Source organism: Corallococcus sp. CA053C, assembly GCF_003611675.1.
GTDB lineage: Bacteria > Myxococcota > Myxococcia > Myxococcales > Myxococcaceae > Corallococcus.
The window spans coordinates 1-57,671 of the sequence record NZ_RAWA01000010.1 but is presented as its reverse complement, the minus strand read 5'-3'; the positions used below and the strand labels follow the sequence as shown (position 1 = coordinate 57,671).

General features: G+C 70.0%; 39 protein-coding genes (1 of these 39 running past the window's edge). 15 read left to right on the top strand and 24 right to left on the bottom strand.

The window, feature by feature from the left end; translation table 11 throughout:
* Positions 1-1,230, bottom strand: the 5' portion of a protein-coding gene (locus D7V97_RS02820) for a serine hydrolase (RefSeq protein WP_120609025.1). The gene continues 603 nt to the left of window position 1, outside the view; only the first 1,230 of its 1,833 coding nucleotides appear in the window; it begins with the start codon at positions 1,228-1,230; the stop codon falls past the left edge of the window.
* Positions 1,231-1,494: 264 nt separating this feature from the next.
* Complete coding sequence (locus tag D7V97_RS44480; protein WP_158623254.1) at positions 1,495-1,653, bottom strand: hypothetical protein; 159 nt, start codon at positions 1,651-1,653, stop codon at positions 1,495-1,497.
* Between the two features lie 270 nt (positions 1,654-1,923).
* Here D7V97_RS44480 and D7V97_RS02815 point away from each other — a divergent pair, with 270 nt between their 5' ends.
* A complete protein-coding gene (locus D7V97_RS02815) occupies positions 1,924-3,072 on the top strand; it encodes a hypothetical protein (RefSeq protein WP_120609024.1) in 1,149 nt (382 codons plus the stop codon).
* Positions 3,073-3,090: 18 nt separating this feature from the next.
* Here D7V97_RS02815 and D7V97_RS02810 read toward each other — a convergent pair whose 3' ends face one another.
* From D7V97_RS02810 to D7V97_RS02800, 3 genes are all read right to left on the bottom strand, one after another.
* Complete coding sequence (locus D7V97_RS02810) at positions 3,091-5,880, bottom strand: hypothetical protein (RefSeq protein WP_120609023.1); 2,790 nt, start codon at positions 5,878-5,880, stop codon at positions 3,091-3,093.
* Positions 5,867-8,590: an ATP-binding protein gene (locus D7V97_RS02805; protein ID WP_120609022.1), complete on the bottom strand. Its 2,724-nt coding sequence runs from the start codon at positions 8,588-8,590 to the stop codon at positions 5,867-5,869. The genes D7V97_RS02810 and D7V97_RS02805 overlap by 14 nt, the downstream gene beginning before the upstream one ends.
* A gap of 78 nt (positions 8,591-8,668) precedes the next feature.
* A complete protein-coding gene (locus D7V97_RS02800; protein ID WP_120609021.1) occupies positions 8,669-9,808 on the bottom strand; it encodes a triacylglycerol lipase in 1,140 nt (379 codons plus the stop codon).
* Positions 9,809-9,922: 114 nt separating this feature from the next.
* On the opposite strand from D7V97_RS02800, the gene D7V97_RS02795 reads away from it, so the two are divergent.
* The 3 genes from D7V97_RS02795 (at position 9,923) to D7V97_RS02785 (ending at position 14,239) form a co-directional block, all read left to right on the top strand.
* A complete protein-coding gene (locus tag D7V97_RS02795) occupies positions 9,923-10,786 on the top strand; it encodes a hypothetical protein (RefSeq protein ID WP_120609020.1) in 864 nt (287 codons plus the stop codon).
* 44 nt (positions 10,787-10,830) lie between these two features.
* A complete protein-coding gene (locus tag D7V97_RS02790; protein ID WP_120609019.1) occupies positions 10,831-11,730 on the top strand; it encodes a hypothetical protein in 900 nt (299 codons plus the stop codon).
* Positions 11,731-12,007: 277 nt separating this feature from the next.
* Positions 12,008-14,239: a hypothetical protein gene (locus D7V97_RS02785; RefSeq protein WP_147444661.1), complete on the top strand. Its 2,232-nt coding sequence runs from the start codon at positions 12,008-12,010 to the stop codon at positions 14,237-14,239.
* 84 nt (positions 14,240-14,323) lie between these two features.
* Here D7V97_RS02785 and D7V97_RS02780 read toward each other — a convergent pair whose 3' ends face one another.
* Entirely contained in the window at positions 14,324-14,983 is a 660-nt protein-coding gene (locus tag D7V97_RS02780) for a LysM peptidoglycan-binding domain-containing protein (RefSeq protein ID WP_120609017.1), read from the bottom strand.
* A gap of 209 nt (positions 14,984-15,192) precedes the next feature.
* On the bottom strand, positions 15,193-16,227 hold the full coding sequence (locus D7V97_RS02775) for an Ig-like domain-containing protein (RefSeq protein WP_233582477.1): 1,035 nt from the start codon (positions 16,225-16,227) through the stop codon (positions 15,193-15,195).
* A gap of 196 nt (positions 16,228-16,423) precedes the next feature.
* Here D7V97_RS02775 and D7V97_RS02770 point away from each other — a divergent pair, with 196 nt between their 5' ends.
* Positions 16,424-18,445, top strand: coding sequence for a hypothetical protein (locus tag D7V97_RS02770; RefSeq protein ID WP_120609015.1), 2,022 nt, complete (start codon positions 16,424-16,426; stop codon positions 18,443-18,445).
* A gap of 49 nt (positions 18,446-18,494) precedes the next feature.
* Here D7V97_RS02770 and D7V97_RS02765 read toward each other — a convergent pair whose 3' ends face one another.
* Genes D7V97_RS02765 through D7V97_RS02725 form a run of 9 tightly spaced genes read right to left on the bottom strand, consistent with a single transcriptional unit; the run spans position 18,495 to position 29,924 of the window.
* Positions 18,495-19,874, bottom strand: a complete 1,380-nt coding sequence (locus D7V97_RS02765; protein ID WP_120609014.1) for an aldehyde dehydrogenase family protein — start codon at positions 19,872-19,874, stop codon at positions 18,495-18,497.
* A gap of 26 nt (positions 19,875-19,900) precedes the next feature.
* On the bottom strand, positions 19,901-22,078 hold the full coding sequence (locus D7V97_RS02760; protein WP_120609013.1) for a 3-hydroxyacyl-CoA dehydrogenase NAD-binding domain-containing protein: 2,178 nt from the start codon (positions 22,076-22,078) through the stop codon (positions 19,901-19,903).
* A 37-nt stretch (positions 22,079-22,115) separates the two neighbouring features.
* A complete protein-coding gene (locus D7V97_RS02755) occupies positions 22,116-23,327 on the bottom strand; it encodes an acetyl-CoA C-acetyltransferase (RefSeq protein ID WP_120609012.1) in 1,212 nt (403 codons plus the stop codon).
* A gap of 32 nt (positions 23,328-23,359) precedes the next feature.
* Entirely contained in the window at positions 23,360-24,508 is a 1,149-nt protein-coding gene (locus D7V97_RS02750; protein WP_120609011.1) for an acyl-CoA dehydrogenase family protein, read from the bottom strand.
* A gap of 9 nt (positions 24,509-24,517) precedes the next feature.
* Positions 24,518-25,657 carry an acyl-CoA dehydrogenase family protein gene (locus D7V97_RS46590; RefSeq protein WP_120609010.1) on the bottom strand — a complete coding sequence of 380 codons (1,140 nt, stop codon included), beginning with the start codon at positions 25,655-25,657 and terminating at the stop codon, positions 24,518-24,520.
* 31 nt (positions 25,658-25,688) lie between these two features.
* A complete protein-coding gene (locus D7V97_RS02740; RefSeq protein ID WP_120609009.1) occupies positions 25,689-27,527 on the bottom strand; it encodes a long-chain fatty acid--CoA ligase in 1,839 nt (612 codons plus the stop codon).
* Positions 27,528-27,577: 50 nt separating this feature from the next.
* On the bottom strand, positions 27,578-28,408 hold the full coding sequence (locus tag D7V97_RS02735; protein ID WP_120609031.1) for an NAD(P)-dependent oxidoreductase: 831 nt from the start codon (positions 28,406-28,408) through the stop codon (positions 27,578-27,580).
* A gap of 8 nt (positions 28,409-28,416) precedes the next feature.
* Positions 28,417-29,088, bottom strand: coding sequence for a TetR/AcrR family transcriptional regulator (locus tag D7V97_RS02730; protein ID WP_120609008.1), 672 nt, complete (start codon positions 29,086-29,088; stop codon positions 28,417-28,419).
* The gene (locus D7V97_RS02725) at positions 29,085-29,924 is read right to left on the bottom strand and encodes an enoyl-CoA hydratase-related protein (protein ID WP_120609007.1); all 840 of its coding nucleotides are present in this window, start codon (positions 29,922-29,924) and stop codon (positions 29,085-29,087) included. The genes D7V97_RS02730 and D7V97_RS02725 overlap by 4 nt, the downstream gene beginning before the upstream one ends.
* Positions 29,925-30,034: 110 nt before the next feature.
* On the opposite strand from D7V97_RS02725, the gene D7V97_RS02720 reads away from it, so the two are divergent.
* The 4 genes from D7V97_RS02720 to D7V97_RS02705 are packed head-to-tail and all read left to right on the top strand — an operon-like array spanning position 30,035 to position 33,420.
* Positions 30,035-30,808: an SDR family NAD(P)-dependent oxidoreductase gene (locus D7V97_RS02720; RefSeq protein WP_120609006.1), complete on the top strand. Its 774-nt coding sequence runs from the start codon at positions 30,035-30,037 to the stop codon at positions 30,806-30,808.
* Between the two features lie 17 nt (positions 30,809-30,825).
* A complete protein-coding gene (locus D7V97_RS02715; RefSeq protein ID WP_120609005.1) occupies positions 30,826-32,031 on the top strand; it encodes an acyl-CoA dehydrogenase family protein in 1,206 nt (401 codons plus the stop codon).
* Complete coding sequence (locus tag D7V97_RS02710; RefSeq protein ID WP_233582475.1) at positions 32,013-33,044, top strand: phosphotransferase family protein; 1,032 nt, start codon at positions 32,013-32,015, stop codon at positions 33,042-33,044. The genes D7V97_RS02715 and D7V97_RS02710 overlap by 19 nt, the downstream gene beginning before the upstream one ends.
* On the top strand, positions 33,037-33,420 hold the full coding sequence (locus D7V97_RS02705) for a DUF6285 domain-containing protein (protein WP_120609003.1): 384 nt from the start codon (positions 33,037-33,039) through the stop codon (positions 33,418-33,420). Before D7V97_RS02710 ends, D7V97_RS02705 begins: the two co-directional genes overlap by 8 nt.
* On the opposite strand, the gene D7V97_RS02700 is transcribed toward D7V97_RS02705, so the two are convergent.
* Positions 33,384-34,745 carry an FAD-binding oxidoreductase gene (locus tag D7V97_RS02700; protein ID WP_120609002.1) on the bottom strand — a complete coding sequence of 454 codons (1,362 nt, stop codon included), beginning with the start codon at positions 34,743-34,745 and terminating at the stop codon, positions 33,384-33,386. The genes D7V97_RS02705 and D7V97_RS02700 overlap by 37 nt on opposite strands.
* A gap of 292 nt (positions 34,746-35,037) precedes the next feature.
* Between D7V97_RS02700 and D7V97_RS02695 the strand changes: the two genes are divergently transcribed.
* A complete protein-coding gene (locus D7V97_RS02695) occupies positions 35,038-37,983 on the top strand; it encodes a PA14 domain-containing protein (RefSeq protein ID WP_158623253.1) in 2,946 nt (981 codons plus the stop codon).
* A 71-nt stretch (positions 37,984-38,054) separates the two neighbouring features.
* Here D7V97_RS02695 and D7V97_RS02690 read toward each other — a convergent pair whose 3' ends face one another.
* From D7V97_RS02690 to D7V97_RS02670, 5 genes are all read right to left on the bottom strand, one after another.
* Positions 38,055-39,137, bottom strand: a complete 1,083-nt coding sequence (locus tag D7V97_RS02690) for a fatty acid desaturase (RefSeq protein WP_120609000.1) — start codon at positions 39,135-39,137, stop codon at positions 38,055-38,057.
* 26 nt (positions 39,138-39,163) lie between these two features.
* Positions 39,164-45,565: a type I polyketide synthase gene (locus tag D7V97_RS02685; RefSeq protein WP_120608999.1), complete on the bottom strand. Its 6,402-nt coding sequence runs from the start codon at positions 45,563-45,565 to the stop codon at positions 39,164-39,166.
* Between the two features lie 23 nt (positions 45,566-45,588).
* Positions 45,589-47,049, bottom strand: a complete 1,461-nt coding sequence (locus tag D7V97_RS02680) for an SDR family oxidoreductase (RefSeq protein ID WP_120608998.1) — start codon at positions 47,047-47,049, stop codon at positions 45,589-45,591.
* A 73-nt stretch (positions 47,050-47,122) separates the two neighbouring features.
* The gene (locus tag D7V97_RS02675) at positions 47,123-47,632 is read right to left on the bottom strand and encodes a hypothetical protein (RefSeq protein ID WP_120608997.1); all 510 of its coding nucleotides are present in this window, start codon (positions 47,630-47,632) and stop codon (positions 47,123-47,125) included.
* Positions 47,629-48,108 carry a hypothetical protein gene (locus D7V97_RS02670; RefSeq protein WP_147444660.1) on the bottom strand — a complete coding sequence of 160 codons (480 nt, stop codon included), beginning with the start codon at positions 48,106-48,108 and terminating at the stop codon, positions 47,629-47,631. Before D7V97_RS02670 ends, D7V97_RS02675 begins: the two co-directional genes overlap by 4 nt.
* Before the next feature lie 396 nt (positions 48,109-48,504).
* Here D7V97_RS02670 and D7V97_RS02665 point away from each other — a divergent pair, with 396 nt between their 5' ends.
* Positions 48,505-49,692, top strand: a complete 1,188-nt coding sequence (locus D7V97_RS02665; RefSeq protein WP_120608995.1) for a serine hydrolase — start codon at positions 48,505-48,507, stop codon at positions 49,690-49,692.
* Here D7V97_RS02665 and D7V97_RS02660 read toward each other — a convergent pair.
* Positions 49,631-51,130 (bottom strand): DUF1570 domain-containing protein, encoded by a 1,500-nt coding sequence (locus D7V97_RS02660; RefSeq protein WP_120608994.1) that lies wholly within the window; start codon positions 51,128-51,130, stop codon positions 49,631-49,633. The two genes, D7V97_RS02665 and D7V97_RS02660, sit on opposite strands and share 62 nt — an antisense overlap.
* Positions 51,131-51,428: 298 nt before the next feature.
* Here D7V97_RS02660 and uvrA point away from each other — a divergent pair, with 298 nt between their 5' ends.
* The gene (uvrA, locus tag D7V97_RS02655; protein ID WP_120609030.1) at positions 51,429-53,972 is read left to right on the top strand and encodes an excinuclease ABC subunit UvrA; all 2,544 of its coding nucleotides are present in this window, start codon (positions 51,429-51,431) and stop codon (positions 53,970-53,972) included.
* A 7-nt stretch (positions 53,973-53,979) separates the two neighbouring features.
* On the opposite strand, the gene D7V97_RS02650 is transcribed toward uvrA, so the two are convergent.
* Complete coding sequence (locus D7V97_RS02650; protein ID WP_120608993.1) at positions 53,980-54,750, bottom strand: DUF4382 domain-containing protein; 771 nt, start codon at positions 54,748-54,750, stop codon at positions 53,980-53,982.
* A gap of 298 nt (positions 54,751-55,048) precedes the next feature.
* Between D7V97_RS02650 and D7V97_RS02645 the strand changes: the two genes are divergently transcribed.
* From D7V97_RS02645 to D7V97_RS02635, 3 genes are all read left to right on the top strand, one after another.
* Entirely contained in the window at positions 55,049-55,621 is a 573-nt protein-coding gene (locus tag D7V97_RS02645) for an RNA polymerase sigma factor (protein ID WP_233582474.1), read from the top strand.
* A 3-nt stretch (positions 55,622-55,624) separates the two neighbouring features.
* Positions 55,625-56,410 (top strand): hypothetical protein, encoded by a 786-nt coding sequence (locus D7V97_RS02640; RefSeq protein WP_120608992.1) that lies wholly within the window; start codon positions 55,625-55,627, stop codon positions 56,408-56,410.
* On the top strand, positions 56,397-57,671 hold a 1,275-nt coding region (locus tag D7V97_RS02635), incomplete at its 3' end, for a caspase family protein (RefSeq protein ID WP_120608991.1). The genes D7V97_RS02640 and D7V97_RS02635, both read left to right, overlap by 14 nt.

Genomic DNA, 57,671 nt, shown 5'->3' with positions numbered 1-57,671 from the left:
GCTGAGCAGGTAGGTGGGGAGGTTCAGCAGCGAGATGCGTGGGTTGACGAGCCGGTACCAGCCGTCGACGTCACCTGTGAGGGGTTGAAGGGATGGCGTCGGCGGCTTCCACCGCGTCTGGTGGGAGATGAAGTCAGCGAGCACCTCCTCCAGCTTGCGCAGCCCGTTCTCGCTGTTGACCAGCAGCACGTAGCCCATGCCCTGCTCGGCGTGGAAGTGCATGCTCGCCTTCGCGCCCAGGACGCCGCCCGCGTGGCCCTGCCAGAGCGAGCCCCTGACGATGCGATGGTGCAGCCCCAGCCCCGCGCCGTAGGCCAGCCCCGCCCGGGCGCCCACCGTCGACCGGGTCTGCTTCATGGCGCGGACGGTCTCGGGCCGCAGCACCCCGGGGGCGGAGGCGCCGTCGGTGAGCACGAAGCGGCCCAGCCTGGCCAGGTCCTCCGCCGTGCACCACAGCGCACCGTCCGCCTGGGTCTGCTCGAAGAACACCGGGGTGCGATGCATGTCGGCGCCGCTGTGGCCGCTGGCGTGGTCACGCTGGGCCGCCTGCGAGGCGAGTGCGGCGACCTGCGTGATGCCCAGCGGCCCCAGCACGCGCGCGGAGACGACCTCGTCCCAGGGCTGCTGGTAGTGGGCCTCCAGGATCGCGCCGAGCAGCACGTACCCCGGGTTGCTGTAGCTCTCATACATGCCGGGGCGCCAACGCACCGTGAGCGGCTCCGGATGCTGGAGGCTGCTCTCGAGGTGGCGCCCCCGTCGCTCCACAGGGCTGAAGAACGCCTTGGCGTGCATGTCGTCGAAGCCCGCGGTGTGGGTGAGCAGGTGGATCAAGCGGACCGGGTCGCTGTCTCCGAACGGGTTCCGGATGGGCGCATCCGGCAGCAGCTCCGAAACAGGCGTCTGCAACCCGAAGTGGCCCTGCTCAATCAGTTGCAGGATGGCGATCGCCGTCACCGTCTTCGTGACGGAGCCGAGGCGGAAGAGCGTGCCGTCGGTGACGGGGGCCCGGGTGTCGCTGTCGGCCAGCCCGATGACCCCGCTGAGCACGATGCCCTGGCGGTCGAACACCGCGTAGCTCGCGCCCGGGATGTGGTGTTCGGTGAGCAGTGCGGTCAGGGACTGCCGCAGCTCGGCGGCCGTCGTCGGTCCCGGTTGCGCGGGGGCGGTCGTCGCGAAGGCGACCGTCGGGACGAGCAGCGCGAAGGCCCACAGCGGGGCAAGGCCCTTCATCGGTTCTCCGGGGGAGCAGGGGGAAGGTGCCGAGTGCCCGGATGCCGGAGGTGCTCGGTCAGCGCTGACTACGCCGCTGCCTCCGGACCATTTCGCGGTGACGCGCGAAAAGCCCGGCGGCTGCTTCGAGCAGAGCCCTGTTCACCACGCCCGTGGCCTCCGTGAAGAGGCGGAGAATGGGTCTTCATGGGTGGAGGCCCGTCTACTGACTGGAGACCACCTTGAGCGTGGCCCTGGGATCCTCGCCCGCGAGAACCTCGTCCTTCACCGTGAGGGACAACTCCAGGCTCCGGGCCACCAGCGCCTTGAGCGCCCACAGATGAAGGGGACCACCAGCGCGAGCTTCGCGGTCTCCTCATTGGTGATGAAGGACTTGGAGTCCTGATAGCGCTTCACCAGCTCCAGCAGTTGATTCGCGTCCATGGTGTTCCCCCCTGCGATGCGTCGAACCCGGGATTTGAAATCCCTGGCGACGTCCATGACTACAGTGCGTTTGTCCGCCCTTGTCCATCCCACCACGGCGCACGCAAGGGGTTGAGCGTGGAGGTCATCGCGGACCTGGAACCCGGCGATACTTCCTCGGGAGTATGTCATTTCACTGGCAAGGTGGACCTGCGTGCGGTGGGCCAGGCGGTGGGTGCCCGGGAGCCCTGGCGGATTGGCATCCCTCCGTGCCATGCCCATGTGTCTTTCATGGCGGCCTCCGACACCCTGCCTCAAGACCACCCGCTGCCCGCGATCCTGGGCTTCGTCGGCTTCCGCCGCCGGTCAGGCAGGTACGGCTCGGCCACCCAGTTGCTCTGGAACAGGCTGGAGAACGACGCCTCCATCTACGAGCTGTGCAAGGTCCGCGAGGATTTGACGGAGGCGGACCGGGTCATCCTGGATCAGTGCCATCAGAGGCTGGCGGTCGCCCGGCGCTGCCTCGACAGGCAGTTCGGGCGTTGGTCCTTCTCCTTCTGGCAGATCATCCACGAGGTGGACGGCCTGCTGCTGCTGGTCATGCCCCGGCACATGCTGCTGCCCCACGCCCTGGAGATTCAGCAGCAGTTCGAGCGCAGGGTGACGGACTCCGCCCAGAAGGCACTCTGGCTGGGCGCGGAGCGGACCTCGGGGCCCCTGTCCCAGTGCGTCCGCGTGCTCCGCGGGGAGGCGCCTGCCTCCAGCGACCCTGACGCCTCCCTGCCCGAAGCGGAGCGCCTGGCGCGGTGCCGCCACGTGCTCTGGGGGGCGCAGGGAGTCATCAACGATCGCGTGGACAAGACCTTCTGGCAGCTCTCCATCAACGTCTCCATCCAGGTCCTCAGCACCCTGCTGCTCATCACGCTCTCCCTCCTCGCGTTGCTGGGCTTCAATCGCTCCCTCGTCACGACCTGGCCTGACGCGCTCGTTCCCCAGGGGCTGCTGCTGCTCAGCCTCATGGGCGCCGCCGGCGCCGTGGTGTCCAACATGCTCTCCAAGGAGCGCTTCGTCGTCGCGACGGGAGCGACGAGCCGCTTCTTCGCCTACCACCTGCTCGTGAAGCCTGTCATCGGCGCCTTCGCGGCTCTCACCCTCCTCCTCGTCGAGCAGTCCAACCTGCTGCTCGCGGTCGTGCCTCGCGGCCTCGCCAATGACGCAGGCAACAACTCGGCCCTCCTGAACATCGTCGTGAAGGACTGGCGCGCCGTCTTCTTCGCCCTGGCGGCCCTGTCGGTGGTCGCGGGGTACTTCGCTGACAGGTTCCTGAGCTCCATCATGAACAACGTGCTCAGCAGGCTGCTCGGGCAGTCGGAGAAGCTGCTGCCTTCCAGCGCTCCCCCGGAGGCCGGCGCCACCTCCCGGCGCACGGAGCCGAAGTAGACGACAGCGACACCCGCCTCACACCGGGGCCCGGGCCGTGCGGTGCGCCGCGGGGTGCCTCGCGTAGGTCCCCAGCGCGTCCAGCAGGTCCTCCGACATGCGCTCCGCACTGGGATGCCAGGGCGTGGTGAAGCGCGAGTCCATGCTCGTCTGCCGGATGGTGGACAGCCACTCGTGCACCACGCGTTCGGAATAGCCCGCGCTCCGCGCCGCCTCGTGCAGCAGCGAGTACTCCCGGAGGAGGAAGGTGGAGAAGGTGATGGGGTCGTCCGCGCCTACCGCGATGGGCACCGGCGGCGGCGTCCCCTCCTCCGCCCGAGGCGGAAGGAGCCGCAGGATGGGGTGGTTGCGCAGGTCCAGCAGGTTGCCGATGAGCAGGTTGCTGGAGGGATTCACCTCCACGACGGTTCCCCGCGCTCCCACGTACCGGCGCAGCGCGTCCTGCGCCGACCGCAGCGCCGCCACCTCCGCGCCATCCAGGGGGATGTCCACCAGCTGCTGCCCGCGCCGGAACACGCGCTCGTCCTCCCGGTACCCCTCGATGAGCTCCTGGACTTGCCGGGGGTTGCGCACCCGGATCCAGTCCAGCCGGCGGGAAGCCCGGCTGAAGGCGTCCAGCCCCACGCCCACCGCCTCCTGCGCCAGGGGCGGACACCAGAGGTTGTGCAGGACATGATGGGCCTCGGCCAGCACGTGCGGCTCGACACACCTGCCAAAGACTCCTTCGGACAGCTCCCGGATGAGGTTCTCCACCTGCTGGGGCCGTCCCGGTGGGGCCTCCGCGTTCAAGCCCGCGGGCAGCCGGTAGCTGCCGTACAGCCGCCATTCGAAGACCAGGTCCCACAGCCGCTCCTCGGCCGGCATCATCACCGCGCCCACGGACTCCGCCCACGTTCCGGGCTCCACGCCCAGCGAGGTGGCGTGTCCCAGCCGCCCACCCCAGTGGTCCAGCAGGTAGTGCAGGCACTCGTAGATGCGGCGCAGCCCCTCCATGAGGTGCCGGTAGTCCTCGCCCACGTGGCCCGTCAGCCGCAGGGGTGGGGCGCCCCGGGCCGCCGGCCGGGCCGCGGCGCGGGCGGCCTCCCACCGCACGTAGCGGTACAGCGGCGCCAGCACCCACGTGGGCACGCTCAGTTCGTCCGACGCGACGTCCAGCCCCCGCACCAGCCAGAGCGACAGCGGCACCGCCCGCAGCAGCTCCACCAGCGCTTCCACCTGCGTCGACTGCGAGACGAAATAGTCCGCGTAGCGACCTCCCAGCCGGAACAGTCCCTCCGGAGCCGGCTCCGCGTACGTCCCCTGGGCATGCGCGGGCGGCAGCCCCTCCCTCCAGTGGCGCTTGGGGTCCCGCGCCTTGAGCAGGTGCAGCACCAGGCCGAACTCCGGCTGGCGCCCGTGGCCCGAGGACCTCCCCACGTGCTCCAGCACGCGCCGCCACGAGCGCGTCAGCCCCCACAGCTCCTCCGCCATCTGGATGGAGTCGTTCATGAGGCGGGTGCGCACCTCCAGGGCGGCGATGGGCTGATCGCCCCCCGCCACCGCGTAGGAGACCTCGGCGCGCACGGCGTGCAGGGGCCGCTTCATCGCGCCCAGTCGGTCGTAGAAGCGGATGAACCACTGGAGGCCCGCGGTCAGCGGCCGCTGCACGTAGGTGCGGTAGCTCAGGCAGCGCACCCGTTGGACCTGCCAGAAGAGGCGGTCGAAGTGCGGGTCCGGCGTGCCGGCCTCTTCCTGATGCCGCATCCGCCGCAGCCCGTAGCGCACCAGCCAGCGCTCCCCCGCGTTGGGCGCGTGCAGCCCCATCCGCAGGCAGATGGGGTCGCACCGTCGCCACACCTCATCGAGGGTCTCGGGGAGCTCGGCGCCGCCGCGGGCCGCCAGCGGGTGGAGGTCCCCGTAGAGCTCGCGCAGCTCGTCCAGCTCCGGCAGGACCTCGGGGCGGGCGCGCGCGAGCGCCTCCAGCGTCCGCGCGAGCACCCGGCGGCGCTGGGGCATCCAGACGGACGACTCCCGCAGGCCCTGGACGAAGTCCAGCAGCGTTCGCCTCCCATCCCGCAGGATGACCTCCGCCAGAACGCAGCGGGCCACCGCGGCCGCCAGCAGCCAGCGAAGCATCGTCTCACCGTCCCCGAAGAGGAGCCCCGGCCCCGACAGCAGGCGTGCATCCAGGGCCGGATCCGCGATGGCGGTCAGCAGCGAGGTCCACAGCAGCGGGAAGTCCATGCCCGCGTTGACGTGGTGGTGGACCTCCGTGACGCCCCGGTCCAGCAGGTGGCGCATCAGCAGGGGCGGTTCGATGTCCACCCGCGTGGGCGGCGGCTCCACCGGTACCGCCGACATCAACAGGTCCTCGGGCATGGCGAAGGTGAGCCAGCGGTAGTGCGTGAGCGCGTCCACCGACCCGGCCTCCGTGTCCTGGGCGACGACGGTGACCCCCGGCCGGCGCTCCAGGTGGGTGTCCGCCAGATGCAGCAGGTAGCCGGCCATGGACACCCGGCGCGGCGGATCCCTCTGGCCGCGGATGTGCCGGCGCGAGTCGAACCAGAACACGTCCCGCACCGCGATGAGGCGGTCCAGCGACCAGCCGCTGGCGTGCTCCGACAGGGTCTTCTCGCAGTCGCGCCACAGTGCCCGCGTGGCGCCCGCGGCCGGCCCTTCCAGCGAGGGCACCAGCTCCGTCAGCGACTCCTGGAAGGCCCGGAGGCTGGTCAGCGGGAAGCTGGCCACCTCGGCGCGCACGTAGGCCTCCGGGACGCGGCGGGGGGCGATGTTGCCCTGGGCATTGCGCGGTCCGTCAGTGCTGCTCATGGCTGGCGCCACCCTGGAGGTGCCGCAGGGGAGACATCTTCCGCAACGCCTCCATCTCCAGCGGGTCGCCCTCCTGGTCCATGGCCTGGAACCACGCCCGCACCACGGTGTCGAGCCAGTCGTAGTACAGGCCCATGTCCCGGCCCTCGTCCTTCCCGAGGTGGCGGCGGAGCGCCTCGGACGCGCCGGAGCGTCCCACCGCGGCGCGCACCATCTGCTCGCGCAGCCGTGTCAGCCAGGGCCCATGGTGGCTCCAGTACGCCACCAGCTCGTCCCAGACCTCGTTCGCATCCGTCTCCCCGGCCTGCCAGCGCAGCAGCTCGCTGAGGGTGGGGGCCGGAGCGAACTCCGGCAGCACCATCAGGGGCAGCGAGTTCTGGAGCCACACCCGGGCCGTCCACAGCCGGTCTGACCCCACGCTGTAGTTGCGGATGTCCTCCAGGAGCTTCGCCACCGCGTGGCGCACCCGCTGCTCGTAGGGCCCCAGCACGGTGGCGAGCCCCCTCGCCTGGACCACCGACTCCATCCCCTGGTGCGCGTCGCCCCAGTCCCATCTGCCCAGCTCCCGGCCCGACACCGAGCAGATGTTCTCCACCCAGGCCGCCAGGATGAAGCGGTGTTGGGCGCTGACCTTCAGACGCGAGTCCCGCATGTTGTCGACCTGGAAGAACCCGTCCGCCGTCCTCTTCAGGAACGCCTTCCACTGCGCGGTGAAGATGGCGAACTCGACGAAGGTCCTCCAGGTGGGAAGGCTCCACCAGCACTCGACCTGGACGAGCGGCTCGTGGTGCGTGGTCGAGTCCACCCACAGCTCGTGCATCGTCACGACCAGCTCGGGGCTCATCTCGAAGGGCGTCACCTCCGGGTTCAGCACCCGGGGCGGCTCGAACAGCATCAGCACGTCGTGCAGCAGCATGAACCAGCCGGCCACGTTGCCGGGCAGGGTCACGCCGGGCCCCTCCTGGTCCGGGTCGCTCAGCATCAGCACCACGTCGTGGAAGTGCCGCAGGTGCAGCTCGCTGAGGAGCACCCGTTCGTTCGCGTCCGCGTCCGCGTCTTCGTTGCCCTCCCGCACCCGCCGCGGCCACTCCAGGACGTCCGACAGGGTGGTCCGCTTGGAGCGGCGCACCGGCCTGCCCGTCAGGTCCAGGAAGATGAGCCCCTTGTCGTCATACCGGAGGATGCGGTTGAGCAACTGCTGGCTCGCCCAGGCCGGCAGGTCGCTTTCATCAATGGCATTGCGCAGCATCTCCGTGGCCACCCGCACGGTCCGCTCTCCCTCGGAGCTGGCGGCCTCCCCGGGGGCAGCGTGGGTGCTCTGGAGTTCGCGCCGGGCGGCGTGCCAGAGGTCCTGCAGGGTGCGCGCCGGCAATCCGAGGGCAAGCTTGCCCGGGTGGGTGAGGATGACCTTGGGCTGGGGCACGTCCCGCCCGTCCTGCGTGGCCGCGCGGTAGGTCGTCTTCACCGTGTCGGAGAGCCGGGGCGCCAGGTTGATGAGGTCCGCGAAGCAGGTCAGCACCTGCGTCTTCTCCCGCTTCGGGGGGCAGGGCAGCCGGAGCTGCTCCAGCAGACTGCCCAGCGTCTGCCCTGAGTCCTCCGGTTCCACCCCCTGGGGGCAGAAGTCCCACGCCTTGTAGGGATCCACGGGCCCCAGGTCGATGCGGTAGCTGGGAGGCAGCGCGCGGCGCAGGGTGGTGGCCGACTGGCGCCGGGCGATGGAGAGCGTCTCGTCCTGGCCGGCGCTCCCGAGGCCCGCCTGCCCGGAGAGGATGAGCTCCTTCTGGAAGGAGCGCTCCATGAAGAGCTGGAACTCCTGGTGGCCCGCGGCCAGCACGAACCAGAGCCGGCGGCTGGCCACCATGCGGGTGAGCTTCACGATGTTGTGGAGGTGTTCGATGCTGCGGTCCACGTTGTCGATGGGCAGGACGAGGATGACCTGCTCGCCCTGGGCGGTGCCGAAGCGGGGCAGGGACAGCGTCTTCGCCACGTCCTCCATGGCCCGCGCGAAGCGGTGCTGGAAGGTGGCGTAGATTTCCGCGGCCTTGATCTGCTGCTCCGCGCGCGCTCGCGTATCGAGCGTCGACGCGCTGTCCTCCCACATGAACGAGGCATCGCGGATGAGGTGGTCCAGCTTTCCCCAGGCCTCTTCCGCGCTCTCCTCGAGGATGGAGGAGGACCACCTGCCGTGCCCGGTGCTCGGGGACGTGTCCTCCTGGGGCGCATCGAGGGCGGCGCGCACGCGCACCAGCAGGGTGGCCAGGAGGTTGGCCCCCGGGGGAACCGGTTCCAGGTCGAGCGGCTCCAGCCACACGACGCGCCCTTCGATGCGTTCGAGCGTCGTGCACAGGTCCCTGCGCATCGCCTCCCTGCCCGAAGCCCGCGCCCCGCTGGCACCGGCCTCCAGTTGCCCTCCCCGCGTCAGCCCGAGGAACGCCCTCCAGTGGCGCAGGGCCTGGACGGCGCTGAGCAGGACGGTGGTCTTCCCGGAGCCGCGGGGGCCGGAGATGAGCAGGCTGGTGGAGAGGTGCTCGTCCCGGACGTCCCCCGCGGCCAGGCTGCTTCCGCAGGCGGCTTCCAGCCAGGACAAGAGCTCGTACAGGCCCCGCTGCGTGGGCTCCAGCAGGTCGTCCCAGGGGAAGGCCCTGGACTCGGGGAAGGGCGTGGGCACGTAGTGGCGCGTCTCGTCCCCATGGCTCGGTTTCGTGTCCATGGAGAAGGATAGGGAGCCCGGGACGGGATGCGCCCCACCCGGGAGCCAGCTCGCAGGTGCGCCCTGGCGCGTCCCAGGTCAGGCGGGGGGCCTGCCCACCATGAAGTCGATCACCCGCTCCCACACTTCATGGAATTGCTTCTCCTGGAAGTGGGAGCCTGACTTCAGCCAGCTGATGTATTCCTCCGGCTGGTCGAAGTGGCCCATGACGTCCAGGTGGTCCGCGGTCGCGACGTGGAGGACCTCTCCCCAGACCTGCGAGCGACTGGGGACGATGCCGTCGCTCCACGACTCGAACTTCCTGCCAAAGGCCCCTTCAAGGGCCTGGGTCTGCGTGGGCGTGCGCTCGGGAATCTTCAACTCCGGGGAGAGGGGCGCGCTCTTCCCATACAGGAAGCAGAAGATGCCGTAGAGGAGCGAGTCCGGGGGCAACAGCAGGCGGGGAGACAGGCGGCGGAGCAGCGTGGGCGGCGGGGCGCCCGTGATGACGCTGCCGTAGCGCACGCCCTCCCGGTCCGCCGTGTTCGCGTTGAAGGCCTGCGCGCTCACCGGCATGAGGTCGCGGATCAGCGTCTGGTCCTCGCCCACCCGGCTGAAGAACTGGATGAGCTCCTCGCGCTCGCTCTCGGACAGGTCCGCCGTCAGCCGGGCGATTTGATTGAAGAGGTTGGGCGGGAGCTTCGCGTGCTCGCCCAGCAGGACGATCCGGTAGCACGCCTGGAGCACCGCGGCCCTGAAGGGCATGGCCTTGCGGTGCAGGGTGAGGAAGGTGAAGAGCCACAGGTAGCGCAGCAGCGTCTTGCCCAGGTCGCCCTGGTGGAAGAAGGTCGCCAGCGGGGTGCCGTGATGCGGGGTGGCGACGGTCACCACCGAGCGCACGCGCTTCACGAAGGCCGGGGCCTCCTGGGCCATGCGGAGGGAGACGGCGCTCCGCGCATCCAGCCCGCCCGTGGAGTGTCCGACGAGGTGGAGCGCCGCGTCGTCCTTGTCCGCCGTCCGGGCCATCTCCCGGAAGATGTCGCGGGCGCGCGCCTCGAGCCCGGAGGTGGGGGAGGAGGCCACGAGCTGCACGTCCGCGTCGATGCCGCGCTCCTTGAACCGCTGCTGGAGCAACCCGGGGACGTGCTGGAAATAGGCGATGCGCTCCGTTTCCTTGTCACCCATCTGGGTGAAGCCGAAGAAGCCCGGGACAAGATAGACGCGGTGCCTTGTGGCCATGGGGCCAGTCTAGCGTCTGGGGAAAACGTCCAGGGAGGTGAGGAGGAAGGGTTCCGGGCTCCGTTGAGGAGAGGCCAACACACCTACACCCCATTCGGGGGGGAGACCTGGACCATGAGATTCCGGAAGCCAACGACGCAGTGGACGGGCGCGGCGCTCGCGGGGGCACTGCTCCTGCCGGCGGCGGCGCTGGCGAACGAGGCGCATGTCTATGGCATCGCCAGCTTTGGCGGCGCGGGGCAGTGCGATGCCGACTCGCACTCCGTGCACACGAAGACGGCGCAGGTGGTGGCGGACTACTTCACCTCGCTCAAGAACGCCGGGCAGTGGACCGACGTGCGCACGCTCAACAACGGCCTCGCGCGCACGGACCTCTGGACCGACGCGGCGAAGGGGGAGGCGGTGGACGCGAAGGACGCCCAGCTCAACGCGGGCGTGGACGACGCGGACGTCGTCTTCGTGCACACCCATGGCGGCCACAACACGGCGTACAACCGGAGCTGGCTGGTGATGGGGACCAACGTGGACTCGTGTGAAGCCATCACGGACATCCACATGCGCCTGGGCAACGGCAAGCTGGACATCGCCGTCGTGAAGGCCTGTCAGTCCGGCAACATCGAGATCTGGGAGCAGGGCGGCTACAGGCAGCTCGTCACGAGCACCAGTGGCTTCAGCATCTGGAATGCGTTCCACGGTGACTCGTCGTGCGGCAACTTCGTCAAGCGCTACCTGGACGACTACACGGCCAGCTCGAAGAACGACGGCGTGGGTGAGAACTGGATCGACGAGGCCTACGACTGGGGCGTCTTCAAGGACGACTGCCCGGTGTCCATCGTCTTCGGTGAGACCAAGGCGCTGCGCAAGAGCATGTTCGAGGCGGGTGGCTGGAAGGACCGCAAGAACACCGGAAGCAAGACCGGCTCCAGCTACTTCTTCGTGGGCGGATGCGACCCCGACAGCGGCCGCAGCCTGCCCTGATGACAGTCGCTCCCACCCCTTCGAATCCAAGAGAACGAAACGCCATGAAGACCCATTTCCTCCGCCTCCTGACCGCCCTCCCGCTCACCGTCGCGCTCGGCTGTGACAGCAGTGAGCCTCCCGCCCCCGTGGACACCGTCGCGCAGCTCGCGAACGCCGCGACGGCGGTGGCCACCGGCTTCACCTTCGACTCCACGGGGATCGCCACGCCTCCTACCGGGACGCTGCCCGCCGAACTGCTCCCGCGCACCGCGTTCGACCCCGCGGTGCTGCAGCGCGGGCTGGTGGGGACGACCGAAGCCTTCTCCCTGACGGGAGGGGTCGCGCTGCGCCGCGACCTGGAGTCCCAGACCTGGAAGCTGGAGGCGGACCCCAACGCCGGCAGCGTGCTGGTGCTGAGCAAGACCGAGAGCGGCCCGGCGACGGCGCAGGACCCCGCGGTGTTGCAGCGCCTGGCCCTGGCCCGGCTGCAGCGCTGGGGCATCCCCACGGCGGAGCTGGGGCCGGTGCGCCAGGTGCAGTCGTTCCTCCAGAGCGAGGAGGGCGGCGTCGTCGGCACCCCCGAGCTCCACCGCCACAAGACCTTCGTGCTGCGCGCCATCAATGGCATCCGCGTGGAGGGCCACCGCGCGGTGGTGAGTCACGGGCCGGATGGCGGCTTCCAGCGGGCGCTGATCAAGTGGCCGGCGCTCGGCCGCCAGGGCCACCTGCTGCACACGCGGCTGACCACGGCGGAGATTGAACAGCGCGCCCGCGAGGCGCTGCTGGCGGAAGGGGAGACGGCGGGCCCCGTGCGCCTCTTCTGGAAGTACGTGCCCACGCAGCTCGCCACCGGAGAGCTGGCGCTGACGCTCCAGGTGAGCGCCGCGATGCCCTCGCTCACCGGCGCGAGCAGCACCGAGGAGCCGCGCGTGGTCGACGTGGACGTGAGCGCCGTCCCGTAAGCCCCCTGCCGTGGCCCCGCCTGGAGGGGTGGGGCCCCGGCGGGTGCCGCGCTTCAGGGAGCATGGAGACTCCTCCTGGTGATGCTGGCTTCAATCGCCGAATCCAGGACGCCCGACCCCCTGTCCGTGAAACATACCTGGGAAACGCGCTTCATCACGCACACGCTGGAGCGCCGCCTGATGCCAGACGCTCGCGTGATGCGTTAGCCTGCGAAGCCTCATGGTCAAGATCACCCGCTCACCCGCCCCGAAGCTCTCACAGGTCTTGAAGGCGGACGTGCCTGTCACGAAGGCGCCTGCCGCGGCGGTGCCTTCACGCGCCCCCAGCTCCGCGTCGTCCATGGCGGCTCCGGTCGCGGCGGGCCCGAAGGCTCCCGCGCAGCAGCAGGTCGGGCAGCAAGTGGCCGCGCTCCCGGAAGGACCCCTCCGACAGGCCTTGTTGCAGGTGCTCTCCGGCGCGCTGCCTGCCTCCGTCGTCGCCACCGCGACGCAGGCCATCGCCGGGTTCAGCCCCGCGCAGCAGAAGGAGCTGTCGACCCTGCTGTCGAAGGCGGGCGTCAGCGCCAAGGCCTCACCCCGCGCGGACGCGGGCGCCGAGCGCGTCTTCCTCTTCAAGGCCATCGCCAGCGGCGCGACGGGGGCGACCCTTGCTCGCCTGGCGGAGCAGATTCGCGGGCGTCCGCCCACCAACCAGGCCTTCTCCTTCAACCCGATGGCCGCGATGGCGTCGAAGTCCAAGGCGAACGCCAGCCCCGCGGAGGCCGCCGCGACGAAGCTGAAGGCCGCGATGGATGACATCTGGGGCACCGACGAGGCCGCCGTCCTCAAGGTCCTGGAGGACGTGGACCCCGCCCTGCTGCCGCAGGTGGCGGAGCGCTACGAGAAGCTGACCACGACCCCGCTGCGCGAAGCGCTCCACCTGGAGCTCGAAGGGCCGGACCTGAAGCGCGCGCTCGCGGCACTCGCGCGGATGGTGTCGACCGCGCCTGCCGCGCCTGCCGCGCCTGCCGCGCCTGCCGCGCCGGTGCAGGCCCCGGTGAAGGCCGCGGCGACCACCCCGACGTCGGCCCCCGACATCCAGAAGAACCTGGACGCCATCCAGGTGACCTCCCGGGACGAGGGCACCATCAAGCGTGGCAACGCCGTGGAGCTCAACGACCTCATCCCCGTCAACATCGCGACGTGGAAGCCACCGAAGGCGAAGCTCTACGGCCCGTTGAAGGACGCGGTGAAGGCGCGCAACACGGCGCAGGCGGCCCTCGACAAGGCGACCACCGAGCCGGCGAAGAAGGCGGCGCAGGCGAAGCTCGAGGCCGCGGACAAGAAGGTCACCGCCGAGGGCGAGAAGGTCAAGACGTGGCTGAAGGATCACCTCGGTTCGAACCCGGGGCTCCACCGCGCCAACGACGCCGTGAAGCACGCCGAGGAACGGGTCGCCACGCTGGAGAAGAAGCACGCGAAGGCGAAGGTGCCGAAGGATGCGAAGGAAGCAGAGACGCTCAAGCAGTCCCAGAAGGCGGAGCTGGATGCGGCCCGGGCGAAGCTCACCGAGGCCCAGGACCATCAGAAGACGGTGAAGGACGGCCTGCTCGCCCGGGTCGCCGCCTACACGCCGATGGTGGACGTGCCGCAGATCCGCTCGGACGTCACGGTGGACGGGAGGACCGTCCGGATGCGCGATGGCCGCGAAACCGCGTACACGAACTCGTGGAAGGCGGTGGACGGCGGCGCCGTCGCGGGGGACTCGGCCGACATCGTCGGCACCGAGCTGGAGAAGAGTGGCATCAGCGAGGACCGACAGAAGATCCTCGCGTCCATCTCCGGCCTGGAGGGCACCTTCAGCAAGGTGAACACCTGGGACACGGGGCGTGTCTCATGGGGCTTCACCCAGTGGACGCTCGGCAAGGACGGCAACGGCACCCTGGCCGACTTCATGCGGGACCTGAAGAAGACCGACCCGACACAATATGAGAAGAGCTTTGGCAAGTACGGGTTGGACATCGACGCGAAGGGCGTGGTGCTCACCCGCGCGGATGGCTCTGTGCTCAAGGGCGTCGAGGCGGCCGAGGCGATCCGCACCGACGTGAAGCTGTCGGCCGTCTACATGGCCGCGGGCGCCGACCCGGCGATGCAGCAGGCGCAGATCCGCTTCGCCAACGAGGGGAAGATCTCCGGCACCCGCGAGCGCTCGGTGTCGGTGACCGGCAAGGACGCCCATGGCGAACCCGTGAAGGCGAAGCTCCACCTCAAGGACGTCGTCACCAGCGAGTATGGCAATGCCATCATGACCGACCTCGCGGTCAACGCGGGCTCGGGCGGAAGGGTCGCCGCCGCGGCGCTCGAGAAGTACGTGAAGGACAAGGGCGTGGACCCCGCCAAGGTGAAGGACTGGGGCCCGGACGCGGAGAAGGCCATCATCGCCGCGCTCGAACACGCGTCGCGCTCGGAGCGGCTGAAGCATCACCGCGAGGCGGGCTTCAGCAAGGAGCCGAACACGTTCGCGGATTGAAGGCGGGAGGTCCGGTCCGCGGACATGACATCGCCTCCGGTCGACAGCCCCGGAGGCGACGGTGATGCCGGTGTGCGGCGGGCGCTACACCGTCGGCATGAAGATCTTCAGCCCGCTGCGGCCACCGGCGCCCAGCGTGTTGCGCTCGATGAAGTCGCTCACGGACGAGCGGCCGTCGCCGGTGGTGATGGCGGTGTGGCCGTAGATGCTGCCCGCGCGCGTGGAGGTCTTCTCCCACGTGAGGACGAGGCCCGGGATCTTCAGCGCCTGCTCAAGCGACATATTGACCTGCTTGAACTTGTCGCGCGGCAGGTTGTTGTCGATCTGGTTGCCATTGCCCCAGACCTTGACGCCGAAGGCGTTCTGGATGGCCCGGCTCACGCCCGTGGCGCACAGGCCCTGGCTGTTGTACCCGCCGATGCTCATCGCCGCCGCACGGCCCGCCGCCGCGAGCTTGCGCATGGCCGGCGTCGCGCTGCCCGGCCCGGCGCCACCGCTGCCCTCGACCTGACCGCCGCCCTTCGTGCCGCCGGAGCCCTTCGTGCCGCCGGAGCCCTTGGAGCCACCGGTGCCCTTGGAGGGCTCGAAGCTGTCGCCCTTGCCGGGGACGCGCAGGGTCTTGCCCGCGAAGATGAGGTTCGGGTTGGAAATGTGGTTGGTGCGCGCCAGCGCCGACACGCTGGTCTTGAAGCGAGCGGCGAGGGCCGAAAGCGTGTCGCCCTTCTGGATGCGGTAGTTGGACATGAAATCTCCTTGAGCGATTGTCGGGACCTCACTCGCGGAGTTGCGCTGATTTCCCAGGTTCTTGGAGTTTCCCTGGTTGGATCCGCCATTGCTTGAAAATCTCAACCAGGCCGCAGGCGTCCCGTCCGTGACGATGGCCCAGCTCCTGTTGCCGCTGCGACCTGAAAGGCCGCGAGGGGATGCCTCGCGGCCCGGCCTGCACATTCAACTCAGGGGACGGTGACCGTCGCGACAGTGCTGCGCTTGGTGTTGCCCGCCCGGTCCATGGCGATGGCGACAATCTGGTGCGTGCCGGACTTGCCGGTGGTGTCCCACGTCTTCGTGAAGGGCGCGCTGGTCGAGAAGGGCGTCAGCATCTCGCCGTCGACCTCGAACCGGACGTAGAGCAGCGCCTGGCTGTCGCTCGCATTGGCGGACAGCGTGACGACGCCGCTGACCTGCGCGCCGTTGGTCGGAGCGGTGAGGGCCACGAAGGGCAGCGCGTTGTCCACGATGAGGCTGCGGGTGCTGGTCTGGACGTTGCCGGCCCTGTCGGTCGCCCGGAGGGTGAGGGTGTAGGAGCGATTGCCCAGCACCCGCGTGTCCCACGAGAAGTAGTAGGTGGAGGCGTCCGGGAGGCCGGAGGCCGAACCCATCCAGACCCCATTCTGGAGGAACTCCACATACGCCACGCCGGAGAGGCTCTGGTCCGTCACGGCCCAGCCCACGTTGACGATGCCGCGCACGTAGTTCTGGTTGCTGGGGTTGTACTGCGGCGGGCCTGTGAGGATGATCGGGAGGGCGTTGTCCACCAGGACGCTCACCGCGCTGGAGGTCCCCGGGTTGCCGGCCGCGTCGAAGGCCTGCGCCGTCAGCGAGTGCGGGCCCGACACCGCCGCCGTGTTCCAGTTCACGGTGTACGGGGCCTGGGTGGCGGTGCCGATGACCGTGGCGCCGTCGAGGAGGAAGTCCACGCGGGCCACCCCCACGTCATCGCTGGCGTCCGCCGTGAGCGCCACGGTGCCGCGCAGGAAGCTGTCCGTGGCCGGTGAGGTGAGCTCCACGGTGGGCGGCACGACGTCGTCGTCCAGCAGGTTGGCCACGTCGTTGGCAGGGCGCCGCAGCTCCTGCTCACCGGCAGCTCCCGGGGCGGACACCGGATCGTTCGCGCCGACCTGGGCCTCACCACAGCTCGCGGCAGCCAATGCACCCGCACCGACCAGCGCGACGGCGATGCCACGGGCACCACCCGTAAAGATTCTCATCTGGATTTCCCCTCCGTTCAGGCGCCCGCAAGGAGTTGGGGCGCCCGTGGGAATGGACATATCAATCTTGTCTGGCATTGGCGCCAGGGAATCCGCTCCGGGCGTCGATTGACGCACTGCGTATTGTGAGCGCCCCCGCCGGAGCCTAGAAAACGCGTTGTTGGCAGATTGCCAATAATCGATGGAGGCCGCGCGAATGAGACTGCGATGGAGCCGTGAGTGGGCGTTACCGGGTTGCCTTGTCCTCACCCTGCTGGGTTCCCGCGCGGGCGCGGACCCCCTGCCGCTGCTGGAGTCGACGACGCTGCGCTCGCCGTTTTCGGCGGCGTGCGCCGGGAAGTCGGACTCCGCGCCGTTGCCGGTGGATCCGCGCACCCTGGTCGTGCCGGGCGTCAACAAGCCGGGGGCCGCGGTGCAGTTCAACGCCTACTGGCTGGACCTGCACAACCCGCCGGCGCCGTTCGTCTCGACGCTGCCGGCCAATCCCCAGACGTGCGGCGAGTTCCGCGCGAGCGTCAACCGGGGGCGCACGAACATCGAGACGCGCGCCTACTTCCAGCCGTTCAGCACCGCGCTGGCCTACTACAACATCTACACCCTCTGGGGTTACCCCTTCCGCCCGGCGGACTTCGACGAGCAGGTCATCAAGCGCTACGGGCTCTCCAAGGCGCCGTTCCGCAATCCCTACCCGCTGCCGTGGGAGAACCCCAACCTCACCCAGGGCGGCAGCGGCCAGCTGCCCCTCGGGCTCGTGCAGGAGAAGGACAAGTACGGGCGCTATACGGGCGCCATCGCCTCCAGCTGCTCGGGCTGCCACGACTCGCGGCTCGGGACCGAACAGGAGGCGGGCTTCGTGTGGGGCCGCTCGGGCGACGCGATTGACGCCGGGCTCATCCAATCCGACATGTTCCGCTCGACGGGCATCGGGACCGTGCTGGAGATCATCCCCGTCCCCTGGAGCGTGGGCCGTGGTTCCAGCGACGCCATCGGCATCGTCGACCTGCTGCCCGCGCTCTTCGACATGGACTCGCTGGGACTCGCGCCCAGCCTGCTCGAATACTTCCCCACCCATGCGGGAGGCATGTCCCGCGCGCCCAACTGGTGGCAGCGCGCCTACAAGACGCGGCAGTTCTGGGACGGGGCTCTCTCCTCGGACAACGTCCGCTCGGAGATGGCCTTCGGGGTCGCGAACCTGACCCGCTCGCCCGAGGAGCGCCGGGCGCTGTCCAACGAGTTCGAGGACAACGACAACTTCTTCACCTCGCTCTCACCCCCGGCCTACCCCAAGGGCATCAACACCGCGCTCGCCGAGCAGGGCGCCATCCTCTTCCACGAGCGCGACCTCTGGGCGAACGGCGCCAACGCCAACATCCCCAAGGCCCCGGGCAATGGCTCCTGCGCGAGCTGCCACGGCGTCTACTCACCGCGTCACGCGGCGAACCCGGCCTTCCTGCCCGACCCGCGCCTCAAGGGCGTGGCCGGCGTCATCACGCCGATTGAGACCATCCGGACGGATCCGGCGCGCAAGGGGCTGATGGCGGATGAGCGCAAGCGCCGGGCCTGGAACACGTCCTTCCTCGCCTACAACGACGAGCACCCCGACCACGGCCCCTTCTACGACGGCATCATCATGAGCGAGCTGCGCCGCGTGCCGCGGGCCGCCTACGACAACGGCACCGGCCCCGTGTACTCGCCCGTCGGACCGAACGTGTGGAACGAGCCGTTTGGCTACATCGCGCCGCCGCTCTACGGGGCGTGGGCCTCCGCTCCGTACTTCCACAATGGCAGCGTGCCCACCCTCTGGGACGTGCTGAAGCCGTCGGACCGGCCCGCGGTGTGGAAGCGCAAGCAGACCGCCCCCAACGTGCTGGGCACCAACGCGGGCTACGACATGAGCTATTCGGCGTATGACTTCGCGAAGCTTGGCTGGAGCGTGACGCCGCTGGCGTGCGCCAACACCCCGGCCAATGATCCGTTCATCCCCTGCACCCAGGACATGGCGACGCCCGACGTCCTCTTCGCGAACATCGCGAACCTGGTGGCCAACTACAACTCACTCGCCTACCAGTCACCGCCGCCCATCACCCAGAAGCAGATCCGCTCGCGGATGGTCTTCAACTCGTACCTCTACGGGATGGGCAACGGCGGACATGACTTCACCCAGTCGCTCACGGACACCGAGCGCTGGGCGGTCATCGAATACGTGAAGACGCTTTAGGCCCGGAGGAGGCGGGTGGCGCCAGGAGCCTGGGCGCCACCCGCATCCGTTACAGGAAGCGCTTGAACAGGCCGAGCTTCCCGACGTAGGGCGGGTAGCGCAGCTTCAGGTCCAGCGCGAACGGCCGCTTCACCACGCTCTTCTTGTGGCTGAAGGCGTCGAAGCTGGCCTGGCCGTGGTAGCCGCCGGAGCCCGAGTCGCCCACGCCGCCGAAGGGGAGCCCCTCCGCGGCGAAGTGGACGCAGACATCGTTCGTCACCGCGCCGCCGCTGGAGGTCTCGGAGAGGACGCGGTCGTTCACCGCGGCGTCCCGCGCGAAGCTGTAGAGGGCGAGCGGCTTCGGGCGGGCGCGCACGAAGCGGATGGCGTCGTCGATGCTCGGGCAGTCCACGAGCGGGAGCAGGGGGCCGAAGATCTCCTCCTGCATCAGTGGGCTGGACAGGGGCGCATCCGTGATGACGGTGGGCGCGAAGTAGCGGCTGGCCGCGTCGCGCTCGCCACCGAAGGCGACCTTCCCGTCGGCCGCGAGCGTGCAGAGGCGCTCGAAGTGACGGGCATTGATGATGCGGCCGTAGTCGCCGCTCTCGCGCGCGTTCGGGCCGTAGAAGCTCCGGACGGCCTTCTGGACCAGGTCCGTGAAGCGCCCCTTGAGCTCCGGGGGGATGAGCACGTAGTCCGGCGCGATGCAGGTCTGCCCGGCGTTGACGTACTTGCCCCAGGCGATGCGGCGCGCGGTGACCTCCAGGTCCGCGCTCCGGTCGACGATGCAGGGGCTCTTGCCGCCCAGCTCCAGGACGGTGGGCGTGAGGTGCTTTGCCGCGGCTTCCGCCACGACCCGGCCCACGCTGGTGCCTCCCGTGAAGAAGATGAGGTCCCAGCGCTCCTCCAGGAGCCGGCGGCTCTCGTCCGCGGCCCCCTCCACGACGGCGACGACCTCCGGAGGGAAGGCCTCGCCCAGCATCCGCGCGAGCACGCGCGACGTCTCCGGCGCGTGCTCACTGGGCTTCAACACGGCCGTGCAGCCCGCGGCGAGCGCCCCGATGAGCGGTGCGATGGACAACTGGTAGGGGTAGTTCCAGGGCGCGATGATGAGCGTGACGCCCAGCGGATCCGCGTACTGGTACGCCCGCGCCGGCTGGATGACGAGCGGCGCGGAGCCCCGCCGTGGCTGCATCCACGCCTTCACGTGCTTGAGCGCGTTCTTGAGCTCACCGTAGATGCTGCCCACCTCGGTGAGGTAGGCCTCCTCCGGGCTCTTCGACAGGTCCGCCTTGAGGGCGGCGAGGATGTCCGCCTCGTGCTTGCGCGCCGCCCCTTCGAGTGCCTTCAACTGCTCCCGCCGCCACTCCAGCGGGAGCGTGACGCGGGTTTCGAAGAAGGCGCGCTGCCTTGCCACGATTGAATTCGCGTCGAGAGGTGTTCGGAGCATGGGACTTCCCCTTCCGAGGGAGGTGGTTACTGCAGGAGTTCGCCTTTTTCGGCCTTCGCGACGAGCGACGCGGGCGGCAGGAAGTGCTTCCCGTAGCGCTCCGCCAGCTGGCGCGCGCGGAGCACGAAGCCGCGCGGCCCCGTGCCGGTGGGCCCTTCGTAGCCGTTGATGTACTGCACGACGCCGCCCGTCCACGGCGGGAAGCCGATGCCGAGGATGGAGCCCACGTTCGCGTCCGCGACGGAGCGCAGCACGCCTTCGTCGAAGCACCGCACCGTGTCGATGGCCTCCGCGAACAGCATCCGCTCCTTCATGTCCTCGAAGGGGATGGTGTGGCCGGGCTTCGTGTAGTGCTGGGTGAGCCCCGGCCACAGGCCCGTGCGCTTGCCATCCGCGTAGTCGTAGAAGCCGCCGCCGGTGGAGCGGCCCTTGCGCTGGTGCTGGTCGATCATCGCGTCCATCACCGCGTAGCTGCCGTGCACCTCCCACTTCTGGCCCGACGCCTCCACGGCGGCCTGGGTCTCCAGGCGGATCTTCCGGGGCAGCGTCAGCGTCAATTCGTCCACCAGCTGGAGCGGGGCGGCGGGGTAGCCCGCCTGGAGCCCGGCCTGCTCGATGGACGCGGGCGCAATGCCTTCGCCCACCATGGCGATGGCCTCGTTGAGGAACGTGCCAATCACGCGGCTGGTGAAGAAGCCCCGGCTGTCATTGACGACGATGGGCGTCTTGCCAATCTGCACCGCGATGTCGATGGCCTTCGCGAGCGTCGCGTCACTGGTCTGCTTGCCCGCGATGAGCTCCAGCAGCGGCATCTTGTCCACGGGGGAGAAGAAGTGCATCCCGACGAAGTCGGGCGGCCGCGTCACCCCTTCGGCGAGCAGGGAGATGGGCAGGGTGGAGGTGTTGGACCCGAGCACCGCGTCCGGGGCCACCACGCCCTGCACCTCCTGGAACACCTTGTGCTTGAGCTTCACGTCCTCGAACACAGCCTCGATGACCAGGTCGCAGCCCGCGAGCGCGGCGGGGTCCGCGGTGGGGGTGATGCGCGCGAGCAGCGCGTCGCCCTTCTCCTTCGTGGTGGAGCCCTTCTGGACGGCCTTCTCCACGAGCTTCACCGAGTACTGCTTGCCCTTCTCCGCGGAGGCGAGGCTCACGTCCTTGAGCACCACGTCGATGCCGGCCTTGGCGCACACGTAGGCGATGCCCGCGCCCATCATCCCGGCGCCGAGCACGCCGACCTTCTTCGCCGTGTGCTGCGGGAAGCCCTTGGGCCGGCCGCCACCGGAGTTGATGTGCTGCATGTCGAAGAAGAACGCCTGCATCATGTTCTTCGCGACCTGGCCGGTGGCCAGCTCCGTGAAGTAGCGCGACTCGATGGTGAACGCGGTGTCCACGTCCACCTGCGTGCTCTCCACGGCCACCGCCATGATGGCGCGGGGGGCCGGCATGTTCGCGCCCTTCAACTGCTTGCGCAGGTTGGCCGGGAACGCGGGCAGGTTCGCCGCGAAGGAAGGGGAGGACGGGGTGCCGCCCGGAATCTTGTAGCCCTTCGCGTCCCACGGCTGCTGCGAGCTCGGGTTCGCCTTCACCCACGCCTTGGCCGCGGGCAGGAGCGCGTCCACCGACTCCACCACCTCGTGCACGAGGCCCAGCTCCTTCGCCTCCTGCGGGCGGTAGCGCTGGCCCTGGAGCAGGACCTTCATCAGCGCGTCCGTGATGCCCAGCATGCGCACCGTGCGCACCACGCCGCCGCCACCGGGCAAGAGCCCGAGCGTCACCTCCGGCAGGCCAATCTGGGCGCCCTTGACGTCCGCGAGGATGCGCCGGTGACACGCGAGCGCGATCTCCAGCCCGCCGCCCATCGCCGCGCCGTTGATGGCAGCGACCACGGGCTTGCCCAGCGTCTCCAGCGTGCGCAGCTGCGCCTTGATCTCCTCGCCCAGCTCGAAGACGTTCTTCGCGTCCTCCTTCTTCACGCGGCGCAGGTCGTTCAGGTCGCCGCCCGCGAAGAATGTCTTCTTCGCGGAGGTGATGACGACGCCGGTGATGCTCGCCTTCTCCTGGACCAGCCGGTCCACCGCCGCGCGCATGGACTTCACATAGGCGGCGTTCATCGTGTTCGCGGACTGGCCCGGGTCATCCATGGTCAAGACCACGATGCCGTCGGCGTCTTTTTCCCAGCGCAGGGTGTTCTGTTCGCTCATGAGGATTTGCTCGAAGGGTGTCGAAAGGGGGTGGGGTTCAGACGCGCTCGACGAGGGTGGCAACGCCCATCCCACCGCCGACGCACAGGGTGACGACCGCGCGGCGCGCCTGGCGCCGCTCCAGCTCGTCCACCACGGTTCCAAGAATCATGGCGCCGGTGGCGCCCAGCGGGTGGCCCATGGCGATGGAGCCGCCGTTGACGTTGAGCTTCTCGTCCGGGATGCCCAGGTCCTTCTGGTACTTGAGCACCACGGAGGCGAAGGCCTCGTTGAGCTCGAAGAGGTCGATGTCCTTCACGCTGAGGCCGGCGATGCTCAGCAGCTTCTGGGTGGCCGGGATGGGGCCCGTGAGCATGATGGTGGGGTCCGAGCCGGACGTGGCGATGGCGGCGATGCGCGCCCGCGGCGTGAGGCCCAGCGCCTTGCCGACCTTCTCCGAACCCACCAGGACGAGCGCCGCGCCGTCGACGATGCCGGAGGAGTTCCCCGGGGTGTGCACGTGGTGGATCTTCTCCACGAAGTGGTACTTCTGCAGCGCCACCGCGTCGAAGCCGCCGGCCTCGCCCATGGCGGTGAAGGACGCGTTGAGCTGACCGAGCGACGCCACGGTGGAGTCCGGGCGCATGTGCTCATCGCGGTCGAGCACGGTGAGGCCGTTCTGGTCCACCACCGGGACGACGGACTTCTTGAAGTAGCCCTCCGCCCACGCCTTCGCCGCGAGCGCCTGCGACCGCGCGGCGTAGCGGTCCACGTCCTCGCGGGTGAAGCCCTCCATCGTCGCGATGAGGTCCGCGGAGATGCCCTGCGGCACGAAGTAGGTGTCGTAGTTGGTGGCCGGGTCCAACGCCCAGGCGCCGCCGTCCGAGCCCATGGGGACGCGCGACATGCTCTCCACGCCGCCCGCGATGACCAGGTGCTCCCAGCCCGAGCGCACCTGCTGCGCGGCCAGGTTCACGGCCGTGAGGCCGGAGGCGCAGAAGCGGTTGAGCTGCACGCCGCCGGTGGTCTCCGCGAGGCCCGCCGCGAGCACCAGCGTCCGGGCGATGTCCGCGCCCTGGTCCCCCACGGGGGACACGACGCCCAGCACCACGTCGTCGATGCGCTGGGGGTCCAGGTTCGGGTTGCGCTGCTTGAGCGCCTCCACGAGGCCGACGAGCAGCGACACCGGCTTGGTGCCGTGCAGCGCGCCCTTCTTGCCCTTGCCGCGAGGGGTACGAACGGCGTCGAAGATGAATGCTTCCTGGCTCACTCGGAGCCTCCTTGGAGATGCAGGTGATGGGTCTACAGGGAACGGGCGACGAGCTCTTTCATGACCTCGTTCGCGCCGGCGAAGATGCGCAGGACGCGGGTGTCCGCGAACAGGTGGGCGATAGGGTACTCCTTCATGTAACCGTACCCTCCAAACAGCTGCAGGCAACGGTCCACGACGATGCACGCCTGGTCCGTCACCCAGTACTTCGCCATGGCCGCCGTCGTCACGTCGAGCCTGCCTTCAAGGTGGGACACGATGCAGTCGTCGACGAAGGTGCGACACACCCGCCCCAGGGTCGCGCACTCCGCCAGCTCGAAGCGCGTGTTCTGCAAGGCGAACAGCGGCTTGCCGAAGGCGTGACGCTGCTTCGTGTACGCGACCGTCACCTCCACCGCGCGCTCCAGGCTCGCCATCCCGATGATCGCCGTGATGAGCCGCTCCGGCGGAAGCTGCTGCATCAGCTGCACGAAGCCCCGGCCCTCCTCGCCGCCGAGCAGGTTGACCGCCGGGACCTTCAGGTCGTCGAAGAAGAGCTCGGTGGTGTCCTGGCCCTTGCCCCCCAGCTTGTCGAGGATGCGGCCGCGCTGGAAGCCGGGCGTCGTGTCGGAGACCTCGGCGCACAGCAGTGAGATGCCCGCGTGGCCCTTCACGTCCCCCGTCCGCACCACGAGGATGATGAAGTCGCAGACGTGGCCGTTGGAGATGAACGTCTTCGAGCCGCTCACGCGGTAGAAGTCACCCTCACGCACCGCGCGGGTGGTGATGGCCTGGAGGTCCGAACCCGTCCCCGGTTCGGTCATGGCGATGGCGCCCACCCACTCGCCGCTCGCGAGCCGGGGCAGCCACTTCTGCTTCTGGGCCTCGGACGCATAGGCGAGGAGGTAGTGCGCGACGATGGTGCTGTGCACCGCGAAGCCCATGGAGGGGTCGCCCGCGCGGATCTGCTCCTCGGTGAGGACTGCCTCGTGCGCGAACGTGCCGCCGCCGCCGCCGTAGGCCTCCGGGATGGACATGCACAACAGGCCCAGCTCTCCGGCGCGCCGGTAGAGCGCCTTGTCCGGATACCCCTGCGCCACGTGCTTGGGCACGTTGGGGAGGACCTCCTTGGTGAAGTAGCTGGCCGCCAGCCCGCGCACCTGTTCGAGCTCGTCCGAGCTCCACCGGGGACGTGTCGTCATGTCTGTCTCCTAGAGTCCGAATGTCTTGCCAATGATGTCGCGCTGGATCTCGCTCGTGCCGCCGTAGACGGTGGAGATGACCGTGGCGCGCAGGTGCGACTCCATGTCGTATTCGGTCGCGTAGCCGTAGCCGCCCATCATCTGCATGCCCTCCAGGGCCACGCGCTTGGCGGTCTCCGTCGTCTTCAGCTTCGCCATCGAGGCCTCGCGGGGGAGGGTCCGCTCGGGGGCCTCGTCCGCCATGGCGGCCACGCGGTAGACGAGCAGCTCACAGCAATCCAGTTCGGTGGCGAGGTCCGCGATGCGGTGCTTGAGCGCCTGGAAGGAGCCGACGGGCCGGCCAAACTGCTTGCGCTCCTTCACGTAGGCGACGGCGTCATCGAACGCGCGCCGCCCACGGCCGAGCATGGCCGCGGCGAGGATGAGCCGCTCGCTGTTGAGCCCCGCCATCAACTGGGGCCAGGCGCGGTCCACCGTGCCCACGACAGCGTCCTCCGGCAGGAAGCAGTCGGTGAAGAAGACGTCGTTGACCTCCTTGCCGCCCATCGTGGGGATGCCGCGGATCTCCATCCCCGGCGTGCCCGCGGGGACGCAGAACAGGGTGAGCCCCTCGTGCCGTGTGCTCATGGCCTGGGTGCGGGCCACGAGCAGGATGTGGTCCGCGAGGTGCGCGTTCGAGCACCACGTCTTCTGTCCGTTGACGAGGAAGCCCCCGGCGGTGCGCGTGGCCCGGCAGGTGAGGGCGGCGACGTCGGAGCCCGCCCCGGGTTCGGAGATGGAGATGGCCTCCACGCGGCCCCGGGCAATGCCTCCCAGGATGGTCGCTCGCTGCGCCTCGGTGCCGAACTTCGCGTACGGGCCCGCGGCGACCGCCGTGGTGATGTAGCCGCCCACGGGGGCGAGTCCGTAGGCGGTCCGCTCCGCGAAGAGGCAGATGTCGGACATGCCACCGCCGGACCCGCCGTACTCCAGGGGCAGCCCCACGCCGAGCCAGCCCAGCTCCGCCATCTGGGCGTAGAGCGCGGGGCTGTGGGCCTCGGCGCCGTGGTTCGTCAGGGCGTCTCGCTGCGCGCGCGTCCCCGTCCTGGCGCGGCAGAACGCGTCGATGGCGGAAGCGAAGGCGGCCTGCTCCGGGGTTCTCGCATGCATGGGGCTCTCGTGGATCCGGTGGGTGGGGGCGTCAGGTGTTCGCGTAGAGCGCGGCGATGCGCTCGGCGTACTGCGCGAGGAGCACGCGGCGCTTGAGCTTGAGGGTGACCGTGAGCTCGCCCGTCGCGGGGGACCACGCCTCGGGCACCACCGCGAAGTGCTTGATCTGCTCCGCGCGGGACAGCCGGGCGTTGGCCGTGGCGACGAGCGCATCGAGCTCGGCGCGGACCCGGGCATCCCGCGCGAGGTCGGCGAGCGACTCCGACGCGAGGCCCTGGGCCCGGGCCCACAGCGGCGCGACCTCCGGGTCGAGCGAGACGAGCGCCGTCACGTAGGGGTGGCCGTCGCCAATCGCGAGCGCCTGTCCCACGAGGGGGTGCGCGCGCAGCATGCCTTCGAGCCGGGAGGGCGCGATGTTCTTCCCGCTTGAGGTGATGAGCAGCTCCTTCTTGCGGTCGGTGATGGTGAGGAACCCGTCCGCGTCGAGCGTGCCGATGTCGCCGGTGGCGAGCCACCCGTCCCCGTCCACCCCGCTGACGACCTGCCCGTCCGCGGCGAGGTACCCCGAGAACACCACGGGGCCACGGACGAAGATTTCACCGTCCCGTGCCAGCCGCAGCTCCAGCCCGGGGATGGGCCGGCCCACGGCGCCCAGCCGGAAGTCCGCGGGCGTGTTGATGGTCGCGCAGCCGGTGGTCTCGCTCATGCCCCAGACCTCCAGCACCTGGATGCCGAAGCCCCCGAGGTACTCGAGGATCTCCACCGGGATGGGCGCCGAACCGCTGCTGGCCCATTCGAGCGCGTCCAGGCCCAGCGTCTTGCGCAGGGGGGCGAGGACGCGGGCCTCCGCCTCCGCGACCTGCTGCAGGAGCTCCGGAGGCACGGCCCGTCCGGAGCCCTGGAGCCGGAAGGCCTCCAGGGCCAGCGCATGGGCCGCGAGCAGGGGCTCGCGCCGTGAGGCATCGAGCGCACCCACCTTCGCCCTCAAGCCGCCCGCGAGCTTCTCCCAGAAGCGCGGCACGCCGAAGAACGCGGGCACGCGTGCCCGGGCCAGGAGCGGCATCAGGTCCGCGGGATCCGCGCAGATGTGGACGTGCAGCGCCTTGTAGAGCGCGCGGTACAGCCCGAGCTCGCGCTCCGCGACATGCGCGAGCGGGAGATAGGCGATGGACGGCACCCGCATCGGGACTGGGATGGAGGCGTCCACGGCGATGGCCTCGTAGAAGGCGTTGCGGTGGCTCAGCACCACGCCCTTGGGGTCGCCGGTGGTGCCCGACGTGTACATCATCGCGATCGGGTCCTCGGGCCGGATGTCCTTCCAGCCGTCCTCGAACACGCGCGGCGCCGCCTGGTGCAACGCCTGTCCCCGGGACTCGACCTCCGCGTAGGAGACGAAGCGCGCGTCCCCGGCGGGGAGGGCGGAAGGGTCCAGGACGATGATGCGCTGGAGCGCCCCCAGCGTTTCGAGCACCGGCCACCACCGCGCGACCTCGTCCCGGCCCTCCAGCACCACCACCGTGGCCCCGCTGTGCCGCGCGACGTAGCCCACCTGTTCGGTGCTCAGGGTCTGGTACGCGGTACAGGGAATGGCGGACAGGTGGACCGCGGCGTGGTCGACAATCCAATGCTCCGGCCGGGCGGACATCATGATCATCATCCGCTCGCCCTTCTTCAGCCCCAGCGCGTCCAGGCCCCGGGTGAGCGCGGCGGTCCTCTCACGCAGCTGCGCCCAGGTGAGCGTCCTGTCTCCGATGGTGAGGGCGGGGGCGTCCGCGTATTCCTCGGCGTTGCGTTTGAGGAGGAGCGGCAGCGTGAGCTTGTCCGCCAGGGATTGGCACTGCGCCTCCAGGTCTGCGCGCGACGGATCCATGGGCACCTCCTCCGATGCGTTGGGCAAAACGTGCTGTGGCGCTCCCCCCGTCAGGGGTCGACGTAGAGGTCGAGCACGACGTCGGGGCCGCCGCCATAGCGGCTGAAGTCGGTGACGCCTTCGGCGCGGAGGACGTCTTCGTCGATGAAGGTCTGTCCGGTGCATGTCCGCGGCGGGCGCTGGAGGAGCGCCACGGCCGCGTCGGCCATGATCTCCGGCGCGCGGGCCCGCTGCATCGACGTGTCACCGCCGAGCAGGTTCCTCACGGCGGCGGTGGCGATGAGCGTCCGGGGCCAGAGCGCGTTCGCGCCAATGCCAGCCTCCGCGAACTCCGCGGCCCAGCCGAGCGTGAGCAGCGTCATGCCGTACTTGGCGAGCGTGTACGCCGGATGCAATCCCATCCACTGTGGCGCGAGGTTGATGGGCGGCGACAGCGAGAGGATGTGCGGGTGGGGGGAGCGGCGCAGGTGCGGGAGCGCCGCGCGCGTCAGGAGGAACGTCCCGCGCAGCTGGATCTGCTGCATCAGGTCGAACCGCTTGACGGACAGCTCCTCCGTCTTGAGCGGAGCCAGGGCGCTCGCGTTGTTGACGCAGAAGTCGATGCCGCCAAAGCGCGCCACGGTCGCGTCCACGGCGCGCTGCACGTCCGCCTCGTCGCGCACGTCCCCCACCACGGCGAGCGCCTGGCCCCCCGCGGCTTCGATCTCCGCGGCGGCCGTGTGCACCGTCCCGGGCAGCCGGGGATCCGGGGTGTCTGTCTTCGCCAGGAGCGCGACGTTGGCGCCCAGCCGTCCCGCCGCGACCCCGATGGCCAGCCCGATGCCGCGGCTTCCGCCGGACATCAGCAGCGTGCGGCCCGCGAGCGGACCCTGGGGTGCCAGTCTTTCCGTCACCGCTTGGGCCCCGTCTTCGGCGCCCGGGTGTCACCGCGCGCGGGGCCGTCCTGCTTCGCCAGCTGGGAGAAGACGTCGCGCACGATGACGATCAGCGCTTCGCTCAGGAGCAGCTGGGTGTCCTCGCGGGAGAGCGTCCCGCCGCGGATCCACTCACGGATGGAGGCCTTCACCAGCCCGCCGTAGGAGCGCATCATCGCCCGGTGGCGCGCGTCGTTCCCGACCTCGACCTTGAGCCCCAGGAACTCGAGCGTCTTCGCGGCGGCGACGTCGTCCGCCTCGGAGATGATGCGCTCCAGCTCCGGGTCGGAGCCAATGCCTCCCATGCCGGTGACGGCCACGTAGGTCTTTCCGTGGGTCGCCACGGTATCGAGGTACCACTCGACGCTGCGCTCCACCCGCTCCCGCAGGGTTCCCGTCATGGTCACGCTCTCCTCCAGGCCGGGCATGAGCAGCATCCTCTTCACGACCTTCAGATAGAGGTCCCGCTTCTGCCCGAAGTAGTGGTTGAGCAGCCCCCGGGCGACGCCTGCCTCCCGGGCGATGTCCGTGGTGGAGACCTCCGCGTAGGGGCGCTCACCGAACAGCCGCGTGGCGCATTCGAGGATCTGCTCCCTGCGCGCGTCGGGTTCGAGCCGCTTCCAGCGGGGCGAGGCGGCCGGGCTCATGGGTGCTCCCTCCAGGGGAGGAAGGCGGGCAGGTCCTGCGTCACCGTCCGGGAGAACTTCGCGGGTCGCTTCTGCATGAAGGCCATCACGCCTTCTAGCGCATCCGCGCTCTCTCCCAGGCTGGCGATGAGCTGGCTGTCGAGCTCGAAGGCGGGCTCGGGTGAGGGCAGGGCGCTCATCCGGTAGAGGGCCTGGCGGATGACGGCCACGGAGACGGGCGCGGTGGTCTCCACCAGCTCGCGGGCGAGCGCATGCGCGGCATCGAGCAGCGCTTCCGGTTCGTGGAGGGACCGGACCAGCCCTGCCCCGAGCGCCTCCTCCGCGGGGATGAGCCGGCCGCTCACCATCCAATCCAGCGCGCGGCCCATCCCGACGATGCGCGGCAGGAACCAGCTGGAGCCCGCTTCCGGATAGATGCCCCGTCGGCTGAAGACGAAGCCGAAGCGGCTGGTCTTCGCGGCCAGGCGGAAGTCCGCGGGGAGGATCATCGTGGAGCCGACGCCCACCGCGGCCCCCTGGATGGCGGCGATGATGGGTTTGCGCAGCGCGAACATCTGGCGCGTCACCCGCGTCGCGGGTTCGACCCAGTCGCCCTCGGGAGCCTGCGTCTGCGTCACCTCGAGCGAGCTGCCGCTCAGGTCCGCGCCCACGCAGAAGTCCTTCCCCGCGCCGGTGAGGATGACCACGCGCACGCCTTCGTCCGCATCCGCGGCGGAGAGCGCGTCCGCGAGCTCATCCGCCATCTTCACGGTGAAGCCGTTGCGCGCCTCGGGGCGGTGCAACTCCAGGGTGGCGACCCGGTCCGCGACTGAAAACCGGATGTGCTCGTAGCTCATGGCGGGGGCCTCTTTGCTCCTGTCAGCGGCATGATGGTAGCTTGTTGGCACAGCGTCAACAGTAAGTGTCTTTGGAAATGCCGTTTGGCTTTCGACCGTTTGCGTCATCCATGACTCCATCTTCCTTCAGTCTCGAGGGCCGTCGCGCCCTGATCACCGGCGCCTCCAGTGGGTTGGGGCTGCACTTCGCCGGGGTGCTGGCGCGAGCGGGCGCCGAGGTCGTATTGGCGGCGCGCGGTGCCAACAAGCTGGCCGCTGAAGTCGAACAGCTGCGGGCGTCAGGGGCGCGGGCCCATGCGGTGTCGCTGGATGTGACCCGCTCCGAGTCCGTGCAGGCAGGCGTGGCCGAGGCTGAAAGGCTGGCGGGCGGAGTCCTGGACGTGCTGGTGAACAACGCGGGGGTGTCCGGCGAGCACTTCTTCCTCCAGGTGGAGGAGCCCGAGTGGGATGCCGTGATCGACACCAACCTCAAGGGCGCCTATCTGGTGGCCCGGGCCGTGGCGCGTCGGCTGGTGGAGGCAGGCACGCCCGGCAGCATCATCAACATCGCCTCCATCCTGGGGCTGCGCGTGAGCGGTTCGGTGTCGCCCTACTGCGCTTCCAAGGCCGGGTTGATCCACCTCACCAAGGCCATGGCGCTGGAGCTGGCGCGTCACCGGATCCGCGTGAACGCGCTTGCGCCGGGCTACATCGAAACCGATCTCAACCGCGGGTTCTTCGAAAGCGGCGCTGGTCAGAAGATGATGGCGCGCATTCCCTTCCGCCGGCTCGGCCTCCTGCGAGAGCTGGAGGGACCGCTGCTGCTGCTGGCATCAGAGGCCGGCAGCTACATGAGCGGCAGTGTGCTGGAAGTGGATGGCGGCCACCTCTGCTCCACCCTGTAGTCCTCCTGGAGTCCCTGATGGATTTCTCCCTGTCTCCCGAAATCGAAGACCACCGGCTGCGGGTGCGAGCCTTCGTGGAGCAGCACGTGCTGCCGCTGGAAACCCAGCCAGACGTCTTCGACGCGCACGAGAACCTCCGTGAAGACGTGGTGGCCCGGGTGCGTGCCCGGGCCCGCGCCGAAGGGCTCTGGGCCTTCCAGATGCCGAAGGCGCGAGGAGGGCAGGGCCTGGGCGTGGTGGGCATGGCGGCCTGCTATGAAGAAGCCGCCCGTTCGCCCTTCGGTCCGGTGATGTTCAACGCCGCGCCTCCGGACGACGGCAACATGATCGTCCTGGAGAAGGTGCTCGCGACGGAGGCGCTGAAGGAGCGTTGGCTTCAGCCCATCATCGACGGCCGCGTGCGCTCGGCCTTCGCGATGACGGAGCCCGACGGCTGCGGCTCCGACCCCTCGCTGACCTATACGCGGGCGGAGAGGCAGGGTGACGAATGGGTCATCACCGGCCGCAAGTGGTTCATCACCGGCGCGCAGGGGGCGCAGCACTTCATCCTGATTGCCCGCACGTCCGAGGATGAGCGCAAGGGGCTCACCGCCTTCCTCTTCGATGCCAGTCAGCCCGGCTGGCGCATCGAGCGGCGCATTCCCATCATGGGCCCGGAAGAGCATGGCGGTCATTGCGAGCTCGTCTTCGAGGGGCTGCGCATTCCGGACGAGCACCGCCTGCTGGGCGTGGGTGATGGGCTCAAGGTCACGCAGATCCGCCTTGGCACCGCCCGCCTCACGCACTGCATGCGCTGGCTGGGGCTCGCCAAACGCTGCCTGGAGGAAGCGGGCGGCTATGTCACGCGGCGCATGAGCTTCGGGGAGACCCTGGCGCGGCATGAGGGCGTGCAGTGGATGCTGGGCGACGTCGCGAAGGATGTTCACATCGGCCGGTTGCTCACGATGAGCGCCGCCTGGAAGCTGGACCAGGGTGACTTCGCTCGCGCCGACATCTCCATCGCGAAGATGCACGTGGCGGACACCCTGCACAAAGCCGCGGACACGGCCATCCAGTTGATGGGGGCCCGCGGCTACTCCAAGGACACCCTCGTCGAGTGGATCTACCGCTACGCCCGCCAGGCGCGTCTGGTCGACGGCGCGAGCGAGATCCACAAGATGGTGCTGTCGCGCGCGTACCTGTCCGAAGGCCCGGAGTTCTTCAAGTGGGGCGTGTCCTCATGAGGGATGATCAGCGGCACGCGCTGGAGCAGTTCCTGGCCGCGAGAGCCGGCGCCAACGCGGTGCGGATCCACGAGGCGCGCCTGCTCTCCGGGGGCGCCATCCAGGAGAACTGGGCGCTGTCCGCCACCGTGACAGGAGGCCTGCATGAGGGCGTGCTGGAGTGCGTGCTGCGCTCGGATGCGCCGTCGGGCGTCGCCGTGTCACACAGTCGTGCGCAGGAGTTCGCCCTGTTGCAGGTGGCCTTCCGGGCCGGCGTGACGGTGCCGGAGCCCCTGTGGCTCGGAGACACCTCCGTATTCGGCCGTGACTTCTTCGTGATGCGGAAGGCGAAGGGGACGGCCTCCGGTCATCGCCTCGTGAAGGAGCCGGGCCTGGGCGGTGACCGGGAGGTGCTGGTGGAGCGCCTGGGGGAGGAGCTGGCGCGGCTGCACGCCGTCCGACCGCCGGTGGAAGGCCTCTCCTTCCTCCGGACTCCGACGCTGTCTCCCGCGCTCCAGGGCGTGAAGGACTCGCGTGAGTTCCTGGACGGCCATCACACGGCGTTCCCGGCGCTGGAGTGGGGCCTGCGCTGGCTGGAGCAGCACGCGCCGGCCACCCCGGAGCTGGTGCTCACGCATCGCGATTTCCGGACGGGGAACTACATGGTGGATGAGACGGGCCTCACGGCCGTGTTGGATTGGGAGTTCGCGGCCTGGTCGGATCCGCTGGAGGACCTGGGCTGGTTCTGCGCGCGCTGCTGGCGCTTCGGCCAGTTCGACGAGGAAGCGGGGGGCATGGGCTCCCGCGAGGCGCTGTTCCGGGGCTACGAGCGCGTGAGTGGCCGGCGTCCCGAGCGTGACGCCGTGTTCTATTGGGAGGTGCTCGCCCATGTGCGGTGGGCGGTGATCGCCGTGCAGCAGGGCGAGCGGCATGTCTCCGGACAGGAGCCGTCCCTGGAGCTGGCGCTGACGGCGCATGTCGTGCCGGAGCTGGAGCTGGAAGTCCTCCGCATGACCGGGGGCCGGCATGCGTGAGTGTCCCGACGGCGCCGCGCTGCTGGCGATTGCCCGCGAGGTGCTGCGCAAGGAGCTGTTGCCCCTGCTGCCCGGGGACAAGGCCTATGCGGCGTTGATGGTGGCCAATGCCATGGGCATCGCCGAGCGCCAGCTGCGCCAGGGCGAAGGCCCGCAGCAGAAGGAACAGCAGGCGTTGGCGGCCCTGCTCCAGCGCGAAGGGACGCTGGCGGAGCTGAACCGTGAGTTCGCTGCAAGGATCCGCCAGGGCGACTTCGACGAAGATGCCGAAGCCCGCCGGTTGCTCTGGGAGTCCACCGTGCAGCGGGTGCGTGAGAGCGCGCCCAAGGCCCTGGCGGCCTACAGCCCGAGCGCCGCCCGACACGTCTTCGTGTAGAGGTCCCGGAAGAGGTTGTCCGGGTCCGTACGCTGCTTCACGGCCTGATAGGTCTCCTTGTTCCAGAGGCTCCAGAAGGTCTCTTCGTCGTAGTAGTTGTATGAGATGAGCGTCTTCGTTCCGTTGACCCGTTGCAGCTCGTCCTCGAACTCCTTGTAGAGGTTGCGGCCCTCCGGCTGCGGGAGGCCGTAGACGGCCAGGTCGAGGAACAGCGGATCATGCACGCCGCCCCACCACCGCGGCGTCAGCCACTCGTAGTCCCGCATCCGACGGAAGGGCACGCACCACACCGGGTAGAAGTGCATCTCGCGGTGGTACCAGTCCATGAACTCGGCCGTGCGCGAGAAGGGCACGAACACATCCACGATGACGTTGGGGTTCTTCTCCGGCAGGAAGCGGTGGAAGCGGTTCGCGGCCCTCAGCACGCTGTCCGAGTGCACCAGCTTCCCGAACAGCGCCCGGCCAATGAAGCTCTTGGGTTTGACGTGGGTGACGCCCCGGTTGTAGCGGAAGAGGTAGTCGTAGGTCGTGAGGGAGTCCTCGGACAGGCGCGGGATGCTCTCGCAGTAGGCCTTGAGCCAATCGTACCGGCTCACCGCCGGGGCGCGCTCCACGAAGCGGCCCACGCACAGCACGTGCTTCGTCGGGGAGAAGATCTGCCCGTCCAGGTAGTCCACGTCCTGGGCGTTGAAGTGGCGCCAGATGCCCTGCTGGAACGCCTCCAGCGTGGCGTAGGTCTCATACGTCACGTGCACGTACGGCGCGACGCGGACGAGCTTGAAGCGCAGCTTGGAGAGGACGCCCAGCGTCCCGAACGAGCCGTGGATCATCTGGAACACCAGCGGGTGGTGCTGGGGCGAGCAGTGCAGCACCTCGCCCTTCGCGGTGATGATCTCGTACTCCAGGCACGTATCGTGGAAGCCTCCGTGGCGGAACGACATGGACTCGATGGAGCACCCCGCCACGGCACCGCCGAGCGTGATGGTCTTGTGCTCGGGGACGATGATGGGCGCCAGCCCATGGCGCAGCGTCGCCTGCACCACCTCGTCGAAGGTGACCGCGGGCTCGGCGGTGCAGGTCATCCCCACCGGATCGATCTCGAGGATCTGATCCAGGTCCCCCAGGTCGATCTTCTCGTCGGTCCGTCGCTTGTCGTTGCGCTTGGGCACCTGATGCGGCGGGGACTTCTTGCGGAAGGACACGGGGCGCGTGCCCGTCCGCGTCCGCAGCTGGCGTGCGATCCGCTCCACCTTCGCCTCGTGGAGCGACTCCTTCTGGGAGCGGTTCTCCGCGAACCGCACACCGGACGCTGACTCCATCGTCATCTGGATCCTCCGAACTTCCGTTGCGGCAAGGTGGGGGGAGGGCCCTCCGTGCGGGGAGTCACCGCTCACACACCCGGGCACCGGCTGGTCGGCCGCCTGACATGCGCCGGGTCTCCAGGCGTCAAGCCGCTACGACCCGCGTCCAGTGGCCCCCCGGACGAGGATGACCGGGTGCGTCGTCGAACTCGTGGGTCCGCAACAAATCACCGGGTTTAACGAGAATGTCCTGTTTTATGAGAGTGCCGGGTCGTTCATGACCTGCCCCTCCCTTCTGAATGGAAGAACATCCCTGATGAACGCTCCCTCCCCCCGAATGGACTGGCGCCGCGCGCGGGTCCTGCTGCCCGTGCTGCTGTCCGTGGCCTGCGGCGAAGCACCGTCCCCTTCCGAGTCACCTGACACCGAGGCGTTCGCGCTCGGCACCCCCGTCACGGTGTCCTTCCAGGATCAGGTGTCGCCCTCGGCGGCGTACACCGGCGCGTCGGACGCGACGCTCCTGGAGAGCACCCCCGGCACCAACCTGGGCGCGGACGCGACGATCCGCCTGGACCGGGACTACCCCACCAGCTCCGGCCAGGTGGGCAACGGCCTCCTGCGCTTCGACCTGGGCGCCATCCCCGCCAACGCGACGGTGCAGTCCGTCCGGCTGACCGTCTTCGTGAAGAACTCGACGACGGGCGAGGGCTACTTCGTCTACGGCGCGGGCCGGCCCTGGAACGAGGCGCAGGCCACCTGGACGAACGCGACCAGCACCACCGCCTGGGCCACGGCCGGCGCCAGCGGCGCTTCGGACCGGGGCGCCACGTCCTTCGCCACGCTCATCCCGGGCGCGACGGGCAGCTACGGGGTGGACCTCAACGCGGCGGGCGTCGCGGCCGTGCAGGGCTGGGTGCAGAACGCTGTCACCAACAACGGCTTCGCGCTGGATGCCAACACCAACCTGGATGGGCTGGAGCTGGACTCGTCGGAGTCCGCCACCCTGGCCAACCGCCCGAAGCTGACGGTGACCTACGCGCTGCCCGACTCCAGCGGCGGCACGGGCCTGCTGGGCCAGTACTTCACCGGCGCGAACTTCCAGGCCCTCACCGTGGAGCGCACGGACCCGACGGTGAACTTCGACTGGGGCACGAACGCGCCCGTGTCAGGGATTCCGGCGGATGGCTTCAGCGTGCGGTGGACCGGCCAGGTGATGCCGCTGTACTCGCAGACCTATACGTTCTTCACCCAGAGCGACGACGGCGTGCGCCTGTGGGTCAACGGCCAGCAGCTCGTGAACAACTGGACCGACCACGCCTCCACGGAGAACAGCGGCACCATCGCGCTGACGGCCAACCAGAAGTACGACATCCAATTGGAGTACTACGACAGCGCCGGCGGCTCCGTCGCGAAGCTGTCCTGGGCGTCCGCGAGCCAGCCCAAGCAGATCATCCCCGTGGACCAGCTCTTCCCCGCCCCGGCGCAGCAGCCGGGCAACCCCGGCCTCACCGGCCTGGACAACACGGGAAAGACCATCCCTGACACCGACTACGCGATTCCGGCGGGCGCCATCTTCCTGGCGACGAACGGCAATGACAGCAACGCGGGGACGCAGGCGGCCCCGGTGGCCACGCTCAACCGCGCCATCGCGCTGGTTCCGTCGGGCGGGACCATCGTGGTGCGCGGCGGCACCTACCGCGACTGGTACAACAACGGCGCGGGCAACTACAAGGTCGCGACCAGGCCGATGACGCTCCAGGCGTATCCGCACGAGCAGCCCTGGTTCGATGGCACGGACCTGAAGCCGGCCTCCGCCTGGACGGCCGACGGTGCTGGCCACTGGTCCATGGACTGGAGCACGCCGTCCTTCTGCAACGGCGGCTACTACACGTACAAGTACGACGCCCAGCCGACGACGAACACGGGGCCGTGCGCCCACTTCGATATGTACGGCGACCCGGCGAACCCCGCCGCGGGCGACCCGCAGATGGTCTTCATCGACGGGACGTACGTGCACGAGGTGAAGACGCTCGCGGAGGCCACGCCGGGCAACTTCTTCTACGACTGGACCAACCGCCGCATCTACATCGCCACCAACCCCACGGGCCACACCGTGGAGGTGGCCGCGCGGCCCATCGCGCTCGTCCTGGGCGGCACCGGCTACTCGCTGAAGGGGCTGGGCTTCCGGCGCTACGCGACGAACGAGTACAGCGGCACCACGAGCGCGGCCGTCTACATCGGCGCGACGAACGGGTTCGTGGAGAACTGCGTCTTCACGCAGATGGCCGCGGGTTCGCTCAGCCTGAAGCCCCAGGGCGGCGTGGTGCGCCGGTCCGTCTTCGCCAGCAACGGCTTCACTGCCATTGGCTCGAACGGCTCCACCAACTCCAACCCGGTCGTCCCGGACGGGCTGCTGCTGGAGGAGAACATCGTCAACGCCAACAACACGGAGCGCTTCGGCACCAACTGCTCACGCTCCTGCGCGCAGGCGGGCGTGAAGATCGCGCACATGAATGGCTTCACGGTGCGCAACAACGTCTTTGAATACAACCTGAACGGCGCGGGCTTCTGGTGTGACGAGGACTGCCGCGGCGGCGTGATGGTCGGCAACATCTCTCGCAACAACAAGATTGGCATCTTCTACGAGGTGTCCGACACCGGCATCATCGCGTCCAACCTCATCTATGACAACACGTACGCCGGCATCCAGACGTGCTCCGCCAACACGAAGATCTACAACAACACCCTGGTGGACAACGCGGCCATCAGCATCTGGATCTACGACGACGCGCGCAACGAGCAGGACCGGCGCGGCTCCGACATCGGGCCGGACACGGCGAACGTGGACGTGTCGAACAACATCATGTCGGGCGGGAACATCACGACCCTCAAGGCCTCGCGCTCCGACAGCAACTTCACCAACACCGGCCCCAACGTCTTCTTCTCCGGGCTGGACTACAACAGCTACTACCGCTCCGGCGGCAGCGGGAAGTCGCTGGTGAACTGGGTGGACACGGGCGGCGTGAACTACACGTCGCTGGCCGCGGTCCGCGTCGACCGTGGCTGGGAGACGCACGGCCACGACCTGGCGTCGGGCGGTGACCCGTTCTTCGTGAACCAGGCGCTGCGCAACTACGTCGTGCGCCCCTCCAGCGTGGCGTACAACAGCGGCAAGCCGCTGCCCGCGGACGTGGCCCAGGTGCTCGGCGTGCCCGCCGGCACGGTGACGAGCCGGGGCGCGTTGAACTGGCCGGGCCGGTAGCTCCGTCTTGAGTTGAGTCCGCAGGGCCCGGAATCGCGAGGTTCCGGGCCCTGTGTCTTTTCAGCGAAGGCTCACGGCGCGGGGGCTTCCAATTGCTGGCGCAATTCGCGGGTGGTCATCACCGGGGTGCCGTCCCGGCCCATCAGGGTCTGTCCATCCGCCGAGTAGAGCGCCGGGCGCCGGAAGAGCATGCGCAGCGCGTGCCCGTGCGGGAAGACGATGGAGGCCCGGGGGTTCAACTCCCGCAGGTGCTTGCGCAGGAGCGGGGCGTACCTGGGGCTCTGCGCCGGGAAGATGTGGTGCTCCTGGTGGTAGCTGAAGTTGAAGTGCAGCCAGTTCAGCAGCGGGTGCGTCTCCACGCTGGCGGTGTTCACGAAGGGGTTGTCCGTCTCCTCCGACGCCGGCAGCAGCCAGTGGTTGGTGGCGATGTAGATCATCAGCGAGATGTTGCCGATGAAGAGCGGGAGCACGAGTGCGTAGAACGCGGCCCGGGGCCCCAGCACCCAGCCCAGCGCGCCCCAGCCGGCCGCGACGAGCAGCGTGAGCACCCGCTCCCGCATGCGGTGGAAGTGCACGTGCTGGAACGCGGGCAGCCGGCAGTGGTGCCAGAGGAAGGCCTGCCCCTGGGCGGTGAAGAAGACGCTGAAGCTGATGAAGCTGAGCCAGGAGCCCGACCCCGGCGAGATGGCGTGGAACAGCTTCGCGAACACCTGGGTGTGCCAGTCCGTCCGCCGGGGCAGGACGTCCGGGTCGCGGACGAGGACGTTGGCGGCGCTGTGGTGCGCCTGGACGTGCCAGGCCCGCCAGTTGCCCGGGGTGACGAGGAAGGGAGCGAAGCCGACCCAGCCGATGAGGTTCTCCATCGCCCGGCTGTGGAACACCGAGTGGTGGAGCGCTTCGTGCGCGGCGAGGCCCACGGCGGTGATGAGCTGTCCGAGCACGAGCGCGATGAGGAGGCAGGCCCAGACCGGCAGGGGCTGCGTCCCGAGGGCGTAGATGAGGGCCGCCATCACGGGCACGAGGCCGAGCGCGATGATGCCGCGCAGGGGCTGCCGCTCGAAGGCTTCGGGCGGCAGCACCCGGCGCAGCTCTGAGCGAAGCCGCTTGGGGTCATCCGCGGGGAAGGCAACCACGGGGGAAGGGGAGTCGTTCATGGGGTCCTCCAGGAAGGTGGGGGGCTTCAGGCCATGGGACGGGCGATACCGCCTTCGACGAGCATGCGCAGGCGTCCCGCGTCGTCGTGCGCCGCCGCAGTTCCGCACTGGAGGACGTCCCCCTCTAGGCGCGGGGCGAGCGCCTTCAGGGAGAGGTGGCGGGAGGTGCCGCCACTTCCCGCCGCCACCAGGTCCCGGTCGAACGTGGTCCGCTGGACCTGGATGGGCGCGAACACGTCGCCGGAGACTCCCGCGACGTGCATCGCGCTCAGCCGCAGGGCCGCGTCCAGCACGAGCGCGGGCACGCTGCTTCCCGCCTCCCAGGGGGCTTCCGGCAGGCCCAGCCGCGCGAAGCGGGCGGTCCGCTCCAGCCGGATCTCCTCCAGGCAGTCGAACATCTTGCGCAATTCAATCGGGGAGCCGGTGGCGCAGTGCGGGTCGTGCACGGCGAGGCCGTGGCCTGACGCCATGGCCGCGTCGAGCTGGGGCGGGGCCCGGGGAGGCTCCGCCGTCAGCGTGAAGCGGGCCTCGGCGTAGACGAGGTCGCGTTCGAGCACCACGCCGGAGGCATGGGTGATGTCGCCGGTCAGCCGGACCTGGACGCTGTGGCGTCCGGGGGCGTCCCCGAGCGGGGTGCACTCGGCGCGCAGCGACTGGCGGCTCCCCGGCTTCACGCGGATGAAGCGGGAGAACCGGGCATCCTCGATGGTGACGGTGCGCAGCTCCGGCCGGGCATCTCCCAGCGCCGCCTGGAGCATCAGGTCCAGGGCCCATGCGCCCGGCAGGGTGGGGGTGCCACGGACGAGGTGGTCCTCGAGGCAGGGGACGCTCGCCGCGTCGACCACGATGTCCCGCCGCGTGGGTCGGGGCGGCTCCGGAGGCGGCGCTCGCGTGGCGAGGACCTCCAGGTTGTAGAAACCACGCTCGCTCTCGGTGAGCTGCACGTTGATGGGCTGGCACGGGCGGCCGTCCACCAGTTGCAGGAAGAGCTCCTCACCCTCGTCGGCGCGGATGCCGCGCAGCTTGCGGCTGGCCCCGAGCACCCGGTACTCCGAGCCGCGCGTCATGCCGATGCCGTCCCAGGCCAGCCAGCCCACGCTGCACCAGCGGACCTCCTGGCTCGCGTCACTGACCCAGGCGCAGAGCCGGTCCAACGCCTCATTGGCCGCGCCGTAGTCCGCCTGGCCGTCGTTGCCGATGAAGCTGAAGGCCGACGTCAGGACATGGAAGGGCACGGGGCGCTTGAGCCGGCTCGCGCAGGACTCGCGGAGGTTGCGCAGGCCCAGCAGCTTGGTGTCCAGCGTGCTCCGGAGCTCCGAGAGGCGCCGGCGGTTCAGCTTCTTGGACACCTGCGTCCCGGCGCCGTGGACCACCAGGTCCAGCCTCCCGTGCTCGCGGACGAGCTCCTCCACGACCCGGTCCACCTCCTCGGGCCGGGTGACGTCCGCGACCCGGTAGAGCATCTGGCCCGGAAGCCGGGTGAGCCCGTCGAGCGTGGTCCGCAGCTCCCGCACGGCGAGGTACCGCTCGAAGCGTCCGCGCAGCGCGGGCATCCGCTGGGTGCGGTCGCGGGCCAGCTCGGAGGCGTAGAACTCCCGCTCCACGTTCCCCAGCTCCTCGTCGCGTGCCTGGAGCACGCGCTTGGGGGCTTCGGAGGGGTCGCTCCGCCCGACGAGCACGACCTTGCAGCCGTACCGCTTGAGCAGCGCCCCGGCGAGGACCGCGGTGACGCCGCGTCCGCCGCCCGTGAGCAGGACCACCGAACCGGAGTCGAGTCCGGTCGCCGGCTGTGACGGGACCTCCGTGGGCTGTAGCAGTCGGACGCAGCGCAGGGGGCCGTCGAAGCAGACCTCGACGGGAGCGCTGTCGTCCTCCCCGCCCAGCTCCGAACCCACGCGGTCGAGCGCGGCTGGGAGCGGGAGCGGGCTGGTGGAGAGGGCGCGGATGCTCCGCGCGGGAACCTCGCGCCCCAGTGACTTGAGCATGCCGGCGAAGAGTCCCGTCACCGGATGCAGGGTCCGGCGCGGGCCGACACCTCCGATGCACAGGCTGGCCAGCTCCACCGCTCCAGAGGTCAGTCCGGCATAGGCACGCCGCGCGGCGAGGAAGAGCAGTTCCAGGGCCTCATGGCGCAAGGCCGTGTCGGCGACCACCGAGGACTCGCCCGCGTTGGACTCCATCCGGCAGACCGCGAGGATGACTTGCGGCTCGAAGCCGAGCGCATCGAAGCCGGCCTCCGCGGTCTCCTCTCGCGAGAGGTCGATGCCGTGGATCCGCTCCCCGGCGTCGGAAGCGCCCGCGAGCAGGATGCGGTAATCGGAGCCGCACAACGCCCGAGCGTGGGGCACAAGCTCGCGGGCCAGGGCTTCGTCCTGAGCGATGAACAGCAAGCGCCGGCCGTTCAGGCGTGACTGCCTTTGCGTCGGGGCCGGACGCTCGACGAGCACCGGCGCGTGGTAGCGGATGGGCGCCGAGTGGTCGAAGCCTTCGGACGTCTCCGTGATGGACGCTGCGGAGGGCACCTCGGTGGGCTGGACGCCATTCCCGGGACGGAGCTGAAGCTCCATCCGGATGCCGGTCGCTGCATCCGGATGGAAGCGCAGCGTGGTGGCGCGGCCTTCGGAGGCGGCCCGAATCGCCCGGAGGACTTCCAGGGACTCCGCCGCCGAGTGGGGCGGAAGCGTGACGTGCGGCCCAGTCCCCTCACCGGCGGACATCCGCAGGTGACACAGGGGCTTCAGGCCCCGCTGTTCCGCCTTCGCGACCGTGGTGATGGCCAGCATCGTCATGCCCTCTTCGGGCGTGGACGCGGCCGGCCCCTCTCCGGGACGACGCACGTGGGGACTGCCCACGAGCACCAGGTCGAACCCACTCGCCAGCAAGGCTTGTGAGGCGCGCAGCGACGCGGCCAGCGAGCTGGCTCCCGCGTCCACCACGAAGTTGGGCCCCTTGGTGTCGAGCGCTCCCGCCACCCGTCCCGGCGTGACGTTGGGCATCATCCCCTGGAGGGTGTACGGCCCCGAGGGACGCAGCGTGCCCATCACCGCTTCATGCAGGCGGTCCGACAGTGCGAGGACCGGAGCGGACTCCGGTGCGTGGCGGACGTGCTCGCGCAGCCGTCGCCGCGTGGACGCGGCCAGCACGCGGCAGGTGGCCTCCACACCCCGGCGCGTCTTCCCCTCCAACCCCAGGACAATCGCGGTCCCCGTGCGCAGCGTGTCGAACGCCCCGAGCTTCTGGACGACGCTGCTCGCGACGATGAGCCCCAGGTGCTGCGTGAAGTCCATGTCCTCGGTGATGTCCGGCAGCAGCCGCACGGACGTCGGCAGGCGGAGGGCCCGCATGTCGAAGCGCGCGCCCGGTGCGTCCGGCACTCCCGCCACCGGGGTCCCGCGTGCATCCGGAAACAAGCCCTCCGCGGACACCACGACGAGTCCATCCCCAGCGGAGGGCGCGACCCTGGCGCGAGCCGCGAGCGGCCCACCCCGGTACTCCTCCAAAAGCAGGTGCGCGTTGGTGCCGCCGAAGCCGAAGCCGTTCGTGGCCGCCCTGCGGGGATGGTCCCCGTTCTCCGGCCACGGCTGCTCCCGCGTGCTCACCACGAAGCCCGACCCCAACGCGCGCAATCCGGCGCCGGGACGGTCGAAGTGGGATTGCGGCGGGAAGCGCCGGTGCTCCAGCGCCTTGCACAGCTTGATGACCGAGGCGGCGCCCGCGGCCCACCCCACATGGCCAATCAATGCCTTGACGCTGGCGAGCTGGAAGTCGGCGCGCTTGCCGCCGAAGACCCGGCCAATCGATTGCAGCTCGGTGGTGTCCCCGGCCGGCGTGGCCGTCCCGTGCGCCTCGATGTATTGGATTGAACCGGGATCGACCCGGGCCGCCGCGTAGCACGCCTCCATCGCGGCCACCTGCCCGTCCGCGCGCGGGACGTTCGCGGAGCTGCTGCGGCCGTCGCTGGAGAGCCCCGCGCCACGGATGACCGCGTAGACCGGCAGTCCGGCCGCGACCGCTTCCTCCAGGCGCATCAGCCCCACCACGCCCGCGCCCTCGCCGAAGATGACGCCATCCGCGCGCTCGTCGAACGGACGGCTCCCCGTGGCGGAGAGCCCCTTGAACTGGGAGAACAGGCAGCTGTTGCCCGGGCCCGGAGAGAACACTCCGCCCGCGAGCACCAGGTCGGCCTCCCTCCGCTCCAGCGCCTTCATCCCCAGCGCGATGGCGTAGAGCGAAGAGGCGCAGGCCGCGTCGAGCAGCATCGTGGACACGCCAGGTCCCACCACGTCCGTCACCACTGCCTGGAGGGTGGGGTGCGGCGCCAGCTCCGTAGACCGCGCTCCGACGCCGAGGACCGTCCGCAGCGACCGCGCCAGCAGGTCAAGCTCCGAGGCCTTCTCGCCCCGTTCGCGGAGCAGGGCCTCTCCCGCCTCCAGGCACAGCGCATCGTCGTACTCGGGCGAGCCGTCCGCGGTGGAGCCCAACAGACACTGGATGCGTCCAGGCGCGCGCGGCGCGGTGGAGCGCAGGACTCCCATCGCCTGCGTGAGCGCGATGGCCAGCAGCTTCTGCTCCCGGCCGTAGTGCTGGAAGCGCACCGGATCCATCCCGGGAGGCGGCACGAGGTCGGCGTCGTGCACGCGCCCCGTGAGTAATGTGTACGTGCGATCCGGCGTGACGGCCGGGCCCACGAAGTCCACCACCTGGTCGGGGTGGTGCACGCCTGTATCGACGATGCCGCTGATGCCCTGCTGGATGTTCTTCCAGTAGGCCTCCGGATCCTTCGCGCCACCCGGAAGCATGCAGCCGAGCGCCACCACCGCGATGACAGGCTCCACGTCAGGGCCCGCCTCCCGCGTGACCGCGGGCGCTTCGGCCTGGGCTGGGAGCAGGCCATCCACCGACGTCAGCTCCACCTTCGTGTCCGAAGGGACGATCTTCTGGACGATGCGCGACAGCCGCCCGCCCGTCCCGCAGTCCACGAAGCGGGTGCAGCCCGCTTCCACCAGCGTCTCCACCGTGCCGAGGAAGTCGAACGGACGCACCAGATGCGACGCGAGCGCCCCGGCCAGCTCCCTCCGGGCGCCGGCATACACGCGCCGCTCGATGGGCGAGTAGATGGGGCCGCGCGGCGGGTGCACCGTCATCCCCGCGAGGCCTTCCCGGAACGCGGTGACCGCGGGGGAGAGGCTCCGGTGGTGGAAGGGGTAGCGGCTGGAGATGAAGGTGAGCCCCTTGCCCTGTCGCTCCAGGAAGGCGCGCAGCTGCTCCAGCTCCGCGCGAGGCCCCGCGACCACCGTCTGTCGCGAGTGGTTGCGGCCGGCGACCTCCAGGTTCCGGGCCCCGCACTCCGCCAGGGCCCGGACGGTCTCCGGTTCAGCCAGGGTGACCGCCGCGAGCGTGCCCAGCTCCTCGGAGACTTGCTGGAGCGCCAGGATGCGCCGGCAGACCACCTCCGCCCCCGTGCGCAGGTCCAGCGCCCCGGCGGCGGTCATGGCCGCGATCTCCCCGAAGCTGTGCCCCACGAACACGTCCGGCCGCACGCCCTGGTGCTGCATCCACCGGGCGCCGAGCACGCCCGACAGGAAGATGCCGAGCTGATCCAACAGCGGCGCCTGCTCCAGCGCCCGTGTCACCGCGGCGACGTCCTCCGCGGAGAGCAGGGGCGTCACGTCGATGCCCAGCGCCAGGCACGCCTCGGAGACGGTCGCCAGCTCCTCCCGCAGCTCCGGCTGGAGCGCCTTCAACCGCAGGAAGAGGGGCGGCTCGAACGTGCCCTGGCCCGCGAACAGGAACGCCGTCGCCCCGGCGGGCAGTTGCAGCAAGCTCGCTGGCTCCGAAGCCGCGGGCAGGGGCTCCGTCGGAAGGGTGACCCGCCGCGAGACGCCGCGCGTCCCGGTGTCCGCCAGCAGGGTCCTCGCCAGCTGACGGACGGCCTCCGGGAACAGTGAATTGACCGCGCCCCCGCCTTGAAGCGCGCGGTCGCGGAAGCTCTTCGGGCCGTCCGGTTCATGGATGCCCGCCAGCGAGTCGAAGCTCTTCTGGAAGGACTCCGGGAAGGAGCACAGGGTGCCCTGGGCCTTGCTGGCGCAGAGCACGGTCTGGTAGCCGCAGGCCACCGGCGTGCCATCACTCTTGAGGGTCCGGAAGCAGAAGCGCAGGGAGACCTCGCCCCGCTCCTCCAGGGTCGTCAGCACCACCAGCCGGTCGCCCAGGTTCGCCGGGGCGAGGTTGCGCGAATAGCCCTCGTAGGTGAGCAGCAGCACCTGATCGAAGTCGCGGCGGAACTCCGGCACCTCGAACGCGTGCGGGCTGAAGAGCAGGTGCTCCCGCCCGGCGCACTGGAACTTGAAGTTGGTGAGGAAGTGATGGCTCCCGTAGGCCATCGTGTCATCGAAGTGGATGTCGTACGGGACGGCGAAGAATTCCATGGCGGTGGCTCCCGGTGCGACGTTCAGGACAGGCGAGCGACAGGCAGGAGCCCGTCCACGGTTCCAGAGAGGCCGGCGTCCACCACCCAGATGGCGCCGTTCACACGCTGGGTCTTCGGCCCCAGCAACAGCTCGGTCACGTCGGCGACGTCGTCCGCGGTGCACAGCCGCCCGCCGGGCGTGGCCGCCTCCCAGCGCGCGACCCGCTCCGGCGCGTCGGGGAACATCCCCAGCAGCTCACCGTGCACGGGGCCCGCGGACACGCAGTTGGTGCGGATGCCCTGCGGGGCCAGCTCCGCGGCCAGGTAGCGCGTGAGCGACTCCACGCCCGCCTTCACCACGCCCTGGCACCCCAGGTCGTGCATGTAGCGCTGGGACATGGAGGTCGACATCGTGACGATGCTGCCGCCCCCGCGCGCGGCCATCAGCGGACGCGCCCGCATCGCGCACTCATAGGTGCCCGTGATGCAGGTGCGGAACGCCTTGTCCCAGTCCCTCGGTGAGATGCGGTCGAACGGACCGATGAGCCCGTTGGACGCGTTGCACACGAGGAAGTCCAGCCCGCCCAGCTGGTCCACCAGCGTGGAGAACATCCGCTCCAGGTGCTCCTCCTGCGCGACGGAACCCCACAGGTGGAGCGCCTTCCCCCCGGCTTCGACGATGTCCCGCGTCGTCTTCTCCCCGTCCTCCCGCGAGTGGAACGAGTTCACCACCACCGTGGCCCCCGCCCGCGCGAGCCGCGTGGCGATGACCCGGCCAATGCCCTTCCCCGAACCCGTCACGAGCGCGACCTTGCCCGCGAAGGGCAGCTCCGTCCGCGAAGGCAGCGGCGCGGGCGCGACGTGCACGGCCGCAGCACGAATCGCCACGGGCGACACGGAGGCCGCGGGCATCACGGCGCGCGCGGCCTCGCAGATGGCGGCCATCGTCCTCGGACGCACGGCGGGCTTCGGGCCCTCGCCCAGCCCCAGCTCCTTCACGAGCACGGCCATCACCTCCGCCTGCTTCACGGAGTCGATGCCCAGCTCGTCCTCCAGGTCCGCGTCCAGCGTCAGCAGGTCCTCGGGGTAGCGCGTCACCCGAGCGAACACGGCGCGCACGCGTGCCTCGAGCTCCGGTCCGGTCCGGAGCGCGGAGGCCACCGGCGCCACGGCGGGCGGCGCCACTGGAGCGGACACCGGCACGACGCGCGCGGGGACCGGGGAGGACTCCGCGAGCACCTCCGTCACCAGCCCGGCGATGGCCCCGAGCGTCCGCGCCTTGCCGCCCTTGGGCAATCGCTCCGGAGGCAGGTTGAACTCACGTCCGACGACCGCGGCGATCTCCGCGAGCTTCACGGAGTCGATGCCCAGCTCGTCCTCGAGCTGCGCGTCCCCCGTGAGGATGTCGAGCGGATAGCGGGTGACGGAAGCGGCGCACTGACGGACCCGCTCCAGGATGTTCGAAGGCGCCCCAGCGCCCTGCTGCGAAGAATGTGCGGACATGCTGACCCCTGCCTGTTCACTGCCTGGCGGGGGGCAATGTGCAGCGGGGGTCTGACACGCCCTGGAAAAAGGACTATCCCGGTTGGGCTGGAGTCTCGTGCGCGGACCGCCGCCAGCCCAGCCCCAGCGCGACCAGCAGCGCCGGCAGCGTGAACAGGTCCGTGACATCCACGGTGTGCCGCGTGGGCAGCACCCCGGGAATGCGCGTCCCCCCAAGCCAGGCCCTGAGCACGTGGAAGGGCCATTGCAGCCCCCCCAGCGCCCAGCTCCACATATTCCCCGCCTCCACCGAAACCTTCGTCGCGCCGAAGCACAGCCCCGTCAGCAGCACCGCGCCCACGAGCACCGCGCGCGAAGGCCGGAAGGCGCGCGCGCGGCGGCTGACGGCCTGCTCCCAGAGCGCCTGGAGGAGCACCGGGAACATGGCGAGCCCGGCGACGTCGGAGAGCTTCCCCGTCCACCACGACGGCCAGCGTTCCTTGAAGACGTGGTCGTTGAGGATGAGCAGGACCACCGCCCCCAGCATCACGGGGTGCAGGAGGCCGCTGCCGGGGAAGGGCTTCGGGTCGCGCGGAAGGGTCACGGCGCGGAGATGCTCACGTTGAAGCCCGCGGGCACTTCGTCCATGCCCCTCACGGCGGCATCGGCCATCGTCTTCCACTCGAACCGGACGGTGCCCCGGGGGCCATCGGGCTGCATCTCGAAGCGCACGTGCGTGAGCCATTCACAGGGTCCCGTGAGCTCGCAGTTCGTGTCCAGTGAGCCGAACTCCTCGTACTCCTGCGTGTCGCTGGCCGGGGGGAAGGTCTGCACCGTGCGCGACTCGGAAGACTCCTCCCCTTCGAGCAGGGAGACACGGATCCAGGGCCGCGTCTTCTCATTGGGATCCGCGGGGGTCCACCGGGCGACGAGCGACGCACGTACGTTCGCTTCGACGACGTCGGAGTGCTTCTCCGTGGAGCTCACCCGGACGACGATGTCGCGCGTGGTCTGCGGCGCCTCGGTCGTCAGGGTCACCGGCTCGCCGACGAACTCCGGGGAGAAGACGGAGTCAGACATGAGTTCGGACGTAGCCACCGTGCCCGCGCACGCCGCGATCAGGACCAGCCGTGCCGCCCAGTGCAGGAGTCGGGGACGCGGCGCCGGGGTGGGGGAAGACGTCTCCAGGGAAGGGGACTGCGTCGTTCCATTCATGGCTGCGAAGTGACTTTCTCTCCAGGGGGCCGGCCACGCCCTGGATCCAAGACCGGTGTTGCGTGCGCGACACGCTCAGCAAGCCGGATGCCATGTCGCGCACAGAGGGGAACCCGGGCCACGCATGCTTCGCGCGCCCCACCTTGCATGACACAGTTGTCACATCCGGCGCGTCTTCCCGGACCAGCACGGGCGCGTGGCGGCACGAGCAGTGCAACGGTCACGCGGCGCTGAGCAATGAAACCCCAGGGCGGTGAGCCGATGTTCCAGCGAATGGTGTTGTTGTCGTTGATGTGTCTCACCGCCTGCGGAGGGAGTCGGGTGCCCACGGGCCCGGGCTCTCCGCCGGATGCCACCGAGGACGGCTGGGCCGTGGCGTCCTTCGAGGACCAGGGCGTCCAGCGCTCCTGGTTCGACTGGCTGGAGCACGACATCCAGGAGGGCACGGTGGAGATGCCGGACGCGGTGGTCGTCGCGCGGGACGGCAAGCTCCTCTACGAGCGCTACTGGAACGGCTTCACGCGCGACGAGGCGCACGACCTGCGTTCGGCCACCAAGAGCCTCACGTCGCTGCTGGTGGGCATCGCGCACGAGCGCGGCATCCTCCCGGACCTGGACGCGCCCGTGCTGTCGCTGCTGCCGCACCTGCTGCCCGTCCGCAACCCGGACCCCCGCAAGGAGCGCATCACCTTGCGCCACCTGCTTCAGATGCGCTCGGGCCTGGCGTGTGACGACTGGGACCCGAAGTCGCCGGGCAATGAAGAGGAGATGTATGACACGGATGACTGGGTCCGCTTCATGGTGGATGTCCCCATGAAGGACGAGCCGGGCACCGTGACGCACTACTGCACGGGCGGCGTGGTGCTGCTGGGCGCGGTCCTGGAGCACGCCAGCGGCAGGACGGTCACGGACCTCTCCCGGGAGTGGCTGTTCGCGCCGCTGAAGGTCCAGGACTTCGCCTGGGAGGCCGCGGGCAAGAAGGGCACGGACACCGGGGGCCACCTGCGCCTGCGCCCGCGCGACTTCCTCAAGGTGGGCCAGGTGATGCTCGACGGCGGGAGGTGGCAGGGCGAACGGCTCGTCTCCGCGGAGTGGGTGGCGGAGTCCAGCAAGGCGTTGGGGCCGCTGGGGGACGCGGCGTACGGGCACCTGTGGTGGAGCGGCCCCATCGTCATCCAGGGCGTCACGGTGGAGGTGTTCTTCGCGCGGGGCAATGGGGGCCAGTACGTCCTCGTGGCGCCCTCGCTGGGGCTCACCGCGGCCTTCACCGCCAGCCACTACAACGAGGCCGGCTCGGTGCTGCCGCTGGTGCTGTTCGGGCGGTACGTGCTCCCGGCGGTGCTCGGCTTCGAAAGGCCGGGGCCGGGAGCGGCGGCCTCGCCGGGGCCTACCCGGACTTCGCCGTCGGCGCAGCCGGGGCCGGGACGCACTTCGTCTCGAACTCGGTGAGGCGCCGCTTGATCTCCTGGCGCGCTTCGTCGGACGCGCGCTCATGGAGCATGTCGAGCGCGCGGCGCTCCATGGCCACGGCCTCCGGGCAACGTCCGGACTGGAAGAAGAGGGCCGCCTGGGTGTCCAGGATGAACGCGTTCCCGGGCGACAGCCGCACCGCGCGCAGGGCGGACGCGAGCCCCTTCTGGGGCTGCAGGGTGCGCGCGTAATACCAGGCGAGGTTGTTGTGGGCGTTGGGGCTGTCCGGCAGCAGCTCGGCGGCGCGCGTGCGGGCCTGCTCCTGCTGGACGGACAGGTCGCCTTGCGCGTCCAGCGCGGAGGCGAGCAGATCCCACGCGCGCCCGTCCTCCGGGTGCTTCTCCACCAGCAGCTGGGCGAGCTTCAGCCGCTCGGGCTTCTCCAGCTTCTCCGCCCGCATCCGCTGGGCCTCCACATGGGTGGGGTCCTCCTTCAGCGCCTGATCCAGCTCCAGGTCCAGCTTGCGCTGGCGCTCCGCCGGGGCCGTGCTTCCCGGAGCCTCGGCGAAGAGCAGGCCTCGGATGACGTGCACGTCCGCGGGCTCCAGGGGCCGTGTCTGGGTTTGCGTGGGCACCGGCGGCAGCGGCTGGGTGGTGATGGCATAGCGCCCGAGCCGCACGTAGTTGGTGATGGCCTCCTGGTATTCGAGTTCCCCTTGAAACGCCGCGGCGAAGGCGCGCCGGGGCTCCTCGCCCCTGGACAGCCGGCCCTGGAGGGCGCTGAAGCGCTCGCCCTGTTCGTTGATGAGGTAGTGCACCCACAGCCAGGCCGAGGCGTAGTGGCGCTGCAGCTCCGCCGTGCTCTGCTGGGTCTTCCCGTCCCACTGCCACAGCTCTTCCAGCGTGAGCCAGCCGTGCGCGCGCACATACGCGAGCATGGGCAGGCTGGCCCGGCCCAGCACCACGTCGCGGGTGCTGGGCTTGATGGTGACGGTCTCCAGGTAGGAGGCCAGGCCTTCCGAGATCCAACGGGGCTGGCGGGGCAGGGCAAAGGCACTCAGGTAGTGCGCCAGTTCATGCGCCTGGACCCCCTTGTCGCCGGGGGCGTCTGGCAACAGGTAGCCGCCATCTCCCGTCATCACCATCCGCGGCCCGTCGGGCGTCTGTCCCGCGTAGCCCGCGAACTGGCCGCCGGTGAACTCCTCCAGGTCGCGGGGGTTGCTCAACAGGACGACCTCCACGCTGCCCGGCGGGTCGAAGTCGGGGCCCCACGCCAGCAGGAGCGCGCGCCGGAACTCCTCCAGCTCCACCGCGGACTGGGCCGCCGCCTTCTCTTCCAGGTTCGTGCGCACGCGGAAATGCGTGCTGCGCACCTCGCGCCAGGGACGCCCTCCCTCGGCGGGGCACAAGGCCCTGCTCGCCGCGCAGCCTGAAAACAACGTCAATGCCAGCCCCAGGATCCCCAAACGCAATGTCATGGGGCGGCTTCTGTCATATCCAGCGGATGAAAGACAGAGGCCCCCACGCAGGCGCCGCGTGTCGGGCTTTTCCTCGCTTCCCCTCAATCACTGCTCAATCCTTCCAAGGCCCGGCCGGGTCCACGGTCACCCTCACGCGCACCGGGGAGCGGCGGAGCGCGGGGATGGTGCCCCGAGGCCCTGCCGGGCGCCGCTGTCGTCTTCCGGACGGTGAACCGGGGCGCGCATCGGGATTCCGACGGGGGCGCGCGCGTCGTGGATGACCGTGCCCCTCGGGGTGGGCACCTTCCGCTCCGGCATGGCTCCTCCCAAGACGAACCGCACCCGTAGGACTCCCGACCTCGCAGGCTTCGTGCGCGTGCGCGGGGCCCGTGAACACAACCTCAAGCACGTGGACGTGGACCTCCCGCGCGATGCGCTGGTGGTCTTCACCGGCGTGTCCGGCTCCGGCAAGTCGTCGCTGGCGTTCGGGACGCTGTACGCGGAGGCGCAGCGGCGCTACTTCGAATCCGTGGCCCCGTATGCCCGGCGCCTCATTGATCAGGTCGGCGTGCCGGAGGTGGACTCCATCGACGGGCTTCCTCCCGCGGTGGCGCTCCAGCAGCACCGGGGCGCGCCCACGTCGCGCTCGTCGGTGGGGAGCGTGACGACGCTGTCGAACTCGGTGCGCATGCTGTACTCGCGCGCCGGCACGTACCCGCCGAAGCTGGGCCGGCTGGACTCCGACGCGTTCTCGCCGAACACGCCCGCGGGGGCGTGCCCGAAGTGCCACGGCATCGGCCGGGTGTTCGAGGTGACCGAGCGCTCGATGGTGCCCGACGACAGCCTGAGCCTCCGCGAGCGCGCCATCGCCGCGTGGCCGCCCGCGTGGCACGGCCAGAACCTGCGCGACATCCTGGTGACGCTTGGCTACGACATCGACACGCCCTGGCGCGACCTGCCGAAGAAGGACCGGCAGTGGATCCTCTTCACCGACGAGCAGCCCGTCGTCCCCGTCTACGCGGGCTTCACCTCCCAGGAAGTGAAGCGGGCCATGGCGCGCAAGGAGCCGCCCAGCTACATGGGCACCTTCACCGGCGCGAAGCGCTACGTGATGACCACCTTCGCGACCACCCAGAGCGCGATGATGAAGAAGCGCGTCGCCCGCTACATGGTGAGCAGCGATTGCCCGCTGTGCCAGGGCAAGCGGCTGCGGCGCGAGTCGCTGTCGGTGACGTTCGCGGGGCTCGACATCGGTGAGCTGTCCCGGCTGCCCCTGGACCAGGTCGCGGACCTGCTGCGGCCCACGGCGGAGGGGAGGGCGCAGGGAGCAGAGGCGCTGGCCCGCGAGCATCCGGAGAAGGCCATCGTCGCCCAGCGCATCACGAAGGACCTGCTGGCGCGCATCCAGGTGCTCACGGACCTGGGCCTGGGCTACCTGTCCCTGGAGCGCAGCACGCCCACGTTGTCGCCCGGGGAGCTGCAACGGTTGCGGCTCGCCACGCAGATCCGCTCCAACCTCTTCGGCGTGGTGTACGTGATGGACGAGCCGTCCGCGGGCCTGCACCCGGCGGACACGGAGTCGCTGCTGACGGCGTTGGACCGCCTGAAGGACGCGGGCAACTCGCTGTTCGTGGTGGAGCACGAGGTGGACGTCATCCGCCACGCGGACTGGATCGTCGACGTGGGGCCCGCCGCGGGTGAGCACGGTGGGCGCGTGCTCTACAGCGGACCGCCGGAGGGGCTCGCGAAGGTGGAGGCGTCCCGGACGCGGCGCTACCTCTTCGAGGAGGAGGCCGTGCGCCGCCGCGCGCCGCGCAAGGCCACCGGGCGTCTGCGATTGGAAGGCATCCGGCGCAACAACCTGCGCGGGCTGGACGTGGACTTCCCCCTGGGGGTCTTCACCACCGTCACCGGCGTGTCCGGCTCCGGCAAGTCGAGCCTCGTGAGCCAGGCGCTGGTGGAGCTGGTGGCCACGCGGCTGGGCCAGACGTTGACGCCGGAAGAGGAGGAGGGCGAGCCGCTGGACCGCGAGCCGACGGTGGCCAGCGAAGGGCACATCGCGGAGGGGATGCATGCGCTCAAGCGGCTGGTGACGGTGGACCAGAAGCCCATTGGCCGCACGCCGCGCTCCAACCTCGCGACCTACACGGGCCTGTTCGACCACGTGCGCAAGCTGTTCGCGGCGACGCCCCTGTCGAAGTCACGGCGCTACGGCGCGGGCCGCTTCTCCTTCAACACCGCGGGAGGCCGCTGCGAGACGTGCGAGGGCGAGGGCTTCGTCAGCGTGGAGCTGCTCTTCCTGCCCAGCGTGTACGCGCCGTGCCCCACCTGCCACGGCACCCGCTACAACGCGAAGACGCTGGAGGTGCGCTACCGCGAGCGGAACATCGCGGAGGTGCTGGGCATGACGGTGGACGCGGCGTTCGACTTCTTCACCGAGGAGCCGCCCCTCGTGCGCGCGCTCAAGGTGCTGCGCGACGTGGGGCTGGGCTACCTGCGGCTGGGGCAGCCCGCGACGGAGCTGTCCGGCGGCGAAGCCCAGCGCATCAAGCTGGCCACGGAGCTGCAACGCACCCAGCACGGCGACACGCTCTACGTGCTGGATGAGCCCACCACCGGCCTGCACCCAGCGGACGTGGACAAGCTGATGGCGCAGCTGGAGGGGCTGGTGGACGCGGGCAACACCGTCATCGTGGTGGAGCACGACCTGCGCGTCATCGCCGCCAGCGACCACGTCATCGACGTGGGGCCCGGCGCGGGGAACGCCGGGGGCCGGGTGGTGGCGCAGGGCACGCCCGAGGAGGTGGCGCGGGTGAAGGAGAGCCGCACCGCGCCGTACCTCGCGCGTGTCCTGGGGTGACTCAGGCTCAGCCCTTCGAGTCGTCGTCGCCGCCGTGGTCGTCGTCGGAGTCCTCGCCGCCGTTCTTGTCGTCGTCGTCGAAGGCGTCGATGGAGCGGTGGAGGTTGTTCTCAATCTCCGAACGCGCGCTGCTCTCGCGCGGATCCAGGCGCTTGCCGCCCTCGCCGGTGAACCAGCTGCTCGGATCGATGTTGATGGTCACGTTCTGGTCGTCACCGTCCGTGACGGTGAAGCTCGCCTCGCGCTCCTGCTCCACGCGCACGCTCGACACGAACTGGAAGGCCGTCCCGTCGATGTGCCCGTCGACGATGATGGAGGCCTCCTTCTCCGCCAGCTCCTTCAGCGCCGCGTTGTCGCCCGCCTCGGTGACGGAGACCTTGCCGATGTCGAATTCAATCTCATCGTAGGTGCCGGCCTCCACGCTCACGTCGCGCAGGCGGACCACCTGGCCTTCCAGCGCGGTGCCGGTCAGGTCGATGAGGAAGGCGCCCGTGCGCTGCTTGAACTCACCGTTGTCGTCGTCGGTGGACGTGCCCGCGTCATCATTGGTGGCGTCGTCGTCATGGTGGCCCTCGCGCTTGAGCTCCAGCTCGCGGACCGACAGGCGCACGCGCTCCACGGTGATGCCGTTGGACACGGTCAGCCGCTGCTCGGCCTGACGGGTGAGACCGGCGCCGGAGACCGCGCTGCCCAGGCGGGTGCTCAGCCCCACGGAGGTGGTCCCATTGCCACACGCGGACAGCAACATGATGGACGCGAACAGACCGATGAACCGCATGGCTTGTGTCTCCTGGAATCGGAGGGGTTTCGGACTCCCCTCCCGCTGAAAAGAAGGAGCACGGCCGCGAAAAACGGCCACACGCGGGGATTTCCGTCCCGCATTTCCGGGGCCGCCCACACGCTCCGCGCGGGCCGAATGGATGGCCGGTGTGGCCGGAAAAGCCCCCCGTGACTCCTTCCCTCCTGACGGAGTACTGAACGGGAGCCATGGCTTGCATCCCCATCCCTGCATCGGTGGTCACCCCGGGGCGTCGTCCCGAGGGCAGCTTCCGTGTTGGGCACGGGAGGGCGGCGCCGTGACGGAGCAGGAGATGGCGGAGTGCATTCGCCGCGCGGCCCGCGGTGATCAGCCCGCGTGCGCTCAGCTCTACCAACGCTTCCACGCCTCGGTGCGCCGCGTGGCGCAGGGGTACGCGGCATTGGGCACGGCGGAGGTGGAGGACGTGGTGCAGGAGACCTTCGTGCGGGCCTTTCGCGAGCTGCCCCGGCTCCAGCACCCGCGCGCGTTCAGCGGCTGGCTGCTGACCATCGCCCGGCACCATGCCTACGCGCTCAGCCGGGGCGCGAAGGCCCGGGAGCGCGTGGAGGAGAGCATGGCGCGTGAAGCCGAGGTGACCGCGCCCGCGCTGCCTCCCTCGCTGACGTTGGAGCGGCGGGTGGCGGTGGTGCGCGCGCTCATCGAAGAGCTGCCCGAGGGCCCGGAGAAGGAGACGGCCCGCCTCTTCTATCTGGAGGGGGAGCTGAGCGCGCGGGAGATCGCCGAGCGCCTGGGCCTGGGCAAGAGCGCGGTGACGATGCGCCTGGAGCGCTTCCGCGCCCGGGTGAAGCGCGAGTTGCTGGCGCGGCTCTTGGCCGCGGAGGTGGGGTGAGCCATGGATGAAACCGGCAGACACCTGGACGCCGAGAACCAACGGGCGCTGGAACAGCGGGATCCGGAGACGGTGCGGTACTTCGCCGCGCACCTGGCCCAGCCGTGCGAGACGTGTGAGGCGTTCCTCGCCCACGAGGACGGGGCCCCGGACGACGCCTTCGGGTTGGAGGCGCTGGCGGACGAGGCGCTGGTCGAAGTCTCGAGCAGACCCGCGCGAGAGGACGCGGTCGGCTGGGCGCGGGTGCGCCGACGGTTGAACGCGCCCCGTCGTGCCTGGCTGTCCGGAGGGCTTGCGGCCGTGGCCGCCGTGCTCCTGGCCATCCTGGTGCGGCCGGGAACCGGAACCCCGGAGCGTCCGTCCACGCAGCGGCTCAAGGGCGGTGCGCCCCTGGTGCTGGAGTTGATGGCGGCGGCGCGGCTGCCGGACGGTGAGGTGCGCGCGGTGCCCGAGGACGCGGTGCTCCCGCCCCAGGCCGTGGTGCTCCTGCGCTACCACGCCAGCGAGTCCGCCAACGCCCTGCTGGTGCGCGAAGCCCCCGGCGTGCCTCCGCAGGTCTTGGGACGCCACACGCTGACCCCGGGCACGCACGACCTCCGGGACGGCGAAGACCTGGCGGGTGTGTCGCTGGAGGATGAGCAGGGCCTGGTGACGCTGGTGCTGGTCGCCTGGCCGGAGGGCTCGGATCCCGCCGCGCTGGAGGCGGTGATGGCGGGCGGACAGGTGCCTCCGGACGCGGTCCAGGCCCGGCTTCGCCTGCGGGTGGAGTCGGGGCATGCTGCGCCCTGAGGAGCCGCGCGTGTCCCGCCTGTCGTTCATCCCCCTGGTGCTCGTGCTGGCGGTGCTCGGCGCGTGTCGCACCGTGGCGCCGGCGGGCGAGAAGGGCCGCGCGGTGCGCGTCCGCCTGGACGACGGCGTGCTGGCCACGGCGCAGCAGGGCGAACGGCACGCGCTGCTCATCGGCATCTCCGCGTACGCGGACCCCGCCTGGAACAACCTGCGCTACGCGGCCAAGGACGCGGACGACCTGGGCCGCGTGCTGGGAGACCCTGCGCGCGGGGGCTTCCGCTCGGTGACGGTGCTCACGCGGCCGGAGCAGACCACGCGCACCGCCGTGCTCGCCGCGCTCCAGGCGCTGGAGGCCCGGCCCTGGCGTCCGCAGGACGTCGTGGTCGTCTACGTGTCCGGCCACGGCTCGCTGGCGCGCGACGCGCGGGGTGAGTTGCAGCGCTACCTGGTGACGTCCGACACGCGCTTCCGCGACGTGGCCGGCACCGGGCTGGACATGGCGTCGCTGGAGCAGGCGCTGGAGCGGCTGGGCTCGCGCCGCCGGGTGCTGGTGCTGGCCACCTGTCACAGCGGCACGGGCAAGTCGCTGCTGCCCCCCGAGGTGCGCGACGAGCTGGCGCACACCAAGGCCCCCTTCCTGCCTCAGCCGTTGGAGGCGGCGAGCCGCGCCTCGCTCGTGCTGTCCGCCAGCGATTGGGGCGAGGCGGCGCGCGAGGACGACGCGCTGGCCAATGACATCTACACGCACTTCCTCATCCAGGCGCTCGACGGACGCGGAGACCGCAACCTCGACGGCGCGGTGAGCGCCACCGAGGCCCATGACTGGGCCCGGCGCAACACCTGGGCCTATACCGAAGGCCGTCAGCGGCCGAGCGCGCAGATCCTGGAAGTGGGCGCGGATCCGGTGCTGCTCGCTGGAGCGCTGGATCGGCCCGGTCAGCCGGAGGTCTTCTCCTACAGCGCGAGGCTGGAAGGCTTCACGCTCAAGGTGGACGGCCAGGACGCGGGAGAGCTTCCCGGCGGCCTCGTGGTGCCCGAAGGCAAGCGGCGTCTGGAGTTGCGCAAGGGCGGGCAGGTGCTGTGGGAGGACACCGTGCTGCTGCGCTCCGGCGAGCGGCGGGAGCTGGAGGCGCTGCTGCGGCCCGTGCCTGATGGCGCCCGGCGCACGGTGTCGCTGGGCGCGGGCGTGCTCGGGTTCCTCGACGGGGCGAGCCGTGAGCAGGTGTTGCCGGCGTCCGCGCTGGCGGGCGTGGGGCTGGGC

Excerpts from the sequence above, each read along its gene's own strand:
- D7V97_RS44480 (WP_158623254.1), bottom strand. The coding sequence starts at position 1,653 with ATGGACGCGAATCAACTGCTGGAGCTGGTGAAGCGCTATCAGGACTCC.
- D7V97_RS02815 (WP_120609024.1), top strand. The coding sequence starts at position 1,924 with ATGGCGGCCTCCGACACCCTGCCTCAAGACCACCCGCTGCCCGCGATC.
- D7V97_RS02810 (WP_120609023.1), bottom strand. The coding sequence starts at position 5,880 with ATGAGCAGCACTGACGGACCGCGCAATGCCCAGGGCAACATCGCCCCC.
- D7V97_RS02805 (WP_120609022.1), bottom strand. The coding sequence starts at position 8,590 with ATGGACACGAAACCGAGCCATGGGGACGAGACGCGCCACTACGTGCCC.
- D7V97_RS02800 (WP_120609021.1), bottom strand. The coding sequence starts at position 9,808 with ATGGCCACAAGGCACCGCGTCTATCTTGTCCCGGGCTTCTTCGGCTTC.
- D7V97_RS02795 (WP_120609020.1), top strand. The coding sequence starts at position 9,923 with ATGAGATTCCGGAAGCCAACGACGCAGTGGACGGGCGCGGCGCTCGCG.
- D7V97_RS02790 (WP_120609019.1), top strand. The coding sequence starts at position 10,831 with ATGAAGACCCATTTCCTCCGCCTCCTGACCGCCCTCCCGCTCACCGTC.
- D7V97_RS02780 (WP_120609017.1), bottom strand. The coding sequence starts at position 14,983 with ATGTCCAACTACCGCATCCAGAAGGGCGACACGCTTTCGGCCCTCGCC.
- D7V97_RS02775 (WP_233582477.1), bottom strand. The coding sequence starts at position 16,227 with ATGAGAATCTTTACGGGTGGTGCCCGTGGCATCGCCGTCGCGCTGGTC.
- D7V97_RS02770 (WP_120609015.1), top strand. The coding sequence starts at position 16,424 with ATGAGACTGCGATGGAGCCGTGAGTGGGCGTTACCGGGTTGCCTTGTC.
- D7V97_RS02765 (WP_120609014.1), bottom strand. The coding sequence starts at position 19,874 with ATGCTCCGAACACCTCTCGACGCGAATTCAATCGTGGCAAGGCAGCGC.
- D7V97_RS02760 (WP_120609013.1), bottom strand. The coding sequence starts at position 22,078 with ATGAGCGAACAGAACACCCTGCGCTGGGAAAAAGACGCCGACGGCATC.
- D7V97_RS02750 (WP_120609011.1), bottom strand. The coding sequence starts at position 24,508 with ATGACGACACGTCCCCGGTGGAGCTCGGACGAGCTCGAACAGGTGCGC.
- D7V97_RS46590 (WP_120609010.1), bottom strand. The coding sequence starts at position 25,657 with ATGCATGCGAGAACCCCGGAGCAGGCCGCCTTCGCTTCCGCCATCGAC.
- D7V97_RS02740 (WP_120609009.1), bottom strand. The coding sequence starts at position 27,527 with ATGGATCCGTCGCGCGCAGACCTGGAGGCGCAGTGCCAATCCCTGGCG.
- D7V97_RS02730 (WP_120609008.1), bottom strand. The coding sequence starts at position 29,088 with ATGAGCCCGGCCGCCTCGCCCCGCTGGAAGCGGCTCGAACCCGACGCG.
- D7V97_RS02725 (WP_120609007.1), bottom strand. The coding sequence starts at position 29,924 with ATGAGCTACGAGCACATCCGGTTTTCAGTCGCGGACCGGGTCGCCACC.
- D7V97_RS02720 (WP_120609006.1), top strand. The coding sequence starts at position 30,035 with ATGACTCCATCTTCCTTCAGTCTCGAGGGCCGTCGCGCCCTGATCACC.
- D7V97_RS02715 (WP_120609005.1), top strand. The coding sequence starts at position 30,826 with ATGGATTTCTCCCTGTCTCCCGAAATCGAAGACCACCGGCTGCGGGTG.
- D7V97_RS02705 (WP_120609003.1), top strand. The coding sequence starts at position 33,037 with ATGCGTGAGTGTCCCGACGGCGCCGCGCTGCTGGCGATTGCCCGCGAG.
- D7V97_RS02700 (WP_120609002.1), bottom strand. The coding sequence starts at position 34,745 with ATGACGATGGAGTCAGCGTCCGGTGTGCGGTTCGCGGAGAACCGCTCC.
- D7V97_RS02695 (WP_158623253.1), top strand. The coding sequence starts at position 35,038 with ATGAACGCTCCCTCCCCCCGAATGGACTGGCGCCGCGCGCGGGTCCTG.
- D7V97_RS02690 (WP_120609000.1), bottom strand. The coding sequence starts at position 39,137 with ATGAACGACTCCCCTTCCCCCGTGGTTGCCTTCCCCGCGGATGACCCC.
- D7V97_RS02685 (WP_120608999.1), bottom strand. The coding sequence starts at position 45,565 with ATGGAATTCTTCGCCGTCCCGTACGACATCCACTTCGATGACACGATG.
- D7V97_RS02680 (WP_120608998.1), bottom strand. The coding sequence starts at position 47,049 with ATGTCCGCACATTCTTCGCAGCAGGGCGCTGGGGCGCCTTCGAACATC.
- D7V97_RS02670 (WP_147444660.1), bottom strand. The coding sequence starts at position 48,108 with ATGTCTGACTCCGTCTTCTCCCCGGAGTTCGTCGGCGAGCCGGTGACC.
- D7V97_RS02665 (WP_120608995.1), top strand. The coding sequence starts at position 48,505 with ATGTTCCAGCGAATGGTGTTGTTGTCGTTGATGTGTCTCACCGCCTGC.
- D7V97_RS02660 (WP_120608994.1), bottom strand. The coding sequence starts at position 51,130 with ATGACATTGCGTTTGGGGATCCTGGGGCTGGCATTGACGTTGTTTTCA.
- uvrA (WP_120609030.1), top strand. The coding sequence starts at position 51,429 with ATGGCTCCTCCCAAGACGAACCGCACCCGTAGGACTCCCGACCTCGCA.
- D7V97_RS02650 (WP_120608993.1), bottom strand. The coding sequence starts at position 54,750 with ATGCGGTTCATCGGTCTGTTCGCGTCCATCATGTTGCTGTCCGCGTGT.
- D7V97_RS02640 (WP_120608992.1), top strand. The coding sequence starts at position 55,625 with ATGGATGAAACCGGCAGACACCTGGACGCCGAGAACCAACGGGCGCTG.